The sequence below is a fragment of the Mycobacteriales bacterium genome (genome assembly GCA_035550055.1).
Classification (GTDB): Bacteria; Actinomycetota; Actinomycetes; order JAFAQI01; family JAFAQI01; genus DASZTV01.
On the sequence record DASZRO010000031.1, the window covers coordinates 57672 to 115342 of the forward strand.

56 protein-coding genes and 1 pseudogene (2 of these 57 cut by a window edge) are annotated in these 57671 nt (G+C 70.3%); 19 read left to right on the plus strand and 38 right to left on the minus strand.

Annotation, left to right across the window (positions count from 1 at the left end):
• The 4 genes in view from VG899_05285 to VG899_05300 are tightly spaced (at most 57 nt apart) and all read right to left on the minus strand, a layout consistent with a single transcriptional unit that may run on beyond the window.
• Positions 1–177 carry the 5' end (the start) of a metal-dependent hydrolase gene (locus tag VG899_05285; protein ID HWA65766.1) on the minus strand. Its footprint begins 675 nt before the window's first position, so 177 of the gene's 852 nt are visible here — the first part of the coding sequence; its start codon is at positions 175–177; its stop codon lies off the left edge, out of view.
• Positions 178–182: 5 nt separating this feature from the next.
• On the minus strand, positions 183–803 hold the full coding sequence (locus VG899_05290) for a TetR/AcrR family transcriptional regulator (GenBank protein ID HWA65767.1): 621 nt from the start codon (positions 801–803) through the stop codon (positions 183–185).
• A 57-nt stretch (positions 804–860) separates the two neighbouring features.
• Positions 861–1892 (minus strand): class I SAM-dependent methyltransferase, encoded by a 1032-nt coding sequence (locus VG899_05295; protein HWA65768.1) that lies wholly within the window; start codon positions 1890–1892, stop codon positions 861–863.
• Positions 1893–1901: 9 nt separating this feature from the next.
• Positions 1902–2861 carry a fatty acid desaturase gene (locus VG899_05300; protein ID HWA65769.1) on the minus strand — a complete coding sequence of 320 codons (960 nt, stop codon included), beginning with the start codon at positions 2859–2861 and terminating at the stop codon, positions 1902–1904.
• An 89-nt stretch (positions 2862–2950) separates the two neighbouring features.
• On the opposite strand from VG899_05300, the gene VG899_05305 reads away from it, so the two are divergent.
• Together VG899_05305 and VG899_05310 are read left to right on the plus strand one after the other, a co-directional pair.
• A complete protein-coding gene (locus tag VG899_05305; GenBank protein HWA65770.1) occupies positions 2951–3823 on the plus strand; it encodes a hypothetical protein in 873 nt (290 codons plus the stop codon).
• An 11-nt stretch (positions 3824–3834) separates the two neighbouring features.
• The gene (locus VG899_05310) at positions 3835–5097 is read left to right on the plus strand and encodes an alkyl sulfatase dimerization domain-containing protein (GenBank protein ID HWA65771.1); all 1263 of its coding nucleotides are present in this window, start codon (positions 3835–3837) and stop codon (positions 5095–5097) included.
• A 33-nt stretch (positions 5098–5130) separates the two neighbouring features.
• On the opposite strand, the gene VG899_05315 is transcribed toward VG899_05310, so the two are convergent.
• Positions 5131–6006: a DUF1206 domain-containing protein gene (locus VG899_05315; GenBank protein ID HWA65772.1), complete on the minus strand. Its 876-nt coding sequence runs from the start codon at positions 6004–6006 to the stop codon at positions 5131–5133.
• Between the two features lie 36 nt (positions 6007–6042).
• Between VG899_05315 and VG899_05320 the strand changes: the two genes are divergently transcribed.
• A complete protein-coding gene (locus VG899_05320) occupies positions 6043–6690 on the plus strand; it encodes a hemerythrin domain-containing protein (protein HWA65773.1) in 648 nt (215 codons plus the stop codon).
• Here VG899_05320 and VG899_05325 read toward each other — a convergent pair.
• The 4 genes from VG899_05325 to VG899_05340 are packed head-to-tail and all read right to left on the minus strand — an operon-like array spanning position 6671 to position 10121.
• The gene (locus tag VG899_05325; GenBank protein HWA65774.1) at positions 6671–7066 is read right to left on the minus strand and encodes a hypothetical protein; all 396 of its coding nucleotides are present in this window, start codon (positions 7064–7066) and stop codon (positions 6671–6673) included. The two genes, VG899_05320 and VG899_05325, sit on opposite strands and share 20 nt — an antisense overlap.
• A complete protein-coding gene (locus VG899_05330) occupies positions 7063–7455 on the minus strand; it encodes a DUF2237 domain-containing protein (GenBank protein HWA65775.1) in 393 nt (130 codons plus the stop codon). Before VG899_05330 ends, VG899_05325 begins: the two co-directional genes overlap by 4 nt.
• A gap of 18 nt (positions 7456–7473) precedes the next feature.
• Positions 7474–8343 carry a metal-dependent hydrolase gene (locus tag VG899_05335; protein ID HWA65776.1) on the minus strand — a complete coding sequence of 290 codons (870 nt, stop codon included), beginning with the start codon at positions 8341–8343 and terminating at the stop codon, positions 7474–7476.
• 5 nt (positions 8344–8348) lie between these two features.
• A complete protein-coding gene (locus tag VG899_05340; GenBank protein HWA65777.1) occupies positions 8349–10121 on the minus strand; it encodes an SDR family oxidoreductase in 1773 nt (590 codons plus the stop codon).
• Between the two features lie 64 nt (positions 10122–10185).
• Here VG899_05340 and VG899_05345 point away from each other — a divergent pair, with 64 nt between their 5' ends.
• Entirely contained in the window at positions 10186–10806 is a 621-nt protein-coding gene (locus VG899_05345; protein ID HWA65778.1) for a TetR/AcrR family transcriptional regulator, read from the plus strand.
• Positions 10807–10841: 35 nt separating this feature from the next.
• Complete coding sequence (locus tag VG899_05350) at positions 10842–11360, plus strand: hypothetical protein (protein HWA65779.1); 519 nt, start codon at positions 10842–10844, stop codon at positions 11358–11360.
• Here VG899_05350 and VG899_05355 read toward each other — a convergent pair.
• From VG899_05355 to VG899_05400, 10 genes are read right to left on the minus strand one after another with little or no spacing between them, the layout of a single operon-like run.
• Positions 11357–11881: a hypothetical protein gene (locus VG899_05355; protein ID HWA65780.1), complete on the minus strand. Its 525-nt coding sequence runs from the start codon at positions 11879–11881 to the stop codon at positions 11357–11359. The two genes, VG899_05350 and VG899_05355, sit on opposite strands and share 4 nt — an antisense overlap.
• Entirely contained in the window at positions 11878–12999 is a 1122-nt protein-coding gene (locus tag VG899_05360; GenBank protein ID HWA65781.1) for an MlaD family protein, read from the minus strand. Before VG899_05360 ends, VG899_05355 begins: the two co-directional genes overlap by 4 nt.
• On the minus strand, positions 12996–13991 hold the full coding sequence (locus tag VG899_05365; protein ID HWA65782.1) for an MlaD family protein: 996 nt from the start codon (positions 13989–13991) through the stop codon (positions 12996–12998). Before VG899_05365 ends, VG899_05360 begins: the two co-directional genes overlap by 4 nt.
• Positions 13988–15034 carry an MCE family protein gene (locus tag VG899_05370; protein HWA65783.1) on the minus strand — a complete coding sequence of 349 codons (1047 nt, stop codon included), beginning with the start codon at positions 15032–15034 and terminating at the stop codon, positions 13988–13990. Before VG899_05370 ends, VG899_05365 begins: the two co-directional genes overlap by 4 nt.
• The gene (locus VG899_05375; protein HWA65784.1) at positions 15031–16023 is read right to left on the minus strand and encodes an MCE family protein; all 993 of its coding nucleotides are present in this window, start codon (positions 16021–16023) and stop codon (positions 15031–15033) included. Before VG899_05375 ends, VG899_05370 begins: the two co-directional genes overlap by 4 nt.
• Positions 16020–17087 carry an MlaD family protein gene (locus tag VG899_05380; protein ID HWA65785.1) on the minus strand — a complete coding sequence of 356 codons (1068 nt, stop codon included), beginning with the start codon at positions 17085–17087 and terminating at the stop codon, positions 16020–16022. The genes VG899_05375 and VG899_05380 overlap by 4 nt, the downstream gene beginning before the upstream one ends.
• Positions 17084–18247: an MlaD family protein gene (locus VG899_05385; GenBank protein HWA65786.1), complete on the minus strand. Its 1164-nt coding sequence runs from the start codon at positions 18245–18247 to the stop codon at positions 17084–17086. Before VG899_05385 ends, VG899_05380 begins: the two co-directional genes overlap by 4 nt.
• A complete protein-coding gene (locus VG899_05390) occupies positions 18244–19128 on the minus strand; it encodes an ABC transporter permease (GenBank protein ID HWA65787.1) in 885 nt (294 codons plus the stop codon). The genes VG899_05385 and VG899_05390 overlap by 4 nt, the downstream gene beginning before the upstream one ends.
• Entirely contained in the window at positions 19125–19943 is an 819-nt protein-coding gene (locus tag VG899_05395; protein HWA65788.1) for an ABC transporter permease, read from the minus strand. The genes VG899_05390 and VG899_05395 overlap by 4 nt, the downstream gene beginning before the upstream one ends.
• Before the next feature lie 5 nt (positions 19944–19948).
• Complete coding sequence (locus VG899_05400) at positions 19949–20413, minus strand: SRPBCC family protein (GenBank protein ID HWA65789.1); 465 nt, start codon at positions 20411–20413, stop codon at positions 19949–19951.
• A gap of 109 nt (positions 20414–20522) precedes the next feature.
• Between VG899_05400 and VG899_05405 the strand changes: the two genes are divergently transcribed.
• On the plus strand, positions 20523–21293 hold the full coding sequence (locus VG899_05405) for a VOC family protein (protein HWA65790.1): 771 nt from the start codon (positions 20523–20525) through the stop codon (positions 21291–21293).
• A 68-nt stretch (positions 21294–21361) separates the two neighbouring features.
• Here the strand turns inward: VG899_05405 and VG899_05410 are convergent, their stop codons facing one another.
• Complete coding sequence (locus VG899_05410) at positions 21362–22141, minus strand: DUF559 domain-containing protein (GenBank protein ID HWA65791.1); 780 nt, start codon at positions 22139–22141, stop codon at positions 21362–21364.
• 1 nt (position 22142) lies between these two features.
• Here VG899_05410 and VG899_05415 point away from each other — a divergent pair, with 1 nt between their 5' ends.
• The 6 genes from VG899_05415 (at position 22143) to VG899_05440 (ending at position 31882) form a co-directional block, all read left to right on the plus strand.
• Positions 22143–23528, plus strand: coding sequence for an alpha/beta hydrolase family protein (locus tag VG899_05415; GenBank protein HWA65792.1), 1386 nt, complete (start codon positions 22143–22145; stop codon positions 23526–23528).
• Between the two features lie 14 nt (positions 23529–23542).
• The gene (locus VG899_05420) at positions 23543–25792 is read left to right on the plus strand and encodes a DUF6351 family protein (GenBank protein ID HWA65793.1); all 2250 of its coding nucleotides are present in this window, start codon (positions 23543–23545) and stop codon (positions 25790–25792) included.
• Positions 25793–25833: 41 nt separating this feature from the next.
• A complete protein-coding gene (locus tag VG899_05425) occupies positions 25834–26838 on the plus strand; it encodes an ATP-binding protein (GenBank protein ID HWA65794.1) in 1005 nt (334 codons plus the stop codon).
• The gene (locus VG899_05430; GenBank protein ID HWA65795.1) at positions 26835–28496 is read left to right on the plus strand and encodes a PP2C family protein-serine/threonine phosphatase; all 1662 of its coding nucleotides are present in this window, start codon (positions 26835–26837) and stop codon (positions 28494–28496) included. Before VG899_05425 ends, VG899_05430 begins: the two co-directional genes overlap by 4 nt.
• Positions 28497–28573: 77 nt before the next feature.
• Positions 28574–29347 carry a hypothetical protein gene (locus tag VG899_05435; protein HWA65796.1) on the plus strand — a complete coding sequence of 258 codons (774 nt, stop codon included), beginning with the start codon at positions 28574–28576 and terminating at the stop codon, positions 29345–29347.
• A gap of 33 nt (positions 29348–29380) precedes the next feature.
• On the plus strand, positions 29381–31882 hold the full coding sequence (locus VG899_05440) for a hypothetical protein (GenBank protein HWA65797.1): 2502 nt from the start codon (positions 29381–29383) through the stop codon (positions 31880–31882).
• Here VG899_05440 and VG899_05445 read toward each other — a convergent pair.
• Together VG899_05445 and VG899_05450 are read right to left on the minus strand one after the other, a co-directional pair.
• Positions 31863–32369 carry an OsmC family protein gene (locus VG899_05445; GenBank protein ID HWA65798.1) on the minus strand — a complete coding sequence of 169 codons (507 nt, stop codon included), beginning with the start codon at positions 32367–32369 and terminating at the stop codon, positions 31863–31865. The two genes, VG899_05440 and VG899_05445, sit on opposite strands and share 20 nt — an antisense overlap.
• 4 nt (positions 32370–32373) lie before the next feature.
• Positions 32374–32646: a DUF4242 domain-containing protein gene (locus tag VG899_05450; GenBank protein HWA65799.1), complete on the minus strand. Its 273-nt coding sequence runs from the start codon at positions 32644–32646 to the stop codon at positions 32374–32376.
• A gap of 113 nt (positions 32647–32759) precedes the next feature.
• On the opposite strand from VG899_05450, the gene VG899_05455 reads away from it, so the two are divergent.
• Both VG899_05455 and VG899_05460 read left to right on the plus strand, forming a co-directional pair.
• Positions 32760–33374 carry a helix-turn-helix domain-containing protein gene (locus tag VG899_05455; GenBank protein HWA65800.1) on the plus strand — a complete coding sequence of 205 codons (615 nt, stop codon included), beginning with the start codon at positions 32760–32762 and terminating at the stop codon, positions 33372–33374.
• A 117-nt stretch (positions 33375–33491) separates the two neighbouring features.
• Positions 33492–34721, plus strand: coding sequence for a phosphodiester glycosidase family protein (locus tag VG899_05460; GenBank protein HWA65801.1), 1230 nt, complete (start codon positions 33492–33494; stop codon positions 34719–34721).
• Here VG899_05460 and VG899_05465 read toward each other — a convergent pair.
• Positions 34696–35769, minus strand: a complete 1074-nt coding sequence (locus VG899_05465; GenBank protein HWA65802.1) for a DNA adenine methylase — start codon at positions 35767–35769, stop codon at positions 34696–34698. The genes VG899_05460 and VG899_05465 overlap by 26 nt on opposite strands.
• Positions 35770–35853: 84 nt before the next feature.
• Between VG899_05465 and VG899_05470 the strand changes: the two genes are divergently transcribed.
• A complete protein-coding gene (locus VG899_05470) occupies positions 35854–37575 on the plus strand; it encodes a PQQ-binding-like beta-propeller repeat protein (GenBank protein HWA65803.1) in 1722 nt (573 codons plus the stop codon).
• A gap of 17 nt (positions 37576–37592) precedes the next feature.
• Here VG899_05470 and fabI read toward each other — a convergent pair whose 3' ends face one another.
• From fabI to VG899_05520, 10 genes and pseudogenes are all read right to left on the minus strand, one after another.
• On the minus strand, positions 37593–38363 hold the full coding sequence (fabI, locus tag VG899_05475) for an enoyl-ACP reductase FabI (GenBank protein HWA65804.1): 771 nt from the start codon (positions 38361–38363) through the stop codon (positions 37593–37595).
• A complete protein-coding gene (fabG, locus tag VG899_05480; GenBank protein ID HWA65805.1) occupies positions 38363–39079 on the minus strand; it encodes a 3-oxoacyl-ACP reductase FabG in 717 nt (238 codons plus the stop codon). The genes fabI and fabG overlap by 1 nt, the downstream gene beginning before the upstream one ends.
• A pseudogene (locus VG899_05485) lies at positions 39076–40362 on the minus strand (carboxyl transferase domain-containing protein). Before VG899_05485 ends, fabG begins: the two are co-directional and overlap by 4 nt.
• 131 nt (positions 40363–40493) lie before the next feature.
• Positions 40494–41735, minus strand: a complete 1242-nt coding sequence (locus tag VG899_05490) for a beta-ketoacyl-ACP synthase II (GenBank protein ID HWA65806.1) — start codon at positions 41733–41735, stop codon at positions 40494–40496.
• The gene (locus tag VG899_05495) at positions 41732–41977 is read right to left on the minus strand and encodes an acyl carrier protein (protein HWA65807.1); all 246 of its coding nucleotides are present in this window, start codon (positions 41975–41977) and stop codon (positions 41732–41734) included. The genes VG899_05490 and VG899_05495 overlap by 4 nt, the downstream gene beginning before the upstream one ends.
• Before the next feature lie 40 nt (positions 41978–42017).
• On the minus strand, positions 42018–42971 hold the full coding sequence (locus VG899_05500) for a beta-ketoacyl-ACP synthase 3 (protein HWA65808.1): 954 nt from the start codon (positions 42969–42971) through the stop codon (positions 42018–42020).
• The gene (locus VG899_05505; protein ID HWA65809.1) at positions 42968–44047 is read right to left on the minus strand and encodes an acyltransferase domain-containing protein; all 1080 of its coding nucleotides are present in this window, start codon (positions 44045–44047) and stop codon (positions 42968–42970) included. The genes VG899_05500 and VG899_05505 overlap by 4 nt, the downstream gene beginning before the upstream one ends.
• 79 nt (positions 44048–44126) lie before the next feature.
• Positions 44127–45296, minus strand: a complete 1170-nt coding sequence (locus VG899_05510) for a helix-turn-helix domain-containing protein (GenBank protein HWA65810.1) — start codon at positions 45294–45296, stop codon at positions 44127–44129.
• Between the two features lie 79 nt (positions 45297–45375).
• The gene (locus VG899_05515; protein HWA65811.1) at positions 45376–48132 is read right to left on the minus strand and encodes an Ig-like domain-containing protein; all 2757 of its coding nucleotides are present in this window, start codon (positions 48130–48132) and stop codon (positions 45376–45378) included.
• Between the two features lie 330 nt (positions 48133–48462).
• Positions 48463–49722, minus strand: a complete 1260-nt coding sequence (locus tag VG899_05520; GenBank protein ID HWA65812.1) for an MFS transporter — start codon at positions 49720–49722, stop codon at positions 48463–48465.
• Between the two features lie 77 nt (positions 49723–49799).
• Here VG899_05520 and VG899_05525 point away from each other — a divergent pair, with 77 nt between their 5' ends.
• The 3 genes from VG899_05525 to VG899_05535 all read left to right on the plus strand — a co-directional run bounded on the left by VG899_05525 (position 49800) and on the right by VG899_05535 (position 51495).
• A complete protein-coding gene (locus VG899_05525; GenBank protein HWA65813.1) occupies positions 49800–50408 on the plus strand; it encodes a hypothetical protein in 609 nt (202 codons plus the stop codon).
• Positions 50409–50477: 69 nt separating this feature from the next.
• Positions 50478–50990 (plus strand): hypothetical protein, encoded by a 513-nt coding sequence (locus VG899_05530; GenBank protein HWA65814.1) that lies wholly within the window; start codon positions 50478–50480, stop codon positions 50988–50990.
• 28 nt (positions 50991–51018) lie between these two features.
• On the plus strand, positions 51019–51495 hold the full coding sequence (locus VG899_05535) for a DUF421 domain-containing protein (protein HWA65815.1): 477 nt from the start codon (positions 51019–51021) through the stop codon (positions 51493–51495).
• On the opposite strand, the gene VG899_05540 is transcribed toward VG899_05535, so the two are convergent.
• The 3 genes from VG899_05540 to VG899_05550 are packed head-to-tail and all read right to left on the minus strand — an operon-like array spanning position 51492 to position 53702.
• Entirely contained in the window at positions 51492–52331 is an 840-nt protein-coding gene (locus VG899_05540) for a TauD/TfdA family dioxygenase (GenBank protein ID HWA65816.1), read from the minus strand. The two genes, VG899_05535 and VG899_05540, sit on opposite strands and share 4 nt — an antisense overlap.
• A gap of 9 nt (positions 52332–52340) precedes the next feature.
• Complete coding sequence (locus VG899_05545) at positions 52341–53210, minus strand: enoyl-CoA hydratase/isomerase family protein (protein HWA65817.1); 870 nt, start codon at positions 53208–53210, stop codon at positions 52341–52343.
• 33 nt (positions 53211–53243) lie between these two features.
• Positions 53244–53702 (minus strand): nitroreductase/quinone reductase family protein, encoded by a 459-nt coding sequence (locus VG899_05550; GenBank protein ID HWA65818.1) that lies wholly within the window; start codon positions 53700–53702, stop codon positions 53244–53246.
• A gap of 72 nt (positions 53703–53774) precedes the next feature.
• Between VG899_05550 and VG899_05555 the strand changes: the two genes are divergently transcribed.
• Positions 53775–55652 (plus strand): CocE/NonD family hydrolase, encoded by a 1878-nt coding sequence (locus tag VG899_05555; GenBank protein HWA65819.1) that lies wholly within the window; start codon positions 53775–53777, stop codon positions 55650–55652.
• Here VG899_05555 and VG899_05560 read toward each other — a convergent pair.
• Complete coding sequence (locus VG899_05560; protein ID HWA65820.1) at positions 55649–56302, minus strand: class II aldolase/adducin family protein; 654 nt, start codon at positions 56300–56302, stop codon at positions 55649–55651. The genes VG899_05555 and VG899_05560 overlap by 4 nt on opposite strands.
• A gap of 50 nt (positions 56303–56352) precedes the next feature.
• Positions 56353–57671: the 3' portion of a hypothetical protein gene (locus tag VG899_05565; GenBank protein HWA65821.1), read on the minus strand. The gene runs 304 nt beyond the window's last position; only the last 1319 of its 1623 coding nucleotides appear in the window; the start codon falls outside the window, past its right edge; it ends in the stop codon at positions 56353–56355.

The following is a 57671-nucleotide window of genomic DNA, read 5'->3' on the forward strand; positions in this document are numbered from 1 at the left end:
GTGGCGCACCGAACGGACGAAGAAGTCCTCGCCCTCCGGGAACATCGCCGACAGGATCGCGACGACGTGGCTCATGATCAGGTCGCCGCTGGCGTAGTGCCGCTCGACCGTCGCGGGCGTGTAGTCGAACTTGACCCGGCGGGTCTTCACCACGCGCTTGGGCGCCGGCACGGACATCACGGTCATGGCTTGATCTCCATCGGGTTCGTGGTCACTTGCATGTTCAGCGCGAGTACGCCGAGGAACTCCCGCACCTTGCGGGCCTGGCCTTTGGCGTGCTCGCCCGCCATCGCACCGAGCGCGAGACCGGCGTAGAGGGCGTGCAGCGAGCGCAGCGCCTCCTCGATGTAGGGCAGCCGCGCCAGGTCGGGGAAGTACTCGAGGACCATCTCCGCGGTGATCGCGGCGATCTGGTCCTCCATCCGCCGCAACACCGGCTTCAGCTCGGGGTAGGCGCGGGAGGCGACGGTGAGCTCGATCAGGGCCAGGCCGGTCGGATCGTCGTAGAACGACCACAGCACGGCAAGCGCCTCGTCCGGCGTACGGCGGGCGGGGTCGAGCGCCGACAGCTGCTCGCGGAACTCCCGGCCGCGCGTCTCGACCAGCTGCTCGGCGGCGGCGGTGACGAGGTCGGCCTTCGTCGGGAAGTGGTGGGCCAGCGCGCCGCGCGAGACGTGCGCGCGGCGGACCACGTCGTTGGTGGACATCCGGCCGTATCCGGAGTGCGCGAGACAGTCGATCGTGGCGCCCAGCAGCCGGGCGCGCATCGCCTCCGTGCGCTCAGCCTGGGACCGCCGCTCCATACCTGGAACGTACGCGCGAAAAAACAAACAGGCAAGCCTGCCTGCAAGTGGCGTATGTCACTCCACCCGCGGCTTGCGGAGGGTGGCGATCATGCTGCCGGTCATGCCCGTCGTACGCCGCATGACGGAGTCGAGCACGGTGAACGTGCCTTGGAGCAAGAAGCTGCGCGGGCCGCCGTAGAAGATCGAGACCGGCGGGAAGACCGCGTCGACCCACTTGGCGTCCGGGTAGCGGTCGCGCAGGGCGGAGTGCATCGTCCAGGTCCAGAAGACCGGGTTGAGCTCGTACTCGATCGCAGTTGCCTCGAGGCCGACGTGCTCGGCGACCTTGCGCATCGAGGGCCCGTCGAAGAACCACCAGTGCCGTGGGAAGTGGTTGCCACCCCAGTGGCCGCCGAACTTCTGCGCATCCTTCGAACCGAAGTCCGGGGTCGCGGCGAGGAACACTCCGCCCGGTCGCAGCAGCTCGGCGGCGTTGCGGGTGAACACAACCGGGTCCTCGACGTGCTCGATGACGTGACGCGCGACGACGATGTCGAAGTAGCCCTTGGGCAGCTCGCCGTCCTGCTGGTCCTCGAACGCGCCCTGCACGGTCTTGTGCCCGGCCTTCGCCGCGATCGCGAGAGCGTCGCCGTTGATGTCGAGCCCCCACGTCTCGACCATGTCCGCGGGACGGCTGGCCCGGTAGTAGTCGAGGATCCGGCCGTCACCGCATCCGACGTCGAGCAGCTTCACCTTGTCGGTTGCGCCGACTCCGGCGCGCGACATCGCCTTCGCCAAGACCTGACCGGTGTACTTCAGCGACACCTTCTCCTTGGCGCTGAGCGAGCCGTCGGGGCGGCGGTCGTTGACCATGTTGTAGCTGTAGTAGGTCGGCGGGTAGATCCGATCGAGCTCGCTCACATCCGGCATCGGGTCGAGCCGGCCGAGGCCGCACGAGCGACACTTCACCACCGAGAACGTCGCGTCGGTCGTCTCGGGGTACTCGTGCTCGTGACCGCTCCAGAGCACGATCGACTCCGTGCTGCCGCACAACGCGCACGGCCGGTGGACGGTGGCGATCGGATCGCTGGCCTGCGGCTTCGTCACGCCTGCACCCTAAGGGAGGGTCTTGAGGTGCTTCAGCAGAGCGCCGGTGTAGCTCTTGTGGACGAGCCTTGCCGGGGCCTGCTCGCGAGCCGCGAGCCGGCGGGCCGCTTCCGGCAGCCGCCGCGCCGGGATCCAGGGGAACAGGTGGTGCTCGGCGTGCCAGTTCATGTTGTACGGCGAGACGTTGGTGCCCTCGACGACGTTGGCGTCGACCGACACCCGTCGATCCGGGTACGCGTCGAGCTCGTCGCCGACCAGCGCGTGGTCGACGTAGTTGCGTGCCACGACGACGCCCGAGGTCACGGTGAGCAGCGGCGCGAGCCACAGCATTGGATACGTCCACCACTTGGTGAGCTTCGCGAAGATTGCCCACAGTCCGACCTGCACCAGCGCGAGGTCGCGCTTGTCCTTGCGAGAGTTCGCCGGGTCCACCCAGGTCCAGCCCTCGCGACGCTTGAGCAGCTTCACGGCGTAGATGCCACTGAACGCCTCGATCAGGTGGCGAGCCAGCCCCTTGCGCGTCTCGAGATGCGGGCCCTCGTGCAGATAGCCGTCGGGGTCGTCCGGGGTGTTGAGCAGGCGGTGGTGGCGAAGATGCTGCGCGCGCGTGGAACGGAAGCCTGACCCGCACGGCGCGGCCGCCGCCACCAGACCGACGGAGTCGTTGAGCTTGCGGTTGCGGAACAAGGTGCGGTGCAACGCGTCGTGCTCGACGTTGAGGAACGCCTGCTGGCGACTGGCGATGACCGCCATGGCCGCGACCGCGGCCGTCGGCGTACGCCGCTTCCAGAACCACGCCACCGATCCGGCGACCGCCGCCCACGACAACCCGATGTAAGCGGCGTTCCACAGCTCGTCACTGCGATCGACGCGCAGGTCGTGGAACTCGCGACGCAGGCTCAGGTCGCTCGCGTCTCGCGGCGCCGGGATCGACTCCGCCGCCGTGTCGGTCTCGCGCTCAGCCGGCATCGCCACGCATGAAGGTTAGCAACGCTCACCAGTCCACGGAGAATCCCAATCTATTGTCACATCCAGTGACAGATGATAGGAACCAGGCCATGACGGACTGGACGCAGCTGTCCGCCCGCGCGTCCTTCGCCTCGCATCGCCTCATCGGCTGGATCTACTGGGACCCGGGTGCCCTCGAGCGGTACGCCGCGCTCGGCGTAGAGATGGGCGGCATCACCTACATCGCCAGCCGGTCAGCGCCGCTCGCTCCCGCCGGCGCCCAGGTCGTCGCCGCGGCGTTCTACTCGATCAGCCCGGAGTTCATCGCCGCGGCCCTGGCGGTCACGGCAGAGAAGACCAGCTTCGAGGCGATCGCTGCGGCGCGCGACGACGCGGTCGTCGCGGGCTTGCGGAGCTTCGTGCCGGAGATCTGTGACGGGCTCGCTTCGCTCGCGTCGCCGCTGTGGGCCGCGGCCGACGCCTTGCCGGTCTCGGGTCGGGCGCTGTTCGCGGCGCATCGGCAGGCGCCGCGGCCTTCGGACCCGCTGCTGTCGGCGTGGCTGGCGGTGAACTGCATCCGCGAGTGGCGCGGCGACACGCATTTCGCGGTACTCGCCGCCGAGGACATCTCCGGGGTGCAGGCCGGGCTGTTGCACAACGCCTACCTCAACTACCCGAAGGACTGGATCCCGCGCAGCCGCGGCGCCGACGACAACGACGTCGCCGAGGCGTACGCCTCGCTCGCGTCGCGAGGTCTTGCGACCGCCGGCGCCGTGAATGACGCGGGGCTTGCCTTGCGGCAGCGCATCGAAGACCGCACCGATTTGCTCTGCGAGCGCGCCTGGCGCTTGCTCGGTCTCGAGCTGACCACGCAGTTCCTGTCGCTCGTCGAGCCGGTCGGCGACCGGCTGCTGGCGCGCATCGACGAGACTGCCGGCACCGAGTGGATGCCTGCGGCGCGGCTTCGCCGCGACCGCGACTAAGGAGAGATCGCATGGGTGAGACGCTCGACTACGCCGACCGGCTGTGGCGCGGTGAGGACGAGATCACGAGCGGCCATCAGCTGTTCGCGGGTCTGCCGCTCGAGGAGTGCACCGACGGCGTCGCGTTCCTGCCGACGTTCGCCAACGTCTCGGCGTTCACCACCGACGACGGGCTGTTCATGGTCGACACCGGCGCCGAGATGATGGCCTCGATCATCCACGGCCAGATCCGTGAGTGGTCGGACCAGCCGCTACACACCGCCGTGTACTCCCACGGGCACGTCGACCACATCTTCGGCGTACCGGTCTTTGCCGCGGAGGCCGCCGAGAAGGGCTGGCGGGCGCCGCAGGTGGTCGCGCACGAGGCGCTGCCGCTGCGGTTCGACCGCTACAAGATGACGGCCGGCTACAACGAGATCATCAACAAGCGGCAGTTCCAGGTGGAGAACCTGCGCTGGCCGATGAACTACCGCTACCCGGACGTGACCTACCGCGACGCGATGACGCTGACCGTCGGCGGCATGACGATCGAGCTGCACCATGCGCGCGGCGAGACCGACGACCACACCTGGACCTGGGTGCCGGAGAAGAAGGTGCTCTGCTCCGGCGACCTGTTCATCTGGGCCTCCCCCAACGCGGGCAATCCGCAGAAGGTGCAGCGCTACCCGATCGAGTGGGCGCGGGCGCTGCGCACGATGGCGTCGCTGGGCGCGGAGTTCCTGCTGCCGGGACACGGCGTACCGGTGGTGGGGGCGGACCGGATCAAGACGGCGCTGCTCGACACCTCGGCGCTGCTCGAGTCACTGCACGAGCAGACCGTGGCGATGATGAACGAGGGTGCCCGCCTCGACGAGATCATCCACGCCGTCAAGGCGCCGGCCGACCTGCTCGACAAGCCTTATCTGCGACCGGTGTACGACGAGCCCGAGTTCGTCGTCCGCAACGTGTGGCGGCTCTACGGCGGCTGGTACGACGGCAACCCGTCGTCGCTGAAGCCGGCGCCCGACGCGGCCGTGGCGGCGGAGCTGGCCTCCCTCGCGGGCGGGGCGTCGGCGCTCGCGTCGCGTGCCGGCGCGTTGGCCGCTGCCGGCGATGACGAATCGCTGCGGCTGGCCGGACACCTCGCGGAGATCGCCGCTCTCGCCGCGCCGGACGACGCGGGCGTCCACCGGGTGCGCGCGGAGGTGTTCGGCGCCCGCGCCGAGGCGGAGGCCTCGACGATGGCGAAGGGCGTGTTCGCCTGGGCCGCCTCCGAGAGCCGCAAGCGCACCTAGCGAGCGAACAGTCGCACCGAGGCGGTCCGTCGTCTACTGGGCGCGCGTGACCTTGCGGTAGCGCGCTTCGAGGAACGAGTACGTCGCGAAGACCAGCAGCCCGGCGGCGACCACCGCCAGCAGGACGTCTCCCCACCAGCGGCCGGTCAGCCGGGCCAGCACCTGGTCCAGGCCCTCCGCGTGAGCGGGATCGGACTGCACCGCGGCGACGATCAGGAACACCCCGACCGGTACGAAGACGAGCGCGCGAGCGGGGATACCCACCACCGCCGCACCCGCGACGAGCCGGCAGACCCAGCGCGGCGCCCGGTCCACGGCGAGGCCGTCGGCGTACTCCTCGCTCACCGCGGTGCGGATCTGGTTGGCGCACGCCGCGATGACGACGACTCCCAACCCGACAACGATCTCGCGCCCCGCAGGCAGGCTCAGCAGATCGCCCGCTGTCCGGTGTTGGGACTGGTTGCTGCCGGTCGATCGGTTGCCGAGGACGTAGCCGAGCGGGATCCACGCGAGCGCCAGATAGAACGCGCCCTGCAGACCGGTCGTGATCCGGCGCCACCGCGAGCCGCGGCGGTCGGTCCACGCACTCCACAGCCGTACGACGCCGAACCCCAGGAACCCGACCGCCACCGCGACGATCGCCACCTCACCGATCGGGTTCGACGCGATCGTGGTGAGCGCGCCGTTCGCGTCGGCCTGCGGCCCGCGCCGACCCGTGACGGCCAGGTTCACCACGAGCCCGGCGAGCAGCAGGTAGAAGCACCCGCGCGCCACCAGCCCGAACCGGGCGATCACCGTCGCGACGCGCTCCGCGGGATCGGCCGCCCGGCCGTGAGCGGTACGACGACGTCGTGACGCCGCCGTGGTCGCCATGGCAGTGATGTGCCCGCAGTTGCCGAGTGCAACCATTTGACGGCCCACCCCACCAGCCCGGAAGGTCGCGCCATGACCGAGAGCTCACTGACCGACACCAGCGACATGATCGGCTTGCACCGCGTCTTTCGCGACGCCGGCGCGAACGGCCCGGCGTTGATCCGCGAGGCCGCGGACCAGGCTCGTACCGATCTCGTCGCGAGCTACCTGACCAACGTGCTGTGCCTGCTGAAGTCCCACCACGAGGGCGAGGACGAGCTGGTCACGCCGCGTCTGGCCTCGCGCGCCGACGAGGACGAGGTCGCGGCGATCACCCGGATCGCGTCGCAGCACGAGCCGGTCGTCGACCTCATCGAGCACGCAAACGCCGCGCTCGCCGCCTGGCAGGCCGCCCCGACGGAGCAGACCGCTTCCGCAGCCGTCGCGGCCGTCGAGGGCCTGACCGCGGAGCTGACCCCGCACCTCGACGAGGAGGAGCAGACCGTGCTGCCGATCGCCGCGCGGCACATGACCCAGTCGGAGTGGGGCGAGCTGCCGGGGCACGGCATGCGGACGTTCACCGGTGACAAGCTGTGGCTGATCCTCGGCCTGATCCGCGAGCAGATGACCGCGGAGCAGATCGACCGGATGGACGCGAACATGCCGCCGCCGGTCAAGCAGATGTGGGACGGCGTCGGCCGCGCCAGCTTCGAGGACTTCGTCAGCCAGCTGCGGAGCTGACCGTCGGCTCGGCTGCACCGGCCGAGCGCCGGTCACATGCGATGGGGCAGGAGCGGCACGCCCCACCGGACTCGCACGCCTGCTCCTCGGCGACCTTGCGCAGCTTCGGCAGCATCGGGAGCGGCGCGAGGAGCGTGAGAAGCGCATACGCCGTGAAGACGAGATCGGGCCACGCCGTGTCGAGCAGCGCCGAGACGACGCCGACCGGCAGACCGGTCGCGGCCCACAACGGATACCTGCCGGCGTACTTCGCAACCGTGCGGGACCCGTCGCCGCCGACGTAGCGAGCGGCCAGCCGGAAGGCTGCCGCGCTCGCGACCACCCAGACCGGTCCGGCCAACACGCCCCACGCGAACAGCGGCCACGACCAGCTCACAGCAGCTCGCCCGGGTCGGACGGTACGTCGGCGGCGTACTGCTGTAGGACGTCGAGCGGCACGATCTCGAGGGCCCGCTGGTTCGTCGATGCGAGGACGACCGGCGCCGCCATGCCGTCGAGATGCGCCTGCAGCCACCGTGCCGCGACGACACACCAGCGGTCGCCGGGCACCAGGCCGGGGAACTGCCACTCGGGTCGCGGCGTGACGAGGTCGTTGCCGACCGACACCTGGTGCGCCAGGAACTCGCGGGTGACGACGGCGCACACGGTGTGGCTGCCGACGTCTTCCGGGCCGGAGCTACAGCAGCCGTCGCGGTAGAAACCGGTCACCGGGTCGCTGCCGCACGGCTCGAGCGGCTCACCCAGTACGTTCAGCTCGCCGTCCACCCCTCGAGCCTGCCACGGTCACGCCGCGGACACCGCAGCCACCGCCGCCGGCGAGATCGCGAGGTAGTCCAGCGCGTCCTGCGTGTCCGCCTCCTGCGAGGGGTGGTAGTCGCGGCGGCAGTAGCGCGGGACGGCCAGCGCGAGCATGCCCGGTGTCGGCAGCAAGCCCTTCTTCGCGGCGCGCCGGAAGTCGTTGAACGTCGGTGCGGGACCGACGTACGTCGGGTCGGCGGCGCACAGGAAGCGCATGCCGCGCCGCCAGAGGTACGCCATCGCGATCGCCGACACGATCATCGAGCGGATCCGCGAGAACCAGCTGTTGCTGACGGCACGGAAGACGTCGAAGGCGACACTTCGGTGCTCGACCTCCTCGGCGCCGTGCCAGCGCAGCAGGTCGAGCATCGTCGGGTCGGCGCCGGCGGCGTCGAACGCCGGTGAGTCGAGCACCCACGCGCCGAGGACGGCGGTGAAGTGCTCGATGGCGGCGATGATCGCCACCCGCTCGAGCAGCCACCGGCGTTTCGGGGTCGGCAGGTACGGGTCGTCGCCGAGCAGCTTGCCGAACATCCACTCCACTCGGCGTACGAACGGATCCGGGTCGAGCCCGTTGGCTCGCAGGTGGTCGAGGACCGCCGCGGGCGCCCGGGAGTGGACCGCCTCCTGCCCCATGAAGCCCTTGACGTCCGCGCGCAGCCGGTCGTCGTCGATCAGCGGGAGGACCTGCTTGTACACGTGGACGAACCAGCGCTCGCCGGCCGGCAGCAGCAGGTGCAACACGTCGATGATGTGCGACGCGACGGGCTCGCCCGGAATCCAGTGCAACGGCGTCGGCTCCCAGTCGAAGCCGACTCGACGAGGCCGGATCTCGTGGGCGGACGGCGCGGTCACGCCCACTAGATCTCGAACCTCGCGAGCCGCCGCATGGCCGCCGGGGACAGCCGCGACATCAGCCGACCGCCGATCGCCTCCGGTGTCACGGGTACGACGGGGGTCCGCTGCCGGACGGCCATGACGATCGCCTCGGCCACCTTCGACGGCGGGTAGTTGCGCCGCGCGTACTGCTTGGCGATGTTCCTCGCGCGCTCCTTCTGCTCGGCCTCGGAAAGCCCGACATAGCGCGTCGACGTCGTGATCGGCGTGTTGACGATGCCGGGGCAGATCGCGGAAACACCGATGCCGTACTCCGCGAACTCCGCACCGAGGGATTCGCTCAGCATCAGGACCGCCGCCTTGGTGGCGACGTACGCGCTGAGCATCTTGCTCGGCGTGTACGCCGCGGCGGACGCGACGTTGACGACGTAGCCACCCTCGAGCCGTTCGGCCATCGCCGCCCCGAACAGCCGGCAGCCGTTGACGACGCCCATCAGGTTGACGTCGACGATCCGCTGCCAGTCCTCGGCGGAGGTGTCGAGGAAGCTGCCCGCGACCCCGATGCCGGCGTTGTTGACGACGACGTCGGGCACCCCGTGGTCGGCCATCACCCGCTTGGCGAAGTCCTCCATCGAGGCGACGTCCGACACGTCGACGGCGTACGCGTGCGCCGGTGCGCCGGCGGCGCGGATGGTCTCGGCCGTCTGCTCCCCCGCCTCACCGTGCAGGTCGGCGATCACGACCTCGGCCCCGAGCCGGGAGAACGCAAGCGCCGTCTCGCGGCCGATCCCGCTGCCCGCACCGGTGATGACGACCAGCTGGTTGTCGAAGCCTTGCTTGCGTCTGCGGCGCTTGCTGCTGGCGGGCGGCGTCTCGGCGCTGACGCGGTGACGGCTGAGCGCTCGACCTTCGGGCTCGCCTTCGATGTGAGCGACGAGCTCGCTCACTGCGTGGGCGAGGGCAGTGGGCGACTTCTGCTGCAGCCAATGACCGGAACGCACCCGGCGTACCCAGAGCCGGTCGGTCCAGCGCGCCACGTCGTCGGCCACGACGGAGCTCGACAGGTAGCGGTCGCGGGTCGCCACGATCACCTGGACCGGCACGGTCGTCGTCCGCTCGGTCGGGTTGCGCAGCCTGCGCGCGACGTTGGCCCGGTAGATGTTCACGCCACGGATGCCGTCCTTGCGCAGCGTCGGCGCCGGCCACCCGTCGCGCCTCGGCAGCCCTTCCAGCTTCGCGACCGCGCCGGCGAAGGTGCGGGCCAGGACCAGCCGCCACATCAGCGGGACGAGCAGCGGCACGTACATCGCGGCCATGTACCACGATCTGCGCGCCTGTCCGAGCACCGCCGCAAGGGCCGACGGGCGCACTGCCATGCGGTCTCGCACCCAGAACCCGGCGTGGTCCAGCGACGGCCCGGAGATCGAGGTGAACGACGCGAACCGTGCCTGGGTCTCGGGGTCGGTGACCGCCTCCCAACACTGGACCGATCCCCAGTCGTGCCCGACCAGGTGGACCGGCGCGTGCGGCGAGACCGCGTCCGCGACCGCGCGCAGGTCGGCGGCCAGCACCTCGAGGCGGTAGGCGGCCTTGCGACGCGGCGCGTCGGACGCGCCCGCGCCGCGCACGTCGTAGGTGACGACGTGGAAGCGACCCGCGAGCTCGTCGACGACCGCGCGCCACGTGGCGGCGCTGTCGGGGTAGCCGTGCACCAGCAGCACGGTGGGCGCATCGCGCACACCGCTCTCGTTGACCGCGAGCTTCACCCCGCCCGACTCGACGAAGAACGTCGCCACGGCGCCACCTTCCTAGTAGACTGCTGATCTAATAATGACAGACCACAGGGCAAGGGTGTCAACGGTGCCGACGCGGCGGCGGCTCGCGGTCGCCGACCGGCGCGCCGAGCTGATCGCGGCCGCGCTCGAGCTGTTCAGCGACCGGCCGGCCGACGAGGTCAGCCTCGACGACGTCGCGGCACGAGCGGGGGTCTCGCGGGCCCTCGCCTACCGCTACTTCGGCACCCGAGGCGACCTCTACGTCGCCGCGATGCGCAGCGCCGCTGACCAGATGCTGGCCTTGCTCGACCCGCCGCACGACGCTGCGCCGCTCGACCGCGTCGTCGAGGCGATCCACCGGTTCTTCGACTTCGCGGAGGACCACGCCACCGGCTTCCAGTCGCTGTTGGCCGGCCACCCCGGCGCGCAACAAGGCGCGATCGGCGACATCGTGACGGAGGTCCGCCGCGCCCTCTACGAGCGCCTGGTCGAGGGCATGGCGTTGCGGCGGGTCAGTCCCGAGCTGCGCCTCGCGCTGAGCACGTGGATCGCCGGCGCCGAGGCCGGTGCGTTGGACTGGTTGACCAACCGCGACCTGCCCCGACGTAGCGTCGAGGACTTCCTGCTCAGCCAGCTCTACGCCGGGCTGAGCGTCGCCGCGACACGTGACCGCGAGGTCGCCCGATTCCTCGAGGAGCTGTCCTGAGCCAGCTTTCCTACGCCGAGTTCGGAGCGGCGTTCGTGCACACCGCGGTGAGCCCCGAGCGGGTGGGCGCGGTCATCCGCCGCATCACCGGCGACGAGGTGCGAGTCGGCCCGCTGCCCGCCGGACCGGGCGGCGTCGCAACCGCCAACGCGGTCGGCGAGATCGGTGAGCCGTCGATCGAGGTGACCGGACACGACCCGCTCAGCTATGGCATCACCCTGCCCGCGGCGTTGGACGTCGACGTGACCGCCGCGGGCGCGAAGCACCACTTCGACGTCGAGGCGACGGTGCGCCTGGCCATCGCGGTCCGGCTCGCCCCGCCGCTGTCGTTGTGCATCGACCCGGCGCGCCCGACCTACGAAGACGTCGACGTCGTCGTACACCCCAAGGGGATTCAAGCCCGGGTGCTGGCGCGATCCGGAATCGTGGAGCGCGAGATGCGCAAGCACATCGCGCGGTACGTCAGGGAGCGACTGGACACGGAGGTGGCCGCGTTCTCGACGATCGACTTGATGGAGCTGATCCAAGGAGTGGCCAGCAAGCTCACGGGCTAAGGCAGGACGACCTTGCTGATCAGCCACTCGTCGTGCTCGCGTTGCAGCGTCATCTCGACGCGTTGGGCGTCGACGTGTGTCCCGCTGCGGTTCTTGATCGTCTGGTTGAGGAACAGGTCGACGACCGCGGTCGTGTCGCTGAGCGAAGCGATGCCCGCGCTGACGATCGACGCGGTGGAGCTCGCCTTCGCCTTCACCAGCGTCGTACGCAGCTGTGCCGTCTCGTTGCGGTACTGCGACAGGAACGGGTCGACCGCGTGCGATTCCGTCTTCGCGAACGCCGCGTCGAGGTCGGTGTAGGAGTAGGTGGCGAAATCGACGGCGTAGCTCTTGGCCGCCGCGATCGCGCTTTGCGCGCTCGGTGAGAGCTCGTGCGAGAGCCGGTCGTTCTGGGCGAAGGCGTGGTGGGTGCGGATGCCCCCGACGACCAGCCCGGCGACCACGAGCAGCGCTGCCAGGACGCCGAGCGTGACCCGAAGCCGCGGCAGGCGCAGCGTCACCGACCGGCCCTCGTCGCTCACTGTGCTCCTGTCGTGTAGATGCCGCGCCACGTGTCGTCGCCCGCCGGCCGGGGCTCGTAGACCGCACCCCGCTGATCCTGGATGGGCAGTGGATGCAGACAGTAACCGTTGGTGATCGGCGGCCCCCGATGCGGATTGAACGGGGCGCGCCGACGGGTGCCCGGGTAGCCGCAGAAGGTGCCCGGTTGGTCACTGAGCAGGAACGAGACGTGCCCGCCGTGGACTGCGGAGGCGAGCGCATGCAGACCGGCCGGCAGCGAGAACAGCAACGCCTTGAGCCCGGGCAACCGGGCCACCGCGATGCGCCCGGTGGTGACCAGGTTGGTCAGCAGTACCGCTACGTCGTGTGAGTCGTTGACGAGCAGCGGGGCGACCTGCTCGGTCGTGCGCAGCGCGGCGTCGATCAGTTGCGCCGTTCGCGGGTCGTCCTTGCGGATCGTGTCCGAGAGCCGGCGCAGCGAAGTCGCGAACGTGCGGATGTCGCTGTCGTGGCGTACCTGTGCGTCGAGCAGGACGCCTGCGCGGTGGAGCAGGTCGACGGTTTGCGGCTCGACCGCCACGAGCGAGTCGACGAGCCGGGCGCCGTGATCCAGGATCGCGCCGAGCGCCGGGCCGGTCCCGGCGAACGCGATGTCGAGCTGGTCGAGGACGGTACGGAGCTGGCGAAGGTCGACCGACTTCGAGAACGCGTCGATGCTGCTCAGCAAGGTCGCCAGCGACGGCGGCCGGGCGGTGTCCTTCGCTGCGATGACGGAACCGGCGACGAGGTACGGCGGGCCCGCCGCCGTCGGCTCCAGGTCGAGGTACTGCTCCCCCGCCGGCGATCGATCCGCGACCACTGCCTTGGTGGCGCTCGGGATGTGCACCGAGTCGTGAATGGCGAGCTCGGCGGCCACGCCGGTGTGGGTGATCTCGATCGCGGAGACGAGGCCAACCGGCACACCCCGATAGGTCACCTGGCTGCCGGGGAACAGCCCGCCGGTCTTCGGCATGTCGACGGTGACGCGGTAGCTGCCCTCGATCGTCTTCTGCCCGATGACGCTGACGACGAGATAGCCGAGCGCGAGCAGGCCGACGGCGGCGAACAGCCCGAGCTTGCCGAGTGGCAGTCGCCTCATCGCGCCGATCCTCTCGGCACGATGATGTTGCCGACCAGGTCGAGGTAGTCGCCTGGGATCGCCCGGTCCAGCAGGAGCGCGAACCGGCGCAGCCCGGCCAACGTCGAGCCGAGCCGGCCGCGCAGCGAGACCAGCGTGTCCAGGGTCGGAGCGAGGTCGTCCAGGTCGGTGAGCAGCGTGCCCTGCACGGAGTCGAGCACCTGGGTGGCGGTTCGGCCGAGCGAGGAGAGCCGGGTCAGCAGCGCGGTGAAGCCCGCCGTGTCGTTGCGCAGGTCCGCGATGCCCGGCCGAAGCGCGGTGAGTCCGCGCACCAGCAGCTGGTGCTGAGCCGCGAGCTCCTTCGACAACCCGGCGACCGCGGTCAGGGTGTGGTCGATCTCCGCGGTGTGCGCGTCGAGCTGCGACAGCACCCGGTTGAGCCGGGCGATCAACGCCCGACCGGTTCGCGCCCGGCCGTCGAGGGCGACGTCGAGCTGCCCGACGATCGTCGAGATCTGGCTGATCCCGCCGCCGTTGAGCACCGCGGAGAACGCCGAGAGCAGGTCCTCGATGTCCGGAGCACGGTTCGTGCTCGTCGCGGCGATCTCGTCGCCGTCTTTCAGGTCCTCCGCTGTCGCCGCCCGGGTCGGCGGCAGCAGGTCGACGTACTCCTCGCCGAGCGGAGTCGTCAGCTCCAGCGTCGCGCGGGTCCCGACCGGCATCCTCGCCGACTGCTCGATGGCCATGTGGACGTAGGCGCGGAAGCCCGACGTGGTCAGTGAGGTGACCCGGCCGACCGTGACGTCGTGCAGCTCCACCCGGCCACCGATCGGCAGGCCCGTCGCATCGCCGAAGACCGCCGTCAACCGGTAGGACGGTCCACTCACCCCCCGACCGACAGAGAAGCTCTGCAGGCCCGGACCGCACCCCGTCACGGTCGCGATGACCACCAGGCTCAGGGCGATGGCGCGGCGGTGCCGTCGCGGCGTGGCCGGCGGGCGGGTCGCGCTCATCGGGCGTCCCCCGCCATGCCGGTCAGGATCTGGCAGACCGGGCCGAGCTGCGCGCACAGCTTGCTCACCTGCGCGTTGAAGAACTGGTTGCGACCGAGGTCGGCGTGCCGGGTGAGGATCGCGCCGCCGTGGTTCACCCGCGCCAGGTTCTGCGCGGCGAGCGGCAGGTTGTCGAGGGTCTCGATGAGCGCGCGCTGATGCTGGAGCAGCACGTTGGTGGTGACGACGAGGTCGTGCAGGTCGCCATGGAGCGTCGCGCGGTGTGCCTCGAGGAAGCTCGCCAGCGACAGCAGTCCGGTCGAGAGGTTGTCCACGACGCCGGTGATCTGGCCGCGCTCGGCGGCCAGCTCGGACGACGCCCGCGCGAGGTCGGACTCGAACGACGAGATCCGCCGCACCCGGGTGGCGAGGTTGCTACTGAGCGTGTCGAGATGGGTGATAACCGCCGCGAACGCACCACGGTCCTCCGCCAGCGCCCCCGTCGCGGTCGACAGGCCCTCGATGCTCTCGTGCAGGGCGGGCCCGTTGCCGGCGAGGTTGTTCGAGAGCACCGTGATCAACCGCCCGACCGCGCCCTTCGCGCCCGCCTGCTTCGGACCGAGCGCGTTGAACAGCGTGGTCAGCGACCCCACGAGCTCGTCGAACTCCGCCGGCTCATGCGTGCGCGCCAACGGCAGCACGTAGTTGTCGGGCATCGTCGGGCCCGTCCCGTCGTAGGCCGGGCTCAGTCCGACGTACCGGTCGCTGATCACCGACGGCGGCACGATGTAGGCCTGCGCGTCGAGCGGGATCTTCGTCCCCGCCGGCAGACTCAGCACGACCTTGACCTGGTGGGGCTGCGGGGTGACCGAGGACACGTCACCGACCGGCAGGCCGAGGATGTCGACGTGGTTGCCGACGTAGATCCCGTTGCTCTCGGTGAAGTACGCCGTGATGTGCAGCCGCTTGCCGCCGGTCACGAGGTGAATGCCGACGACGACGACCGCCACGACCACAGCGAGCGCCACCGACGCCGCGGTGGCCACGACGACCTGCCGCCTCACGAGCAGTCCTTCGCGATCGAGAAGCCACACAACACGTTGTCCGGCAGCAGCAGGTAGGGCAGGTTGATGTCGAGATACGGGCCGTCACCGGAGGCGTTGACCAGCCCGCGGCTGGCCGGGGCGAGCAGGTCGACGGCATGGCCGAGCACGTGGTCGTCGTTGCGCAGCAGCGTCGTGACGACGTGCAGCCGCGTGAGCAACGGGCCGAGAGTGGCGGCGTTGTGCGCCACCAGCCGGGCCAGCTCCCGACCGAGCCGGCTCGAGTCGACGAGCAGCTCGTGGATGATCGCCCGCCGGGCGTGCAGCGTCGCCAGGACTTGGTCGGCGTCGAGGAACAGCTGATCGAGGTCGCTGCGCTGTGAGACCAACGTCGCGGTCACCGACCGCGTGCTGCGGACGAGGTCTTGGAGCTGGGACTGCCGCGAGACCACCACGTTGGAGATGCCGGCCAACCCGTGCAGGAGCCGGCGAGTGACCGTAGGCGTGTGCGCGAACGTCGTGCTGACCGTCGCGAGCGCCTTGCGCAGGGTGGGGATGTCGAGACCGGACACCGTCGCGGACAGTCCGTTGGTGACGTCGGCGAGGTCGAACGGCACCTGGGTGCGCGACACCGGAATCGTGGTCGACGGGTCCAGCGTGCCGCCGCCCGCCGGCGTGATCTCGACGTACTTCGTGCCGAGCAGCGTCGCGACCTCGATCGAGGCTGAGGTGTCCGCGCCGAGGTGGACGCTCTTCGGCAACGTGAAGTCGACCCGGATGACCGCGCTGTCGAGGTGGACCCCGGTGACCGTGCCCTGCGGGATGCCGGCGACCCGGACGTCGTCACCGGTCGACAACCCGGCGGCTTCGGCGAAGTCTGCCGAGTAGGTGCGGCTGGCGGAGAACAGCGAAACCTTCGGCAGCAGGATCACCGCCGCGAGGACGCCGACCAGCGCGAGCGTCCCGATCGCGCCGACGACCAGCCGGTTGCGCGAACGAAGCGGCCTCATCGCGCGCCGCCTCGGGATGCGCTCCGGCAGACCGCCGAGTGCACGACCGTGCCGTTGATCCGGACGGGTACGACGAGCGACCCGCTCTGCAGCGCCACCGAGCAGACGTAGCCGTTGAGCCAGGTGCCGTAGCCGAGGCTGCGGGTGAAGGCGGCCGCGCCGAGCGGGAGCGCCCGCACCGCCGCGGCGAGGATCCGCTGGTTGCGCACCAGCGTGCCGGCCACGAGGAACAGATCCCCGATGTCGTGGTGCAGGATCGGCTCGCCCTTGTCGAACAGGTCGCTCACCGAGGCGGCGACCTCGTCGATGCCGTGCAGGGCGCGCGCGATCTGCCCGCGGTCTGCCGCCAGTCCGTGGGTCAGTGACGTCAGGTCGCCGATCAAGGCCGCCAGGTCGCCGTCGTGGTCGGCAACGCTGCCCAGCACCACGTCCAGGTTGCTGACGACCTGGCCGATGAGCGCATCGCGGTGGCTGAGGTTGGTCGTGAGGGCTGCCACGTTGCCGAGCAGCGCGGTGATGCTGCCGCCCTCGCCCTGGAAGTCGGCGACGATGTCGGCGGCGAGCTGGTTGGCCTGCGCCGGTGACAGCGCGGAGAACAGCGGCTTGAAGCCGTCGAACAGCGTGGTGAGCGACAGCGCGGGTGCGGTGTGGTCGGGATAGAAGACCGCCTCCGGTGCCATCGTCGACCCGCTCGGGCTCGACTGCTCCAATGACAGGAACCGCGCGCCGAGCAGGTCTTCGTAGCGGATGACCGCCCGGGCGTTGGTGGTGAAGCGCTGGGATCGTTCGACTTCGAACGTCACCACCGCGTCGTCGGGATACTGCTTGCCGTCGGGGTAGGTCGTGGCACCGGACAGCCGCTCGCCGGTGACCTTGCCGACGCGGACGCCTGCGATGTCGACGTCGTCGCCGGGACGCAGCCCGGATGCGTCGGTGAACAGCGCCCGGTAGGTGTAGGTCGAGTGCCCCAGCGGCCGGGTCACGGTGTTGCTGACGATCAGGGTGAGCAGCACCGACACGACGACGAACAGCGTCAGCTTGACCGCGGCGCCTCGGCTCGTCACGGCGACACCAGCAGCGAGAGCAGCGCGAGGATCGGGACGACGACCAGCTCCGGCCAGCTGATGGCTCGTGGCTTCCCGACTTGCCGCGCCGACGTCGCGTTGCGCTCAGCGTGCGCTTTGGTGCTCAGGCAGTTCTTGCCTGGCACTGCGGCGTACCTCGGGCACTCGGCCGGCGTGTAGCCCTGGGTGTCTTGCGGGTTGAGGTCGGGCGCGACCGTGACCTGCAGCCAGGGGCCGTGCCCGAGCGCCTTCGCCGCTCCGAGCAGGAAGGCCCGCAGCTGCGTGACCCCCTTGACCAGGTTGGTCTGCCGGCTCTGCAACACCGTGATCACCGGTCGCAACAGCCCGACCAGCTCGCGCAGCTTGTGCTGGTTGACCCTGAGCAGCCGCCGGGTGCGGTCGGCGACCACCGGGCCGGCCGCGAGCAGCCGCCGGATGGCGGCCTGGCTGCCGTGGACGGTCTGCGACGTCGCGATTGCGTTGTCGAGTGTCTTCAGCAGGTTCGGCGCGTCACGGCCGAGCTCGTCACTGACCGTGCCGAGCGTCGCGACGTCGTGAATGAGCTGGGGGGTCTGCGGTGCGACCTGCCTCGTGTAGCGCTCGAGCTCGTCGACGATCGCGCCGAGCTCGGCTCCGCGACCGTTCAACGCGGTGGCGATCGCGGTCAGCGTCGCGTCGAGCTTGCCCGGGCGAACCGCGGTGAGCAGGCGGTACCCGGCGTCGAGAGCCTGGTCGAGCTCGACGGTCGGGGTCGAGGTGTCGGCGACCAGGTGCGCGTCCGCGGGTAGCGCGCGATCGCTCGTCGCCGGCGGCACGAGGTCGACGTAGAGGTCGCCGAACACGCTGCGCGGCACCAGGCGCACCGTCACCCCATCGGGGATCTTCGACAGCTGCGACGGGTCGACGTGCAGGGTGAGCACCGCGTCGCTGAGCGTCCGGTGCACGCTTGCGACGGAGCCGACCAGCACTCCCCGGTATTCGACCTCGGCGCCCGGCCCGAGCGCCGGCCCGGCCTCCGGCAGCGTGGCCGTGACGACCTTCGACGACGAGAACGCGCCGAAGCCGTAGGCGACGCCGACCACGGACAAGCCCAGGACCAGCACGATGAACAGCAGCCCGGCAAGCGCCGTCGCGGCCCGGCCGCTGCCGAGCCGTGTCATCCGGAGATCCGAACGGAGGGGTTCGCGCCGTACAGCACGAACGTCAGCACGAGATCGAAGATCACGATCGTGACGATGCTGGTGCGCAGCGCGCGGCCCGCAGCCCGGCCGACGCCCTCCGGACCACCGGTGGCGGTGTAGCCGTAATAGCAGTGCACCAGGGTGACGATGATCGCGAACGCGACGGCCTTGAGCAGGGAGTAGAACAGCTCCTCCACCGGCAGGAAGCGGTGGAAGTAGTAGAGGTAGGTGCCCTTCGACTGGTGGTTGAGGTAGACCACCTCGACCTCGGTCGCGACGTACGACGCGAAGAGCCCCACCAGGTAGAGCGGGACGACGGCGGTGAACGCGGCGAGGATGCGCGTGGTCACGAGGTAGGGCAGCGATGGGATCGCCATCACCTCGAGCGCGTCGACCTCCTCCGAGATCCGCATCGCGCCGAGCTGAGCGGTGAAGCCGCAGCCGACCTGCGCCGCCAGTCCCACCCCGGCCACGATCGGCGCGATCTCGCGGGTGTTCGCGTACGCCGAGATGACACCGGACAACGGCGCGAGGCCGATGATCTGCAGCCCCTTGAAACCCTGCAGCCCGAGCTCGCTGCCGGAGAAGAACGACAGCGCGAAGATCACCGCGACGGTGCCGCCGCCGACAAGCAGCGCCCCCGACCCGAAGCTGATCTCGGCGACCAGCCGCAACACCTCCCGCCAGTACCGCTTCGCGGCGCGCGGGATCCACAGCAGGGCCGCGACGTAGAAGCGCAGCTGGGTACCGAGGTCGACGAGGGCGTCGATCACTCTCGTCGTGCTTCGCACGACGAGACGCACCGGACGCGGTGGCGCTAGGCCGGCAAGCGGGCCGGCGCTCGGCTGTGTCGTCGTCATGGGCCGTGGGGTGGGACGAGGATGAGGTAGATCTGCGAGATCACCGTGTTGGCGACGAACACCAGCAGGAAGCTGATGACGACCGACTGGTTGACGGCGTCGCCGACCCCCTTGGGGCCCCCTTTCACACTCAGCCCCTTGTAACCCGCGACCAGGGCCGCGATGACGCCGAACACCGCGGCCTTGATCTCACCGACCACGATGTCGCTGAACGAGGTGAACTCGGTGAACGTCCGCAGAAAGCTGCCCGGCGTACCGTGACCGACCCAGACCTCGTAGAGGTAGCCGCCGGTCACGCCGACGAACAGCACGATGCCGTTGAGCAGGATCGTCACCACGACGGCCGCCGCCAGCCGCGGCGCGACCAGCCGCTCGATCGGCGAGATGCCCATCACCTCGAGCGCGTCGATCTCGTCCCGGATCTTGCGCGCCCCGAGGTCGGCGCAGATCGCCGATCCGCCGACACCGGCGATCATGAGCGCGGTGACCAACGGAGCGGCTTCGCGAACGATCGTCAGCGCGTCCACGGCACCGGTATAGGAGTCCGCGCCGATCTGGTGGGCAACCGAGCCGACCTCGACCGCGACCAGGATCCCGAACGGGATCGCGACCAGCATCGCCGGCAGGATGCAGACGCTGGCGATGAACCAGGCCTGGGAGACGGCCTCCTGCCACGGGAAGGTGCGCCGCGCCATCCCCCGCATCCCGGCCAGGATCGTGTCGCCGGCGAGGGCGTAGAGGTCACCGGCCGCGCCCAGCCCGGCGCCGGCGTACCCCGCGAGAGCGGCCCGGTCGAAGCCGCGGGTCTGCGCCAAGGTGGCTACTCGCTCTCGGCGCCGCTCTTCAAAGCCGCGAGAGTCGCCTCCATGTTCTTCCGGTTGTGGTCGGCCCGGTCCGACACCCCCATCGCCAGGGCGGACAGCTTGTCCATGACGGGCGTGCGCCGGTCGACCCAGCGTTCGGTGACCCGCGTGGTCTGCCCCTCGGTGGCGAACTCATACGACCAGTCGGCGATCTTCAGCGGGCCCACCGTGACGTGGAACGCGAACCGCTTGCCGCGCTCGGCGTCGGTCACCTCGGCCACGGTCGCCCACTTGCGCCACCCCATGCCGTTGCGGCCGAGGAACCGCGCGCCGACGGCCGGCCCCGCGGCGCCGCCGAGCCAGCGGCCGCCGCTCGCCTCCGGGCTCCACCGGCCCATCTGCGCGAGGTCGCTGACCATGTCGTAGAGGGTGTTCGCGTCGCAGCGGATGTCCGTCGAGACCTCGACCTGCTTGTCTGCCATGGCGGACATATTGGCGCAAACCAGCCGCCGATGTCGTACTGAGGCGTCTTCCGGATCCTTACCGCGGCAGCCTCGACGAGCCTCGCCCGGTCGGGGGATGCTTCCCACCATGACGTCGAGCCTTCGCGGCATCCCGTGCTGGATGGACATGATGACCTCGGACGAGGCGAAGACCCGCGAGTTCTACAGCGAGCTGTTCGGGTGGACCGCTGCAGAGGGAGCGCCCGAGTTCGGCGGCTACTTCATGTTCCTGCGCCACGACGTACCAGTGGCCGGTGCGGCACCGCTGCAGCCCGGTATGGAGGCCGACGAGACCTGGAAGGTCTACCTCGCCGTCGAGGACGCCCGCAAAACTCTCGCAGTCGCTACCGCGTCCGGCGGCGCCGAGGTCACGCCCGCGATGGACATCGCCGACCTCGGCACGATGGCGATCATCAGCGATGCCGCGGGTGCCAAGGTCGGGATGTGGCAAGCCGGCACGTTCGCAGGAATCACCGTTCGCGGCGAAGTCGGAGCCCAGGCGTGGTTCGAGCTGCACACCTTGGCCTACGACGAGAACGTCGCCTTCTACCGCGACGTCTTCGGGTGGGACGCGCACTCGATGTCGGACACCGAGGAGTTTCGCTACACGACCCTCGGCGAGGGCGACGGTGCAGTGGCCGGGATCAACGACTCGGCGATCCACGCGGGTCCCGACTTCCGTTCGGAGTGGGGCGTCTACATAGCGGTCGACGACACCGACGCGACCTTGGCGAAGGCGGTCGCGCTCGGCGGCTCGCAAGTCCAGCCGCCGCGAGACTCGCCGTACGGGCGGCTCGCCGAGATCGCGGACGCCACCGGCTGCCGCATCAAGCTGATGGGCCCCAACACCGAGTCATAAGAGTCGCTGCGAGGCCAACCTTTTCGGCGCAATGGGCCGCTCGATACGCCGATACGGTTGGCCTCGCGTCAGGCGACGGCGGTGAAGGCTTGGCGCAGCTGTGCCAGGAATGCCTGCCGGTCGCCGTAGTAGTCCGACGCGCTCATCACGAACACCCGCCAGCCGAGTGCACGCAGCCGGTCTCGACGACGATCGTCATCGCGGCGCTGGTTCCAGTGGTGGGCCCCGTCGTACTCGACAACGATGCGGCGGTCCGGATACGCGAAGTCGACGCGTGCGACGAACCGGCTCCACTCGTCGAGGACGACGTACTGGGACACGAAGCCGTCGAAGCCAGCCGAGACGAGCAACAGGCGCAAGCGCGACTCCATCGGGGACTCGCTGCGCGGATCCAACAGCGAAGCGACACGCCGCGCCTGTCGCACGCCTCGCAGGCCGCTGTGCGAGGCGATGTAGCCCGCGAGCTTGTCGCGGTCCACGAAGTGCTCCCGAGCGATCGCATCAGCGACGACAACCGCCTCGATCAGCGACAGCCATCGCGCACAGTCGAACACGGTCCGCAGTGGGCTCGTGACGAGCGCGCCGTGGACAACGACGAGATCCTCAGGCCCGACGGTGACCTCACGGACGAGACAACCGGGCCGGGCCTTGCGCCAGCTGCCGTTCCGCCGACCGACCCAGACCAGCTCGTGTCGAGGGTCCTGCGCCTCGATGCCGAACACCCACGCGGCGGTCAGCCCGCACAGGAAGCCCTTGCGGGCCGCGTAGGGCCGAGTCGCTGATTCCGGCGGCGCGCGCCTGGGTGTAGGTATTCCCAGGAAGCGCGGGCTCGCCCGCGAATAGAGCACGGTGGGTATTCGACGATCCATCTGTGGCGCGGGCGCGGCGGCCGTCCTGTGCGGATCGCTGCTGGCCACGCCGGTGGCCGCTGCATCGCTGCCGTCTCCGGAATGCCTGGCGCGGACCGCGCCGGTCCCGTCCGGACCGGCGACCCTCGTCAGCGACGTGGTGGTCAAGGGGTACGGCGGGCGCTTGCACGACCTCACCCTGCGATCTCCGGCCGTCGGCAGCGACATCGGGGTGTACGTCTACCTGCCGAAACACTTCTCGCAACGCTCACCGCAGCGCTACCACGTGCTCTACCTGCTGCACGGATCAGGAGGCAGCGAGGTCGACTGGACCAAGAACGGTGCCGAGCAGATCCTCGCGGAAGCAGGGCCGAAGGCGCACCTGCCGTCGACGATCGTGGTGATGCCCGACGACGCACTCGAGGGCTACTACACGGACTGGTACGGCCGCGACCTGCTCAATCCGGCAGAGACCGTCGCACCCGGCTGGGCGACGTTCCAGATCCACGAGCTGATCCCGTACGTCGACTCGCACTACCCGACGATCGCCGCACGCCGTGGCCGGGCGATCGCCGGGCTGTCGATGGGCGGCTTCGGCGCGACCAGCCTCGCGGCCCGCAACCCGGGAATGTTCTCCGTCGTCGGCAGCTTCTCCGGCGCCGACGACATCGACTACGACGCGCCGTACGAGGCCGTGATCCTCGAAGGCACCAGCCCGGTGTTCACCGGCGGCGTGCCGACCACTTGCATCTGGGGCGACCCCCTCACGCATCGGATCGGGTGGGAGTCCGCCGACCCGACCTATTTGGCCCCGGACCTCGCCGGCACTCGGCTCTACCTCGCCACCGGGAACGGCACACCGGGTCCGCTCGACGACCTGACGAACCCGACCGGCATCGCGACCGCGGCGGCTGGCGGCGCGGTGGAACTCGACATCAGCGAGATGAACGCGGGATTCGTGTCGGCGCTGAACGCCGCTCATGTCCCGCACACCGACTACTTCTACGGCGCCGGCACCCACAGCTGGGGCTACTGGGAACGTGACCTGCGAAGGTTCATCCCATTCCTGGTGCGGGGCTGGCGACACCCCGACCCCGCACCGTCGTCGTTCAGCGACCTCAGCGCGGCGACCCGCTTCACCGCGTGGGGCTGGACGTTCGTGGTGCACCGCTCGGTCGAGGAGTTCACCTATCTGCGCGACGTCACTTCGCAGGGCTTCGAGGCCGCCGGCAGCGGCACGTTGCGCGCCACCGACCCGCACGGCCGGACGTTCACCGTCAGCCTCGGATCGCACGCCGGCCAGCAGACCTCGTTCCCTTCCGGCGGCGCGCTTCCCGCCGGATGGACCTGGCGAAGAGTGGGACATCCCGGCGCGGATCGCGAATGAACTGCGGCTTCCGCGTGAAGCTTGTGCTGGTCGTCGGTTGCCTGGTCGCCGTCGCCACGCCCGCGGTCGCCCCAGCGACGCCCTTGTCGGGCCCGGCAGCGCCTCGGATCCTCGTCCTGTCGAGCAGACCCGCGTGGGTGTCCGGGCCGGATGCGCTCGTCGCCGTAGTGGTACCGACCTCCGCAGAGCTCGCCCACCTCACGGTGCGCCTCGACGGCAGCAGTGTCGGTGACGAGTTGCGCACCGGGCGGCTCGGCGCGCTGCTCGCCGGCCTTCCCGACCCGCAACACCTCGGCCTGTCCCGGTCCGACCACGCGCTGATCGGCCTGGTGAGCCTGCGGGCCGGCGACCACACGTTGACGGCGTCGGTCCCGGGCCTCCCGCCAGTCACGCGGTCGTTGACCGACTATCCGGACAGCGGTCCGATGTTCGCGGGCCCACAGGTCACGCCGTGGATCTGCAACGACGGCTCGACATCCGCCGACTGCGCGATGCCCGCCACGTACCGCTACTACTACCTGCCCCTGACGGCCGCCGGCGCCGGCAACCAGCCGACCGTGGCCTCGCCACCTTCGTCCGACCAGTTCCTGCCCTACGACGTGGCCCATCCTCCGCTGGCGGCAACGGTCGCACGGACGACGACCGACGAGGGCGTCTCGGTGCCCTTCGTCGTACGGGTCGAGACGGGAGTGATCGACCGCGACACCTACCAGGTCGCGGTGCTGGCGGCACCTGGCCGCTCGACGGCACCCTGGCACGCGTTTGCGGCGTGGGACCACAAGCTCGACATCGAGGTCGGGGGCGACTGCCGCCCTTGGCACGACCAGGCGGCCGGGTTGCCGGTCTTCGACGCGCACGCGCTGGCGCGGGGTTACGCCGTGGCGACCGGTGGCCTCGAGACGCTCGGTGACAGCTGCAATCCGGTCGTCGCTGCCGAGGCCATCGCGATGCTCGAAACGCACATCGTCGACGAGTACGGGTTGATCCGCTACACGATCGGCGAAGGATGCTCCGGCGGTTCGATCGTGCTCAACGCGGTGGCGTCGAACTACCCGGGGTTGGTGAACGGACTGCTGCTGATGTGCAGCTTCCCTGACGTCTGGCAGGTGGCACAGCAGGCCGAGGACTGCCATCTCCTCGATCGCGTCTTCGACCAGCACCCACTGCAGTGGTCGACGATCGCGCAGGACGACGTCACGGGCTTCCTGTCGCCGACGACGTGTCGCGGCTTCTTCGACGGACCGCAAGGAAGCGTCTCGGCACGAGTTCCGGACTACGCACAGTCGCTGTTCGACCCCGCGGTCGCTGCCGACTGCACCGCTGAGCACGACCCCGGGTGGGTCTACGACGCGTCGACCAACCCCGCCGGCACGCGATGCACCTTGCAGGACTACCAGGTCGCGATCTGGGGCCGGCGGCCGCGTGCCGTGTGGTCAGCCGCCGAGCGACGGATCGGCCACGGGTTCGCGAACCGGCCGTTCGACAACGTCGGGGTGCAGTACGGCCTCGAAGCACTCGACCGCCACCAGATCTCCATCACCCAGTTCCTCTCCCTCAACCGGGAGGTCGGTGGGCTGGACATCGACTGGAACCACACCCGCTCACGCAGCGTCGCCGACCACCACGCGCTGGTCGTCGCCTACCGCACGGGTCAGGTCCTCGACCCGCACGCCGAGTCTCGGGTGCCGATCTTCGACATCCGCGGACACGACAACGAGGAGATTCACCTCGACATCGACAGCTACGTCGAGCGCGCGCGGCTGCAGGCGGCGACCGGGAGTCACCGCAACGAGGTGCTCTGGTTCGATCTGGGCGAGTACGCGGTCGACCCCACCATCACGGCGCGCGCCTTCGACCGTCTCGACGCGTGGCTCGGCGCGGTGGAGCGTGACGAATCCGGACGCACCCTGCGCGCCAAGGTCGCCGCGGACCGCCCGGCCGGCGTCGTCGACGAGTGCTGGCTGGCCGAACGACCCGTCACTTCCGGTGCCGAGTGCCGCCGGCTGTTCGTCCACGGCACCGATCCCCGGATCGCCGCCGGCGGGCCGCTGCAGGACAACGTGCTGAAGTGCCGTTTGATCGCACCGCGACGGGCCGACTACGCGGTGCGCTTCTCGAAGGCGCAGTGGAGGCAACTGCGGGCGATCTTCCCGGGCGGCGTCTGCAACGACCAGGTTCCAGGGGTCGGCGCACGGGCCTCGATGACCTGGCCGACGTTCGGAGGTGCCCGGCTGGCCCGCAACGACACTGCTCCATCCGGCTGAATCAGTGCTTAGGTGAGGCGTGCGGTGGGCATGGGGAGCCAGTGACGCGGGCGGAGCTCTTGGTGCCCGCGGGCGCCAACGGGGTCAGAACCGCGCGCCGGATGACCGCCGAGACGTTGCGCAAGCTCCCCGACGATCTCCTCGCCGACGCTGAGATCGTGGTCACCGAGCTCGTCACCAACGCCGTCCTGCACGGTGCGCCACCGATCGTGCTGCGAGTCAGCGGTCGCCGGGAACGCGTGCGGATCGAGGTCGTCGACTGCGGCCGCAACGTCCCGTTGCGGCTCCACCGCGGCGTCGACGGCATGACGGGGCGAGGCATCGCCGTCGTCGAAGCGCTGTCGAACACGTGGGGTGTCGAGCCTTCCGGCACCGGCAAGGTCGTCTTCGCCGAGCTCGGCCGCCCTCGACGGCGGCCGACCCGCAACAGCGCTCGTGGCAACCCCGACGCCTTGCGCGCCGCGTGGTCGGCGGAAGACGCCGTCCGCAGGTACGAGGTCCAGCTCGGTTTCGTGCCGACCGCTCTGCTGGTCGCCGCCAAGGCGCACATCGACAACATCGTCCGGGAGCTCGCCCTGATCCGGGCCGGCGCCGACGGGGAGCTCGGCCTGCCGTCGAAGACGGTCGACCTGCTGTTGCGCGCCACTGAAGACTTCGGCGAGGCGCGCAACGAGATCAAGCGCCAAGCCGTCGACGCGGCCCGTCGTGGGGATGCCTTCACCGATCTCACCCTCCACCTGCCGCTGTCGGCGGCCAACGCCGGGTTGCGCTACCTCATGGCGCTCGACGAGGCCGACCGCCAGGCGCGAGCCGCGCGGCTGCTCACCGTGGCGGCACCGCCGTCGCATCGCGTCTTCCGCGAGTGGTACGTCCGGGGTCTCGCCGACCAGCTGGTCGCGGCCAGTCATCACCAGGCGCGGCCCCCGCTGCAGCCGTTCTCCCTCGCACTTGCGATCGAGTTCGACCGGATCGGGGGTGCTCCGGGCGCGACCGCCGAAGGCGCCGACGAGGTGTACTTCCGGCACGTCGACGGTGGCCACGAATGACCGGCCGCAGCTGGGCCCGGCTCAGCGCGCTCGTGCTCGCGCTCGTGCTGGCGCTCACCGCGTTCGGGACCTGGGCGGTGCGAGACGTCGTCCACAGCCAGGAGAAGCAGCTGTTGCGGGAACGCGGCAACGAGGTCGGCTTGGTGTTGAAAGAGGCCGTCGACTCACTGTCGAGCGAGCTCCGCACGGTCGGAGGCGTGCTGCAGGCGACGGACAGCTCGCCGGCGGCGTTTCGGCGGGCGAGCGCTGCGCTCGTCGCCGCCTCGCACGGCAAGGACAGCATCGCGTTGTTCCAACGCTCGCCCGCCGGCTTCCGGGCGAGACTGGTCGACGGCCAGGCGTTCACCGTCGGCCAGCAGCCCAGCGGCTCGCTCACCGACGTGCTGAGCCGCGCGGCAACGGTGGGCGCCGTCATCCCGACCGCGGTCATGGGTGCCGGGGCCGACCGCACCCTCGGCTTCGCACTCGGCCCGCCGGCCACCTCGCAGGCGACCGTCCTCTACCTGCAGCTGCCACTCGGGCCGCTCGGGCCGCCACGCGAAGCAGACACCGCACCGTTCCACGAGCTTCATGTCGTGCTGTACGGCAGTCCCACTCCGATTGCGTCTCAGGCTCTGGTGGCCACCACCGACGAGTTCCCGCTTCGCGGCGACGTACGCACGGTCGAAGTCCCCGCCGGCGCGGCGACCTGGTCGCTGCAGGTCAGCGCGGTGCACCCGCTGGTCGGCGGTGCCGCCGCCAACGCGCAGTGGCTGACCCTCGGCGCCGGCATCGCGCTCGCCGTGCTGCTCGCACTCGTCGTGGAGATCGAGAGCCGGCGGCGGCGTAGCGCGCTCGCGCTGTACCGCAACGAGCACGAGCTCGCCGAGGCGCTGCAACGCAGCCTGCTGCCCGAGCTACCGGCCGTTGCCGGCCTCGAGCTCGCCGCCCGCTACCTGCCGGGATCCTCGGGCCAGCAGGTCGGTGGCAACTGGTACGACGTGTTCGAGCTCGACGGCGGCTACGTGGGCCTGGTCATCGGCGACGTGCTCGGCCACGACATCGAGGCGGCGGTGCTGATGTCGCGGGTGCAGACCGCACTGCGTGCTCACGCGCTCGTCGGCGAGGAACCGGCGGCCGTTCTCGACCGGCTGGACCAGCTCGTCAAGTCGTTGCAGACCGACCGGCTCGTCACCGTCTTCTACGGCCTGCTCGCCCCGCCGGACGCCGCCGGCAACCGGAGCCTCACCTTCGCCAACGCCGGGCATCCGCCGCCGCTGTTGCACGACGCTCGCACCGGCACCCGCGAGATCGACGAGGCCGACTCGATCCTGCTGGGCGTTCCGGTGACGACATCCGACGCCCGAGCCCAGCAGACCATCACCGTCGGCCCCGACGCCACGCTGGTCTTCTACACCGACGGCTTGGTCGAGATCCCGGGCCAGTCGCTCACCGACCTGATCGCCAACCTGCGCAGCACCGTCACCGCCGAGGTACCGAACGCGACGGCGGAACAGGTCTGCGAACGGCTGGTGGCGCGGATCCATCCGGCGGCGCGCCGCGACGACGTAGCCCTACTTGTCGTCCAGCTTCCTTCCGCCACACTGTCGGGGTGCTCGCGCTCCGACGAGTCTTCGCAGCCGCAACTTTTGCAGCCTGCTGCACCCTCTCCGGGATAGATGCTGCGGTCGCGACGACACCGACGCCTCAGGCAGGCTTCTGGTGGGTCGCCGAGCCCGTCGCCGGACTGATCCCAGTGCCCGGCGTTCCCGCCGGTGGGCTCTACGTGGCGTCGGCGCCCACCGGTGCGCAAGCCGAGTCGGCGATCCGGATCGCGCTGCCCGCCGGCGCCGAGACCGTGCGCCTGACGCTGCACGTCGCGGCACTGAACCGGATCAACGCACCGGTCGTCGTCGGCTATCCCGCAACCGGGGACTGGCCGACCGGCGGCCCGCAACCCTGGACGGCCCGCCCGGCGTACCGGAGCAACGCGGCGCCCGCGGTCGGGATCTTCGCCCCCGGGAACAAGACGATGACGATCACCTTCCCGGCCAGCGAAGCGACCGCCGGCATCGTCCTCGTCCCGGGGTCGAGCCAGATGTTGGCGCCGACGTTCACGGTCTCTTTCGCGCCGCCTACGTCGGCTGACGTGGCGGTGCGCGGCGCAACGAGGCCCGGCTCACCGCGGCCGACCACCGCCCCGCAAACGCATCGCCCGACGACCTCGCCGGCCGCCAACAACCGGCCGTCGCACTCGCCGTCGCCGTCGCGGTCGTCCTCGGCCAGGCCGGCAAGAACCTCGCGGCCCCGGCCACGACCGACGGCGTCGACGACAAGCCCGCAGCGCGCCAGCACGAGTCCCAGCAGCCCGGCGCGCCCCGCGCCGTCCCGGCCGCCGACGGCGGTCGCCGCCGACCACACCGGCTCCAGCCACGACGGCCGTGACGTTGCGATTGCCGTGAGCGTCGCGGTCGTCGTGGCAGCCGCCGCGATGTCGCTGCTGTTGCGCCGGCGGCACCCCCGCGGGTGAAGGAGCGCACGGCCGCGCAGCGAATCAGAACCGGTGCACACGTCTGCCCGGTTCTCCGCCGTGGTCGTCGGGGTGATCGCCGTCGTCGTGCCGGCGTCGGCGTCACGTCACCACCCCGCTCCGCGCCTCGCTGACCGTCCGCGCGCGATCGCGACCGTGGACGTGTCCTCGTTTGCGACCCAGCCGGTCGTCCTCACCGGAGCGGACTTCCCCACCTGGTCGAGCGGTCCGGAGGTGACGGCCCGGGTGCCGCAGCTGCCCAACTACTACGGTGTCGCCAACACCCAGTCGTGGCTGCCGAAGCAGCTGCGCAGCGCCTGCTACCAGCCACACCCGAAGCCGGACGTGAACGGGTATGTCGACCCCGACCACGACGACCACAACTGTTTCCAGCCCAGCCAGCTCCCGATCCGCACCCTGCTGCCCGGCGTCGCGACGGCCAGCCTGCGGGGCTACGCGTGGAACGGAAAGCGGTTCGTCCAGATCCCGTTCCAGGTCGACCCGATGTGGACGCACTACATCTCGAACAACGCGTCCGGCTTCGCGGTGTACTCGGGCACGGACCAGTTCCTGACCTACTCCTTCGACCACGAGCCGTTCCTCGACACGACGAACGCGGCGCTGCCGGCGGACTGCGACCCGGGCAAGGACGCGGCGACACCGGGCTGCATCCCGCCGGGCCCGCATCAGCTCGCGCAGGCCGGCATCGTCTGCCGGGCGAAACCGGCCAACGGATTGCCGGACCCCACCCCCGACCCCAATCGCGGGTTGATCGACACCGACCAGCTCGCGTTCATGGCGCGTGACGCGGCAGCAGCCGCGCCGCGCGACGCCCGGCTGCCGACCGGCATCGTCTCGGCCAACCAGGTCGCCGTCGTCGACCCGGGCACCGGCCAGACCCGCTACGCCTACGTGATGGAGTCCGCGACCGGCGCCCACGGCCACCGCTGGGCGGTGCCGATGCGCTACACCGCGAAGAACTCGCCGTACGTCCGCTACACGCCCGACCCGGACGCGGACACGATGGTCTACTCGCAGAGCTCGTACGGCGACTACGGCAACGCGCCGTACGGGCCTGTGTGCACGCCCGACGGACAAGCGGTCATCGGGCAGGGCTTCCGCTACAACAGCCGCCACGACGTCGTCCTCGACCCCAAGACCTACGTCCAGCGGCGCACCCTCGACAACGCGACGGTGACCACGCCGCGCTACCGATTCCGCTACGACGGGCGGTGGCTGATGGACGACCTGCAGGTGTCGAAAGACGACCGCGGCTTCACCAAGGGTGACTACGGCCCGAGCCTGATCGACCGCTTCAAGGCGCGTGCGTTCCAGCAGTCGCCGGCCGGGCAGACGCCGTGCTGCGGGTACGAGGACGAGCAGAACAACTGGGGTGGCTCGTCGATGACGATGGGGATCAGGGTCGGCCCGGTTCGCGACATCCGGGTGACGTGGGGCTCGGACTCCGGCACGAACGTCACGCGGACCGACATCTTCTACCCGTACTCGATCGTCCACGACTACGGCATGCGGGTGCATCCGATCCCGCCGCTGGACGGCATCTACACCCAGTGGGACATGGCGGCCGGGGAGATCACCCGCTACTACAACCCGTACAACCCCAAGGGTGTGCCGGTCGAAGGCATCAACCCGGTGCTCTACGGCGACATCAACGCCCACATCGGCCCGGACGGCATCTCCGAGTCGAGCAACGACGAGCTGGGCCGGATCGAGAAGTCCCTCACCGGGGGCAAGCCGCTGACGATCGGCAACCCGAACGACGCGAAATGCACCTCCGACGCGTGCGTCTACGGGTCGTTCAACCTGCCCGACGTGACGTTTTCCGGAGTGGTCCCGGAGGCACTGTCGTGGGAGGAGATGACGGGTCCCGCCGGCACGATGGTCGAGAAGTGGGGGCTGTCCCAGAACCAGCCGCTGTCCCCGGGTGACGTGCAGGGCCTGCTCGTCGCGCAGCCGTACTACGTCGACGACTCGTGCTTCGACGACGGGACGGGTGACAACCCCGGCCCGCATGTGGCGTTGCGCAGCCCGGACGAGCCCACGACCTGGGGCTTCGCCGACATCGACGGCAAGCCCGTGGCACAGACCCCGGCGCCGGCGACCGAGCATCGTTATCACGGTGTCGTCCACGACGACGGCGCCACGTATCGCGGCGATGAGGTCTACCAGCGGCGGTGCTGGAACCACACGCGTTCCGGCGCGCCGTACAACATCCCGGGCACGGCGACCTTCGACGCCTCGAAGCCGGTCCAGCGGCCCGATCCCGCCCCCGACCCGAGCTTCGGCCCGCAAGGCGACGTGCGCTATCTGCAAGGAGACGTCGCGACGCACGGGCTGCACATGCTCGTCGTCGCCGAAAGCGACAACGCGGAGCTCACCGTCCCCGTCGACGAGATCGACGCCGAGGACAACCAGCTGATCCTTCCGCCAGGAGTCGGCAACGTCGGCGACGCCGCCTCACGTGCCTACCTGCTGCCGATCACCACAGCCGTCGTCACCCCGTGGATCGGCTGATCGTGAGCTCCGGCGGTGACGCGAGGGTCTGGTAGACGACGCAGTAGCGGCGGGTCGTCTCGATCAACGCGTCGAGGTCCTCCGCAGGCGCCTGCGAGGTCAGGTCGAACGACAGGCGTACCGCACTGAAGCCGACCGGCGCTTCGCGGTCGACGCCGAGGGTCCCGCGGAAGTCGAGATCACCCTCGGCGCGCACGCTTCCCGCCACCGCTATCCCGCGCGCCGTCGCCACCGCGCGCAGCGTCACGCCGGCACATGCGACGAGCGCCTGCAAAAGCATGTCGCCGGAACACGCGAGGGAGCCGTCGCCTCCGGTCGCGGGATGCAGCCCGGCGGCGACGAGTGCCCGCCCGGTGCTGACCGAGCAGGCCACCTCGTCGTCGCTGAGCGAGCCGGATGCGTGAAGCGTCACTACCGCGGCCTCGGGCTGGTCCCGATACCGGTCCTTGAGCGGAAGCTGTGCCTCACGCAGTCCGGCGGCGTCCACGGTCTCAGTCGCCGGTCGACGGATCGATGACCGCGGAGATCTTGCTCACGCTGTCGGCCGGGAAGCCGCCGCAGCGGGCGTGCTCGTAGATGATGTCGGTGTCGGGGGCGTGGTAGACGCAGTAGATCTTGTCGTCGGTGACGTAGCTGTGCAGCCAGTGGATTTCCGGTCCCAGCGTCGCGAGCACCTTGTTCGACTTCTCGCTGATGCCCCTGAGCTCCTCGGCCGAGAGCTTGCCCGCACCCGGTAGTGGTCGCTCGATCACGAACTTCGGCATTACCCCTCCTCTTGTGGACGCCGTGTTACCGTACCAACGGTATGTAAGTCACATACTGTCGGTATGTAGTTACACATACCGCCAGTATGGATGTCAAGAGCTCGAGGGGTGCAGTGTCGAAACGGGCGTCCAACCGTGCGGCGCAGGCGACCGAGACCCGCGGCGCGCTGCTCAACGCCGCCCGTGAGCTGTTCGGCGGCCAGGGGTACGCCGCGACCTCGATCGAGGAGATCGTCGATCGCGCCGGCGTGACGAAGGGTGCGCTCTACCACCACTTCGCGGACAAGGAAGCGCTGTTCCAAGCCGTGTTCGAGCAGGTCCAGCTCGAGGTCTCGGACGCAGCCGTTGCGGAGTTCAACCAACCCGACTCCTGGGACGCGCTGGTCGCGGGATGCCTGCTGTGGGTCGACGCGCACGAGGATCCGGCGGTTCGCCAGATCGCGCTGATCGACGCCAGGGTCGTCCTCGGCTGGCAGACCGCACGGGAGATCGAGACCAGGTTCAGCACCGTTGCGCTGCGTGGTGCGCTGCGCAAGGCGATGCACGCCGAGGTCGTCGTGCGGCAGCCGCTGCGTCCGCTCTCGGCGATGCTCATCGGTGCGCTGAGCGAGGCCTGCCTGTACGTCGCGAGCGCGGACGACGGCGCCGCAGCGCGCGACGAGGTCGCAGAGCTGATCGTCTTGCTGCTGTCCGGATTGCGGGCAAATGCGATGGCCGAGGTCGGCTGAGGACTCGTCGTACCTGCTCCACATATGCGGCATTCGTCCGTCTGCCATCCGAGTGAAATCGTTGGCGTTGTTGATCTTCTCCGACATCGGAGGTTTGCCGCTGTCGATAGACAGGTCGTGAACGCCCAGCCTCGCCCCCATCGCTCGCCGCTGCGGTTCGCCGCGCCCGCAGCCGTCGTCGCACTCGGCGCCGGCCTCGGGCTCGCGCCGAGCGCCCACGCCTCACCCGCGCTGGGGGCGTGGTCGTGCCCGCAGGCCGAGGCGCTGGTCGCCGGCACGACCTGGCACACCCACAAGCTCGCCCCCGGGGTGACGTTGACCGAGGGCAACCGGACCGACGACCACGGCCGGGGTCTGGTGAAGATGCACGTTCTGACCGTCGACATCGGGCAGCGCGGCGTGTCCTTCGTCCCGCTGGTCCACTCGGTTGCCAACCGGCAGCCGCTGAGCCGGCTGGCCGCCGGGCATCCTCACCTGGTGGCGGCGGTCAACACCGGCTACTTCGACTTCAACACCGGTGCGCCGACCCAGCCGCTGATCGTCGACGGCACGCCGCTGGTCATGTCCAGCCGGTTCATGCGGGTGCTCGGCTTCAACGCCGAAGGCAAGGTGCAGTACGGCAGGGTCCGGCTCGACGCGAAGCTGTACGACGGCCAGCAGTCCTACGGAATCGACGGGCTCAACGACGTGTCGGACGGCGGCCTGCAGGCCTACAGCCCGGCATGGGGTGCCCGCGCGGTCCCGTCGAGCTGGGCGTCGGACGCGCGTTCCGTGGTCGGCGACGTCCTCGGCGCGAACGCGGCCCGCTCGGCCCGGGTTCCCAGCGACGGGTTCGAGCTCGAAGCTGACGGCGGCTCCGCGTCGAGCTGGCTCGCCCGCCTCACCTCGGGCTCGACTGCCGGCATCGCGGCCAAGGTGCGCCAGACGACCAAGCGGCCGTTCGTGCAGGCGTACGGAGTCGGCGCGGAGGTCGTGAAGCACAAGGGCCAGACCCGCAACGGGCTGGCCTGCGACACCGCCAACACCACCACGCCGGCCCGGACCGCGTTCGGGATCGCCGACCACGGCAAGGTGTTCGTGATCGCCGAGGCCGAAGACCACCCCGGCACCGACGTACACGGCCTGGACGCGAACGAGATGTCCGGGCTGATGGCCCAGCTCGGCGTCGACCGGGCATGGGACGTCGACGGCTCCGGCTCGACGGAGCTGCTCGCCAAGCTTCCCTCGCAGCACAGCCTCGAGCTCCGGACCTACCCCGCCGACGGCGAGGAGCGGCCGATGCCGGTCGGCCTCGGGATCGCCTATGTGGCGCCCAGACACGTCAAGCCGGTCGGGCGTCACCACTAGCGCGGCAGACCTCCATCGCGGCGGCGACCTTGGCCGCCGGGCCCGCCACGATCAGGTGCTCGACGTTGCGCAAGTGCGAGACCTCACCGACCTTGCGCCCGCGCGGGTCGTGGATGCCGATCTGCGCGCCGACGTAGCGCTTGCTGTCGAAACCCGCGGTCCCGACCTCGTCGTGGCCGGCCTCCGTGAGCCACCGCGCGATCTCCTCCGGGGTCACCCACGACTCGTCGTTGTGCGAGACGACGACCACCTCCGCGGAAAGCCGCATGATGACGTCGCGCAGCGCGCCCGGCATCTTGCGGCGACTGTTGAAGACGCTCTTCGTCGCCGCGTCACGGCTGTCCGCCCGTTTGCACGCGACGCCGTAATGGGCCGGGGCGTCCCAGCGGACGAGGGTCTCCCAGACGTGGTAGTTCGTGAAGTAGCGGTGCTGGTTGTACGGCGGGTCCACGTACGCGAGGTCGTAGCGCGGCAGCCCGTCGAGCAGCACCGACACGTCACCGCGGATCGCCGAGCCGCGGCCCGCGATGAGCTCGGGCGGTTTCAGCTCGAGGTCGCGGTGGGCGCGCGGCGCCCATCGCTTGAGGTAGGCCATCTGGACGCCGGTCGTCGAGTCGACGCGGTCGGCGGCAAGCATCAGCGCCGTCAGCAGGATCGGGAACAACGGGGTGCCGGCGTACGACGCTTCCAGCTCGTCGCGGATCGCGTCGACCCGTTCGCCGTTCTTCGGCTGGAAGTAGCGCGCCGCCTCGCAGAAGGTCTCGGTGAAGTAGCCGCGACGGCCGGGCAGCCGGCCGAGCTCGTCGAGCACCCCGGCCAGGTGCGCCTCGTCCACCTGCGACCGGTCGGTCGCGATGAAGCACTGGGCGAGGATCTCCGAGTACGTCGCGACGTCGACCGCGGTCACCTCGAGGCCGCGCCGCTTGAGCTCCTGGGCGACCCGGGTGGTGCCGGTGAACAAGTCGACGGCGCTGCGTGCGCCGACCGCCGCGGCGATCGCTCCGAGCACCGGGACCAGCGTCCGCTTCGAGCCGAGGTACTTGATCACGTAGCTGCAGAGTATGCGGTAGGTGAGGGACGGTCCCGCGTCGAACTTCCACCCGGGGCGGTGTGGTGACCACGAGGGGTTCTGATGAGACGACGCGGCGTTGCGCTGTGGGTGACGACTGCCGCGCTGACCATGACCGGCTCGGTCGCGGCCTTCGGCGTGGACGCCGGCGCGGGGCGGGCAGTGACCGGCGGTCACGTCTCGGCCGGCTGCGCGAGCACTGACTGGCGGCAGTACGGCTACAACCCGGACCACAGCTTCGCGGTGCCGGCCGGCTGCTCACCCATCTCGTCGAAGAACGTCGCGACGCTGATCCCGAGGTGGTTCTTCCACACCAAGGACTCGGTGACCGCCTCCCCTGCCGTGGTCGGCGACAGCGTGTACGTCGGGGACTGGGACGGCAAGTTCTACTCACTCGACGCAAAGACCGGCAAGGAGCAGTGGGTCTTCGACATCCGCCTCGCCGACCCGGTCGCGTTCGGCCAGATCGTGTCGAGCGCCGCGGTCGAGCCGTTCCCGGTCGGTGACACCGGCAAGACCCAGGAGGTCGTGGTCTTCGGGGGCGGCTCCACGGTCTGGGCGCTGGCTGCCGACACCGGCAAGCTGCTCGCCTCGATCGACCTGGATCCGCGCAAGGCGAAGCTGCGCAAGCAGCAGCAAGCCTCGGCCAACCCGCCGGTCGTGGAGATCGAGTCCTCGCCCGCTGTGGCGGACGTCAAGGTCGGTGACACCGTGCAGCGGCGGGTGTATGTCGGTCTCGACGTACACAACGACAGCGGGGTGGGGCGCACCGGGATCGTGGCGCTGCGGCTCCTCGCGAACGCCGACGGCCACTGGTCGTTCGACCCGCTGTGGAAGAACGACGCCGAGACCGACCGCACCTACTACGGCCGGGCGGGCCTGACCGCCGGGTCCGGACAGGGTCAAGGTTGCGGCGACGTGTGGTCCTCGCCCGCCGTCGACGGCGCCGCGGACCTGCTGGTCTATGGCGTCGGCAACTGCGACCACCCGCCGAACGCGATGGCGCACCACCAGAACTGGGCCGAGTCGCTGATGGCCGTCAACGCCGCCACCGGCAGGTTCCTGTGGCGGTACTCGCCCTCGGAGCACCACGGGTCCAAGTCCGCCGACATCAAGGCGGCCTATCTCGACGACGACTTCGGTTCGTCGGCGAACATCTACCGCAACGACCGCGGCCAGCTCGTCGCCGGTGACGGGTCGAAGGGGTCGGTCTACTACGCGCGAGCGGCGCGGACCGGCGCGAGCCTGTGGCAGACCGCCGACGGCTCCCCCGGCAACCTGTCCGAGGACTTCGCGGTCGGCGGCTTCATCGGCTCGCTCGCGGTGGCCTCGAACGCCAGTGGCGAAGCGACGCAGATCGTCGGCGGCACCGCGATCCCGATCCCGCTGGCGAAGGACGGCGGCAACCTGCTCGGCGCCCTCGAAGACATCCACAGCTTCGACGCCAACACCGGCAAGGTGCTCTGGAGCGACCGGCTGGTCGCCCCGACGTACGGCTCGACCTCGATCGTCAACGACATCGCGCTGCTGCCGATGACCGTCGCGAGCTCCGTGGTCGCGGTCGACCTGAAGACCGGCCTGCCGCTGTGGGTCGGTCCGGTGCTCGGGCCGCCGTCATCCACGGCCGTCGTGAGCGGCTCGTCGGTCTACCTCGGCACCGGCACGAACGAGACCGACCTCGAGTACAAGGCGCTCAACCTCGCCATCCCGCCGTCGCTGGAACGAACCATCGGGCAGTCACCGCTCTCGCCGCTGTCCGGCGTACAAGCCTTCCAGCTCCTCTGAAGGTCGTGACGGGGACGTCAGGCGCCGACCGCGTGGACTCCGCCGTCGACGTGGACCACGGATCCGGTGGTGGCCGGGAACAGGTCGGAGAGCAGGGCGACGCAGGCCAGCGCCGCGGGGCGGGCGTCGTCGACGTCCCAGCCCAGCGGCGCCCGCTCCTTCCACACCTGCTCGAAGCCGTCGAAGCCGGGGATCGACTTGGCCGCCATCGTGCGCAGCGGCCCGGCCGCGACGAGGTTGACCCGGACTCCGTGCGGCCCGAGATCACGGGCGAGATAGCGGGCCGCCGACTCCAGGCCCGCCTTGGCGACGCCCATCCAGTCGTACGCCGGCCAGGCGCGGGTCGCGTCGAAGTCCAGCCCGACGACCGAGGCGCCGGTGGTCAGCAGCGGTCGCACGGCGCGCACCAAGGACACCAACGAGTACGTCGAGATCTGCAAAGCCTGCGAGACCTCCTGCCAGCTCGTCTGCAGGTAGTTGCCGCCCAACGCCGCCGCGGGGGCGAAGCCGATCGCGTGCAGCACGCCGTCGAGCCGATCGGCGTGAGCGCGCACCGCGTCGGTGAGCCCATCGAGCTCGGCGTCGTCGGTCACGTCGAGCGGGACCACCGGCGCCGGCACCGGCAGCCGCTTGGCGATCCGCTCGGTCAGCGAGCGGCTGCGCCCGGCACCGGTCAGCACGACCGAGGCGCCCTCCCGCTGGGCGGCCTCCGCGACCCGGAAGGCGATCGAGGCCTCCGTGAGGACGCCGGTCACCAGGATCGTCTTGCCGTCGAGCAATGCCGTCATCAGTGCCCCATCCCCAGCCCACCGTCCACCGGGACCACCGCTCCGGTGAGGTACGACGCCTCGTCGCCGACGAGGAACGCCGCGACCGATGCGATCTCCGCGACGGACGCGGCGCGTCCCAGCGGCGTACGCGCAACGATGTCCGCACGCTGGGCATCCGACAGCGATGCCGTCATCGCGGTCTCGACCAGACCAGGGGCCAGGACGTTCGAGGTGATGCCCCGCCCGGCGTACTCACGGGCCAGCGAGCGCGCCAACCCGATCAGGCCGGCCTTCGCCGCGGCGTAGTTGGCCTGGCCCGCCGAGCCGAGCAGCCCGACCACGCTGCCGACGAACAGCAGCCGGCCGTGGCGCGCCTTGGCCATTGCGGGCAGCACCGATCTCGCACACGCCCAGGCGCCTGCGAGATCGGTCTCGATCACGTCGTCCCAGTCGCGGTCGGCCATCCGCAATGCCAGGCCGTCGCGCGTGATGCCCGCGGCGTAGACGAGCACCTCGACCGCGCCTTGCGCCTCACTGACCGCCGCCACCGCCTCGGCGACCGAGTCGCGATCCGTCACGTCACACTTGACGCAGTGCAGATCCGCGGGCGCGGACGAGGCGTGATGCGTCACCGCGACCCGATGGCCCGCCGCAGCCAGCCGCTGCGCGATGCCGAGCCCGATCCCCTGGTTGCCGCCCGTGACCAGCACGGACCGCGACGTCACCGCGGTCACAGCGGGATGTTGGTGTGGCCGCCACCGCGACGAGGCTCGGCGGCGAGTGCGCGGCTGACGACGCTACGCGTCCGGTCAGGATCGATGACCTCGTCGACCAACCCGAGCGAGACCGCGCGCGCGACCCCGCCCGACGTGACCTCGTGCTCCGCGGCGAGCGCGCGTTCGAGGTCGGCCCGCTCCGCTTCGGGCGCCGCGGCGATCGTGCGGCGATGGAGCACCCGTACGGCGGCGACGGCACCCATCACTGCAACCTCGGCATCGGGCCAGGCGAACACCCGCGTCGCACCGAGCGAACGCGAGTTCATCGCGATGTAGGCCCCGCCGTAGGCCTTGCGGGTGACGACGGTGACCCGCGGCACGCTCGCCTCGGCGAACGCGTGCAGCAGCTTCGCGCCGCGGCGTACGACGCCCTCCCATTCCTGCGCAACCCCCGGCAGGTAGCCCGGGACGTCGACGAGCACCACCAGCGGTACGCCGAACGAGTCGCACATCCGGACGAAGCGCGCGGCCTTCTCCGCGCTTGTGGAGTCCAGGCACCCGCCCAGCCGCAACGGGTTGTTGGCGAGCACCCCGACCGGCGCTGCGCCTAGCCGGCCCAGCGTGGTCACCATGTTCGGCGCCCACTTCGCGTGCAGCTCGATGCCCGGCTCGTCGAGCAGCTGGTCGACGAGCGGGTGCACGTCGTAGGCCCGCCGCGGCGAGTCGGGCAGCAACGCGGCCATCGGCCGATCCGCAACCTCGCCCACCGTGGCGCCCCGGTCGCCGAGCACGGTGACGACCCGCCGCGCCGCATCGAACGCGGCAGCGTCCGAGTCGGTGACCACATGGACCACACCGCTACGGCGGCCGTGCGGCTCAGGTCCGCCGAGCCGCGCCATGTCGACGTCCTCGCCGGTCACGCTGCGCACCACGTCCGGACCGGTCACGAAGACCCGGCCAGCAGGGCCGAGCACCACGACGTCGGTCAGCGCCGGTCCATAGGCGGCGCCGCCGGCGGCCGGTCCGAGCACGACCGAGACCTGCGGCACCCGTCCGGACGCGTCCGTCATGGCCGCGAATACCTTGCCGACGCCGTCCAGGGACGCCACACCTTCGGCGAGCCGCGCGCCGCCGGAGTGCCAGATCCCGACGATCGGCGCCTGGCGGTCGAGCGCGGTGCGGTACGCCGAGACGATGACGTCACAACCGTCGGCGCCGAGCGCACCGCCCTGGATCGTGGGGTCGGTCGCGAACGCAACCGCGCGGCGACCGCCGATCGTGCCCACCGCCGCAAAGACCCCGCAGGTCTGGTCGCCGCGAGCCAGCGGCTCGCAGTCACCGAGCAGGGCGCTCAGCCTCGCGCGCGGATCGCGCGCCGGATCCACCTCGCGCGGGATGACCGTCCGGAGCCGGTCGACGTCGGTCAGTGTCATCAGCTCTCCGTGAAGACGAGGGCGACGTCGTGGCCGCCGAACCCGAAGGAGTTGGACAGCGCCGCGCCGCCCGCGACGAGCGGCCGCGGCGACATGCGCACCAGGTCGAGCCGGATCGCGTCGTCAGGGTCGTCGAGGTTGGCGGTCGCCGGGACGACCCGGTCGCGCAGGCTCAGACAGGTGATGGCCGCTTCCAGCGCCCCCGCTGCTCCGAGCAGGTGGCCGGTGCCGGACTTCGTCGAGGTCACGGCGATGCGGTCGGCGTGATCACCGAACGCCCGACGGATGGCCGCCGCCTCCGCGACGTCCCCGGCCGGCGTCGAGGTGGCGTGCGCGTTGATGTGCGTCACGTCGGTCGCGGCCAGCCCGGCGTCGGCGACCGCGGCGGTGATCGCAGCGGCGGCGCCGCGCCCTTCCGGTTCGGGTGCGGCGACGTGGTGGGCGTCGTTCGCCATGCCCGCGCCGGCGAGCACGGCGTACGCCGAGGCGCCGCGGGCCTGCGCATGTTCGGCGGACTCGAGCACGACTACGGCGGCGCCCTCTCCGAGTACGAAACCGTCACGTTGCTTGTCGAAGGGCCGGGACGCGGCCTTCGGCTCGTCGTGGCGCGCCGACAGCGCGCGCATCGCGGCGAACGCGGCCAGAGGCAGCGGGTGGATCGCCGCCTCCGCCCCACCGCAGACGACGACGTCAGCGCGCCCGTCGCGGATCATCGCCAGGCCGTACGCGATCGCCTCGGCGCCGGAGGCGCACGCGGACACCGGCGAGTGCGCTCCGGCCCGGGCGGACAGCTCGAGGGCGAGCGTGGCGGCCGGTCCGTTGGGCATGATCATCGGCACCGTGAACGGCGACACCCTGCGGGCGCCGTTGGCCCGCAGCACGTCGTACTGGTCCAGCAGCGTGGTGACACCACCGATGCCGCTCGACACGACGACCGCGAGCCGCTCCGGCTCGACGTCAGGGGCTCCCGCGTCGCGCCACGCTTCGAGGCCCGCAAGGAGCGCGAACTGCTGGCTGCGGTCGAGGCTGCGCATCCGCGGCGCGGGAAGCAGGTCCGCCGGCTGACACGCGGCCCGCGCCGCGATGCGGACCGGCAGGTCGGCCGCCCACTCGTCTGTCAGCAGCGAGGCACCGGACTGGCCGTCGAGCAGCGCGCGCCACGTCGAGGGCATGTCACCGCCCAACGGGGTCGTCGCACCGAGCCCCGTCACCACGACAGAGCGAGTGGGCGTCCGGGTCACGCGGGGACGCCCGCCTTGCCGAGGAACGCCACGACGTCGTCCACGGTCTCGAGCTTCGCCAGCTCGGCGTCGGGGATGGAGACCCCGAACTTGTCCTCGGCCATGGTGGCGATCTCCACCATCGACAGCGAGTCGATGTCGAGGTCCTCACGGAAGGACACGCCGGGTACGACGCGGGCGGCCGGGATTCCGGTCGCTTCTTGCACGATCTCGCCGAGGTCGGCGATCAGCTGGTCGGACATGGGTTCTCCTTCGGTTGGTCGGCTTGATGGGGTCTGCGGATCAGGGCACTTCGACGACGAGACCGGCCCAGGTCAGGCCCGCCCCGAACGCCAAGGTCATGGCGAGATCGCCTGACGCCACACGGCCTTCACGGCGCAGTCGCGCCAACGCCAGCGGGACGGACGCGGCCGAGGTGTTGCCGGTGTCGACGACGTCGGTCGCCACGACCGCGTCAGGAGCGTCGAGCGACGCGGCGATCGCGTTGACGATGCGCAGGTTCGCCTGGTGCAGCACGATCGCGGCGAGCTCGTCGGGCACGACGCCCGCGACCGCGCACACCTCACGTGCCGTGCGTCGCAGCGAGGTGGTCGCCCACCGGAACACCGCCGGCCCGTCGAGGCGTACGTGCCCCGCCGCGGTCATGCCGATCAGCTCTGCGGCGCTGCCGTCGCTGCCACTGACCAGCGGTCCGATCCCGGGCTGGTCCGCCGGCCCGACCACCACCGCGCCGGCACCGTCGCCGAACAGGATCGCGGACGAGCGGTCGGTCCAGTCGACCAGGTCGGACAGTCGCTCCGCGCCGGCCACGACCACGTAGTCGGCACCGCCGGTGCGGACCGCGTTGGACGCGGCGGCGAGGGCGTAGCAGAAGCCGGCACAGGCGCCGTTGACGTCGTAGGCCCCCGCGCCGGTCGCCCCCACCATGTCGGCGACCCGCGGCGCGCCACCCGGAACCGACTGAGGCATGCTGCACGTGGCGAGCACCACTTGACCCACCCGAGCGGGGTCGACTCCGGCATCGGCGAGCGCCTTCGTCGCCGCCGAGGCCGCCATGGACACGACGCTCTCGCCGTCGCCGGCCAGATGCCGTCGCTCGATCCCGGTCCGCTGCCGAATCCACGCGTCGTCGGTGTCGAGGTCCGGCGGCAGGTCGGCGTTGGTCATGACCCGCGATGGCCGGTGCTCCCCCACGCCGAGGATCCGGCTGCCGCGCAACCCGGCGGATGCGATCACGATGCGCTCACCCGGGCCAGCGGTTGCCCGGCGGAGACCGGGTCGCCGTCGGCCACCAGCAGCTCGATGAGAGAGCTCCCCGCCTGCTCGACGACGTCGCAGAGCCGAACCGTTCCCTTCTCCGGCGCGACCAGCAGCCGCCAGCCGGGGGCGGCCGACGGCTGGGTGGTGTGCTGGGCGAGCAGCTCGCGGGCCGCGTCGAGGTCGTCCGGCGAACGCAAGGCGACGGCGTCGATGCTCGGAAGAGCGCGACGGACGAGCGCGGCCAGTGTGCCGGCCGGCGGGAGCTCGATGACCGCGGTCACGCCGAGTGCCGCCATCGTGGCCATGCAGGCGTCCCAGCGCACCGGCAGACACACCTGGTCGACCAGACGGGACAGGACCTGCGCGCCGTCGGCTTGCAGTGTTCCGTCTCGGTTGGACAGCACGGCCCCCGCACCGTCGTGGGCCACGACATCGGCGGCCGCGATCGCCAGCGCGTCGCGAGCCGGCGCCATGAAATCGGTGTGGAAGGCGCCGGCGACCGCAAGCGGCCGCATCCGAGCGCCGGCGGGCGTGGTCCCGCTCAGCCGCTCCAGCGCTTCGAGCCGGCCGGCGGCCACGACCTGCCCGGCGCCGTTGAAGTTGGCCGCGACGCACCCGGCCGCCTCGATCGCGGCGAGCACCGCGGCGGCGTCCCCGCCGAGCACGGCGGCCATGCCGGTCGGGGCCGCTGCGGCGGCCTGCGCCATCGCCCTGCCTCGTACGCCGATCAGCCGCATGGCCGCGGACTCGTCGAGCATCCCGGCGATCGCCGCGGCGGCGAACTCCCCGACGCTGTGACCGGCGAGCACGCAGCTGGCGGGATCGATCGCGAGCTCAGCCGCGGCGGCGATCCCGGCGCCGACGATCAGCGGCTGGGCGATCGCGGTGTCGGCGATGGCATCGTCCGACAGCTCGGTGCCGGCGCTCGCCAGGTCGACCTCTGCGCCGGACGCGAGGGAGTCGAGCCGCGATCGGAACCCTGGCAGCTCCAGCCAGCCAGCCAGGAACCCGTGGCGTTGCGCGCCCTGACCTGGCGCGAGAACGACGAGCATGAGCGCCAGCCTCGACGTGACCGGTCAGTAGGTCAGTCGGGCGTGCCCACAGTGTTGGCTGCTGCGCGTTGTAGGTTTCCTACAAATCCGCGTTGCTGTCGATCCGCCCTAACGTCAGCGCAACCTGCACGACGTGGCGATCACGTCCGGCGGCAAGGTCGTGCCCGCACACTTCCGCGATCCGGCGCAGCCGGTACCGCACCGTGTTGGCGTGCACGAACAGCGAGCGAGCGGCCGCCTCGATCGAGCCGCCCGAGCCGAGGTAGGCGTCCGCCGTGTCGAGCATCGTCTGATCGGCGGCCAGCGGTCGGTAGACGTCGGCGACCAGCCGCCGCGCGGCCCGCAGGTCGCCGGCCAACGCCCGCTCGGGCAGCAGGTCGTCGGCTGCGACCGGTCGGGGAGCATCCGGCAGGCCGGGCACGGCACGCAGCGCCGCGAACACGTCTTGCACCGTGCTGGCGGCCTCCGCAAGGCCCGCGCACACCGGTCCCGTGACGACCGGGCCGTCGGCAAACGCGGGGAGCAGGCCACGGACCACCCGCGCCACGCGTCCCGGTGCGCCGGCCACGACGACCAGGCGGCCCGACTGGACGCCGGTGAGGATCTCGGCGCCGGCTTCCCGGCCGAGCCGCCGGGTGTGGGCCAGCGACCGCTCCGGATCACCGTCAGGCGAGCTTCCCGCCATCAGGAAGACGTGGCTGGGCTCCTGCCAGCCGAGCGCAGACGCACGCGACTGCAACGAGTCGCTGACGTCGCCGCGCACGATCGCGTCGATCACCAGTGCCTCGAGACGGGCGTCCCAGGCGCCTCGCTGTTCGGCGGCCCGGGCATACACCTGAGCCGCCGCGAAGGCGATGTCGCGGGAGTAGCGCAGCACCGCTTCCCGCGCCCACGCCTGCGCCTCCTCCGCCGCGAACTCCTCGACCGCCGCCTCGGTGACGTCGACCGCGATGCGCACCAGCTCGACGGTGTGCTCGAGTTTCACGAGCCGCGCGAGATCACGGGGCGCGACGTCGAACACCGCTGCGGTGATCGCTGCGCCGGCCTCGGGCCGGCGCAGCCAGTCCGCGAAGCCCCGGATGCCCGCCTGGACGAGAAGTCCGACCTGTGTCCGGGGCAGCGGCGGCATCGCGTCGAACCACGGCAGCGTCTCGGCCATCCGTTGCTGGGCTCGCGTGGCGAGCGCCCCGGACTGCCGCTCGACCCGGCGCGCAGTCGCGGCGACCACCGCGGCGCCGGGCCTGTCCACCGGTCGAGCATGTCAGAACACGACAAGGGCGGCCCCGGAAACCCGGGGCCGCCCTGTCGTCGTGCCGACTAGGTCAGGACTACCTGACCCGGATCGTGCGGACCGCGGAGGTCCCCACGGTGGTCCGCGGCGTCCGCGTCACGTTCACGCGGAAGGACAGCCGGTGACCGGACGACTCGACGAACCGCATCGAGGCGTTGCCGCCGGGACCGGTACGGCTGGTGCCGATCCGGTGCCAGACGCCGTGGGTCTTCACGAAGTACCGAACCAGCGCGTTGCGCGCCGCCGGACGGGTGTGCACGTGCACCGTCACCCGGTTGTGGGTGGAGGTGAGCACGACACGCGGCCGCTCGACGAACCGGACCTGCGTGGACGCCGAGCTGGTGGGCTCGTTGCTCTCGCGAATCTGGTCGTTGTTCGTGTCGGCGAAGGCGGCGAAGCTGGTCTTGCCGGCCTTGGTCGGCGAGTAGTGCACCGACGCGTTGCCTGCCGGACCGGTGGTCGCCGAACCGATGGCGACCGCCTTGCCGTTGACCCCGACGTAGAACCGGATGAGCTGGCCCGCCATCGAGGCGCCGGTGGCGTTGGTCGCGTGACCGGTGAGGGTCACGTTGCCGCCGACGGTGCCGTTGACCGGAGCCCGCAGCACGAGACCGCTGGCGCCAGCCGCGGCGACCGTGTAGGAAGCCGTGGCGGAGCAGGTGCCGCCGGTCGTGCTGCACTGGTTGCCACCCGCCGCGATGGAGAACGACAGCGTCCCGGCGCCCGAGTCAGTCGACGCGGTGGTGACGGTGACGCTGGCGGTGCCGTCGGAGGCGGTGATCACCTGGTTGTTGCCGTTGCCGACCGAGCCCGCACCCGTCTGGGTGTAGACCACGTTGACGTTGGCGACCGGGTTGCCGGTCTTGTCGGTGACCGTGGCGGTGAACTTCTGGCTGCCGCCCGCCGCGATGGTCGCGGTGGTCGGGCTGACCGTCACCGTGTAGGCCTGCGCCGGGCTCGGCGAGGCGTAGGTGACGGCGGCGTTGCCGGTCGCCGTACCCGAGGTGGCGGTGACCGTCTGGGCACCGGACTTCGTCGAGGTGACGTACGCCTCCGCGACGCCGGCCTGGTCGGTCGTCGTGCTGTACGACGTGCCGGCGCTGGTCGGGACCGTGCTGGTACCCGCAACCTGGCCGCCGCTGACGGTGAAGGTCACGGGAGCGCCGGCGAGAGCCTCACCGGAGCTGTTCTTGACGATCGCGCACACCTCGGTGGTGGCACCCGAAGCGACGTTGGTGGCGGCGGTGTTACCCGTCGCGCCGCAGGTCGCGTCGGAGACGCCCTTGCCGCTGGTGTCGACCGTCACCGTGCTCGCCGTGGTCGACGCGACGTAGCTGACCGTCGCGCTTCCGGTGATGGAGGCGTTCGCCGAGTCGGTGACCTTGATGGTGTCGGTGTTGCCCGTCGTACCGGAATCGGTGTAGGTGATCGTCCCGTCAGCCGCCGCCGTGCCGGCCTTGAGGTTGCGGCCGTTCACGACGTAGGTGAGGGTCGGCTGCGTCGCGAGCGCGTTACCGAACTGGTCGGTCACCTGCGCCTTGACGGTGACCGTCCCGCCACGGACGACGCTCTGCAGCACCGGCTGAACGCTGACGGCGCTCGCGACGGGGGCAGCCCACGTCGCGGTCGCGTTGCCACCGAACGACTTGCCGATGATGTTCGCGGTCATCGTGACGTTGTCGCCGGCGGCCGGAGTCGGGTCGCTGACGGAGAAGGTCGCCTGACCACTCGCGTTGGTGACGCCGGTGCCCGACGGCAGGCTGGTGCCGGTCACGGTGGTGCCACCCAGCTTGGCCGCGGTCGCCGCGAAGTTCACGGTGACGCCGGACAGCGGGTTGTGGTTGGCGTCTTCGACGGTTGCGGTGAAGGTCTCCGACGTCGCCGACGTCGGAACGGTGCAGCTGGCCGCCTGGGTGTTCTGGTTCGGGGCGGTGTGCTGCGTGCAGGTGAGGGTGCTGTTCGCGGCGACGAACGGCGGGCCCGCATTGAAGACCGCGGAGGCGGTCGTCTGCGGCTCACCGTTGTCCGGACCCTGCGAGTGCGTGGTCCCGTTCGAGTTGTTCACCCAGAACACCAGCGAGTCGGTGCCGGCGTTGCCACCGTTGGTGACCGAGCAGGTCGCCTGGCCGCTCGCGTTGGTCGAACCGCACGACGTGGTGTCGGCGACCTGGTCCGGGTTGGTCGAGCCGGTGGTCTCTTCGAAGACCGGCACGCCCGAGATCGGGTTGTTGTTCGTGTCCTCGGCGGTCACCGTGAACTTCGCGGTGGTGCCGGTCGCCTGCGTCGTCGACGTCGGGCTGGCCACGAGCTTGGTGACGGCGTCAGCCGTGCTGGCGGTCCAGCTCACGTTGTCCTGATCGCTGACCGCGCCGTTGCCGGTCGCGGCGACCTTGACGCTGCCGGTCCCGACCGAGCTCGACGAGACGCCGATGTAGGCCTGGCCGCTGGCGTTGAAGACGCCGGCGAGGGAGTACGTCGTCGTGTAGGGGCCGGTGCCCGTGGTCGTGCCGACCGCGGTGCCCGTGCCGGAGCACGGCGAACTCGGCGTGGCCGCGTTGCTGTAGACCTTGAACGGCGTCGCGCCCGGGTTCGCCGAGGAGGTCTCCGTCACGGTGAACGTGAAGGCCTCGTTCGCCGCGGCGCCGTTGTTGTCTTGGGCCAGGACGCTGTAGGCCTCGCAGTTGCCCGTCGGCACCGTCGTCGGAGAGCCCCCAGCGGGGGTGTCGGGGGTGAGCACGATGTTCGTCGGGATGCCGACGGCTGCGGCGGTGCCGAGGGCGAACGGGGAGGCCAATACGGCCACCGCCGACCCCAGCACCAGCGATGCAGACGCCCACCTCTTCGTGGGGCGTTTCCTGATCATTCGAGTCCTTTCATCGTCGGCGGCCTGTCCCGCCTACTTGCAAAATCACAAATCTGAACCGCCGCGCACCCATCCCGGGCGCACGCCTCCCCGCACCTCTTGAACAGCGCTTCCCCCCTCGAAGGCGTTACACACCTTTCGGGAGGGCAAAAGTTGATCAAGGTCGTTGGGGCCTTCGCTATGTTGCGCGGCAAAAGCCCAAGATCCAATCACTTCTCCCGCAAATGACTAAAAGGGACTATGTAGCCGGCCGTCACCTAGTCACGCCTTGATCGTTTCTCTCGCCCCCGGAGACTCCCGCCCGTCCTGTCGCGCGGTCAAGCGACGCCTCAGCGTGAGAGCGCCGGCGCAGGCGCCGCCACCGGCGCCGACGACGAGCGCGAGCCAGACGCCCCACAGCCCGTTGCCGATCAACGGCGCGGCGCTCAGCGGGCCGATCACCCCGGACACCCCGAACGTCATCGAGGACAGCGTGTTGTAGCGGCCACGCAGCTCGTCGGGTGCCAGGCTGTTGGTCAGCGCCGGCATGATCGGGGACATCACCACCTCGCCGAGCGCGAACACGAGCGCGCAGCCGACCACGGCGATGATGGCGAGGCTGCTCGCCGGCCGGTGCGCCGCGAGTGCGAGCACGAGCCAGGAGCCCCCCAGCAGCGCGGAGGCGAGCGCCAGCAGCCGGCTGCGGCTTCGACCTTCGAGGCGCGGCAGCACCCCGAGCTGGATGACCACGATCGTCGTGCAGTTGGCGGCGAACGCCCATCCGACGACCCGAGTCGAGACCTTGGCGACGTCCGCGCTGAACGCCGTGAAACCGTACTCGAGCTGGCCGTACGCGCACCCCATCAGCAGCACCCCGACTGCCACCAGGCGTACGAACACCCGGTCCGCCAGCACCGCGCGCCAACCGCCGTGCGGTGGCGCGTCAGGCACCACGGGCAGGGCCGAGCCCAACGAGCGCAGGCCCACCACCACGACCCCGCCGGCGACGACGGACCCACCGGCGCAGAGATAGAGGACTTGGAACGAGCTCGGGTGGTGTACGTCGGCCACCGCGCCTCCGATCAGCCCGCCGAGGCCGATCCCGAGGTTCAACACGACGAAGGAGAGCCCGAAGAACCGCTGCCGGCCCGCCTCGGTCGTGGCCGAGGCGAGCAGGGTGTCGAACGCACCGATCAGCGGCGGGCCGCCCATCGCCGCGAGAGTCGCCGCGGCGAACGCCTGCCACACCGAGTGGACGAAGGCGTAGCCGCCGAGCCCGACTCCCTGCAGCACCGCGACGGCCACGTACACCGGACGCGACCCGTACCGGTCCACCAGCGCACCGGCCGGCCCCGCGGCGAGCAGGCCGGCGAGCCCGATCCAGGCGCCCGCGACTCCCACCCAGGTCGGGTCGAGACCGCGCACCTTCGTCAAGTAGATGAACAGGAACGGCAGCACCAGCCCGAATCCGGCGGTCGACAGCAGCATGCTCGCGAGCAGTGTCGGCGCGGCCCGGAGGTCGTCCCGCCAATGCCCGGCCACTTTCAGTCCCCATCAATCGCCCTGGCAACAGGTCATCGCCGCTGGCCGTAGGTCTATCGCTGATGGAGGATCCCGGCATGTCCATTTTGGGGGATCAGCTCGAGCTGTCCGCTCGTGTCTCACGTGCGAAGAACAACACGCTGGTCGTCACCTGCAGCGGCCCGGGCGGCGCCGACGTCGCCGTCGGACGGCAGAAGGGTGGCGCCGCCGTTCTGCTCGGGCTCAAGAACGGCGGCAAGGGCAGCTACACCGTCACCGGTACCGGCACCGAGCTCGGCGTCGAGGTCGCCGCAACCACTCGCGTCACGCGGGACGGGCAACCGCTGGGATCGATCGTCGGGGAAGGCACGTCGGCGCGCATCGAGTCGGCGGGCGGGTCCGTGCTCGCCCACGTCAACCCGTTCCGCGGCGAGCGAGCCGACGCGGCATGGCCTCATCCGCTGACCTCGCCGGACGGCAAGCAGCTCGGGACGCTCACGCTGATGCGGACGATGCAGGCGTGGTCGCTGCAGGCGTTCGGCTATTGGGCAGCGACCTGGGAGATGACCGGGCTCGGGCTGAAGACACCGTCCGCCGGGGCCGTGTTGCAGCTGTCCGCCCCGGTCAGTGACATCCTCGCCGACCTGCTCGTCGCCGCGCTCGTCGACGTGACGACGCTGCCGCGCGGCTACGTCGCCACAACATAGGCGGCCCGACGCCGTCAACCTGCTCATGATCGTTTGCACCGCGGCGGCGGCGGGCAGGTTCGCCCCGTCATGGCCGATGCTGTCGAACCGATCGAGTCTCACCGGCGAGACGCCGGCCTGCCGTGGCCGCGATGGGTCGGGATGGCGGTCCTCACCGGGATCGTCGTCGCCGCGCTGTGCAACGTCTTCGGCCAGCGAGCGACGACCGAGCACGTCCACGGTCCGCTCGCCGACCTGACGCTGCGCGCGCCGTCGACGGTCCGGCCCGGCCTGCTGTTCCAGGCCAAGGTGACCATCTCGGCGGATGCGGTACTTCCCGACGCTCAGCTCGTCCTGAGCCCGGGCTGGGTCGACGGGCTCACGATGAACACTGAAGAGCCCTCGCCGACCAACGAGACCAGCGGTCCGGACGGGTCGCTGGTGTTCAGCATCGGGACGCTGAAGCCGGGTCAGCCCTTCACGGAGTACCTGGACTACCAGATCAACCCGACGAGCCTGAGCAACCGGTCGCAGACCCTCACTGTGCGCAGCGACGGGACCACTGCGGCCACCCTCACCCGAACGCTGGCGGTCGTGCCGTGACCGTCAGCCGACTGGAGGTCGAGGCCTGATGGACATCGCGCTGCGGACGATCGTCCTGTACTTCTTCGTCGTCGTGCTCATGCGTGTCGTCGGGCGCCGTGAGCTGTCCTCGCTGACCGCGGTCGACCTGGTCCTGCTGATCGTGATGGGCGACGCGATCCAGCAGGGCCTGACCCAGGACGACTATTCAGTGACCGGCGCGATCATCGTCATCTCGACGTTCGCGGTGCTCCAGGTGGCGACCGCGTATGCCGGCTTCCGCTCGCGCACCGTACGTCGTCTGCTCGAGGGCCGACCGGTCGTGCTGATCGACGACGGCAAGCTGGTCGAGGCGAACCTGCGGCGCAACCGGCTGACCGCCGACGACGTCGCCGAGGAGATGCGGCTGCAGCAGATCATGTCCTTCGCAGACGTTCGCTGGGCGATCCTCGAGGCCAACGGCCGGATCAGCTTCATCGAGCACCGCTCGCTGAAGGACTCCGCCGAGGCCGCAGGCACTTCCTAGGCGGGTACGTCGCCTTCGAGGGTGATGCGGTGCAACAGCCGTCGATGGCCGTGGTAGTCGTTGACCGGGTTGTGCTGGGCGCAGCGGTTGTCCCACATCGCCAACGAGCCGACCTGCCAGTTGAACCGGCAGGTGAACTCCGGCTTGACCTGGTGGGCGTAGAGGAAGCGCAGCAGCGGCTCGCTCTCGGCTTCGGTCATGCCGTCGAAGCGCGCGGTGTGCGCGACGTTGACGTAGAGCGCCTTGCGCCCGGTCTCGGGATGCGTACGGACCACCGGATGCACGGACTCGAAGTCCTGCGGCTCGACGCCCTCCAGCCCGCGGATGCGATCCTCGCGGGTCTTGCTGACATCCGCCCGCGCCGAGCTGTTGACCGCACGAAGACCGTCGAGGATCTCCCGCAGCTTCGGCGACAGCGCGTCGTAGGCCGCGTACTGGTTGGCGAACAAGGTGTCGCCGCCGTACGGCGGGATCTCGCGGGCCAGCAGCATGGTGGCCATCGGCGGGCGTTCGAGATAAGTGGTGTCGGAGTGCCAGATGCCGCCGAAGTTGACGGTCTCGTGCGGCTCCTTGAGCACCGCGATGATCTCCGGGTGGCCGGGGATCCCGGGCACCAGCGGGTAGGCGCCGATCGGCCCGAAGCGCTTCGCGAGTCGCACGAACTGCTCGTCGCTGATCGGCTGGTCACGGAAGAACACCACCAGGTGCTCGAGCCACGCGCTGCGGATCTCCGCGACGACGTCGTCGTCGAGATCGACGCTGAGGTCGACCCCGCTGATCTCGGCGCCGAGCGCGCCGGCGATCGGCGTCACCGTGATGGTGCGGGTGCTGAGCACCTGCACAAACTACTCGCTCGCGGCGGCGCTTTCATCCGCGGCCGCCGCCTGGCGACGCGCCATCTCGGCGGGCTTCATGTTGCCCTGCAGCACCTGACCGATGAGCGCCTGCACGTCCTTGCTCATCGAGGCCAGCGTCACGAGGTCGTTCGAGCTCTGCCAGTGCACCCGCATGCCCATGAGCTCCCACGCCCGCTTGAGGTTGGCCTTGGTGGCCATCAACGTCGTGAGCGGCGCCTGAGCGACGTGCCGCGCGATCGCTTCGACCCGGTCCTCGAGCTGTTCGCGCGGGACGACTTCGTTGACGAGGCCGTACTCGAGCGCCTCCGCCGCACTGAGCGTCTGCGAGGTGTAGAGGTAGTACGCCGCGCGGCGCCAGTTCATGAACACCCACGGCTCGATCGAGCACTCGCCGGACGGCATGCCGAACCCCTGCAGCGGCGGGTAGCCGAAGTAGGCGTCCTCGGACGCGATGACCATGTCGGTCGTGAGCCCGTAGTGGGTGCCGCCGCCGACGCAGTAGCCGTGTACCGCGGCGATCGTCGGCTTGGCGAACTCCCACAGGTTCATGACCGGCTTGACGAAGATGTCGCTCTGGGCCTTCCACGCGCTGCCGCGCGCAGCCGTCTCCTCCGCGAAGGCGGGGTAGGCCTGCGCCATGTTCGCGACGATGTGGCCGGAGCAGAAGCCCTTCCCGTTCGCCTTGAGGATCACGACCTTGATGTCGTAGTCGCGCTCCGCGTCGTACAGCGCGGCGTCCACCTCTTCGGCCAGCACCTGGTCCTGGGCGTTGGCCTTCTCCGGCCAGTTCAGGATCACCCGGGCGATCGGGCCGTCCTTTTCGTAGATGATCCGCTGGCGGGTCTCGTTGAGGTCCATCTTGCGGACGCTAGCGGGTAGGTGACACGCGCGTCAGGGTCGGCTCGCCGTGTCGCGCGGCTCGCAGATCACGACCGGGATGTCACGGTCGGTGTTGCGCTGGTACCCCGCGTAGCCCTTGTAGGCGGCGACGATCTGCGGCCACAGCTGCGCCTTCTCGGTCGGCGACGCCGTCCGCGCCGTCATCGGCTTGGTCGCGCCGTCGATCGTGATCTCGACGTCCGGGTTGGCGGCGAGGTTCTTGTACCAGTCGGGGTGGTCCTGCGAGCCGCCTTTCGAGGCGACGATGACGATGCGTTCCCCGTCGACGACGGGTGCCGTCAGCATCGTGGAGTACCGCTTGCCCGACTTTCTGCCGCGCACGTGCAGCTCGATCGGCCTCATCCCGAGGATGGTCTTCGGGAAGCGGCCGAAGGTCAGCGCCAGCAACGTGCGGTGCCCGGTCTCGAGCAGCCACGCGCCGGCACCGATGACCCGATCCGATGTGGGCATGCTGCCCCCCCTTCGTCGAGTGCCGAGCCTATTGCGGGCAGGTGATGCGGCGCTGGCGGCTAAGTACTGAGCATGCGCAAAGGTCTGTGCGGTCTCGGCGCCGCCGTGACGCTGCTCGTCACGGCGGTCCCGGCGGTCGGCTCGGCGGCCGCCGCTGCGCCGTCCGCTCGCCCGGCCACGACGTCGACCGTGACGTCGACCGTCACGTCGACCACCGTGGCGATCCAGGGCTTCATCCCGGTGCCCGGCGCGAAGCTCGAGTACACCGTCGACCTGCCATCGGCGACCGGCAAGTACCCGACCGCGATGGTGTACGACGGCTACTGCGAAGGACCGGGTGCGCTGGCCTGCAACGACGTGGCGTCGGCGCACGCGTTGCTGGCGGCGGGCTTCGCCGTGATCGGCGTGAGCATCCGGGGCACCAGCTGCTCGACCGGCATCTTCGACGCGTTCACCGACCAGGAGTGGCGCGACGGCGCTGCCGCGGTCGAGTGGGTGGCTCGCCAGCCGTGGTCGAACGGCCGGGTCGGCATGATCGGCGACTCCTTCCCCGGCATCACCCAGCTCGGCGTCGCCGGGCTGCATCCCGCCCATCTCGACGCCATCGCACCGTTCCAGGTCACCACCGACATGTATCGCGACGTCGCCTACCCGGGCGGCATGGCCAACCTCGGGTTCGGGGCCTTCTGGGCCGGGGTCGACCAGCCGCTCAACTCCTATCGCAGCGGTCTCGATCAAGCGCTGAAGACGAAGGACCCCGGCTGCGTCGCGTCGATGCTGGAGAACCTCGCCGAGCTGCCGTTCCACAACGTCGCGTTGCAGGGCTTCCAGCACGCCTACGACGGGGCATGGTGGCAGCAGCACGAGCCCGGCGCCAACGTCGAGCGGATCCACATCCCGACGTTCGGATGCTTCACCTGGCAGGACGACGAGGTGTCCAGCCGCGGCTCGTCGTACCTGAGCCAGCTCGACCCGAAGACCACCTGGGTCGTGGCGAGCAACGGCTACCACGGCATGTGCGAGCTGTCGATCCCGCGGGTCACCGACGAGCTGGTCGCGTTCTTCGACCGGTTCGTCAAGGGCGTGCACAACGGCTTCGCGCGCACCACCCCGCACGTGCAGCTGTGGCACGAGGCGCATGTCGACAGCGCCGGCCACAACGTGCCGAGCTGGGTGACGACGTACCCGTCGTACGCCTCGATGCCGGTGCGACCGATCTCGTTCTACTTCAACTCCGACGGCAGCCTGTCGCTCACCCCGCCGAAGTCGGCGACCGCCCCGGCGAGGAGCTACGTCTACCCGCTGCCGGACCTCGGTAACGAGGACGGGGTGGTCGTCGGCCAGCACAACCTGCTGTGGAAGAGCGGCGACCCGACCGGCGGATCGCTGGCGTACACGACGCCGGCGCTCACCCACGACACGGAGCTGTTCGGCTCCGGGTCGGCGAACCTCTGGCTGAGCTCGACCGCGCCCGACACCGACCTGCAGATCACGTTGACCGAGGTACGCCCGGATGGCCAGGAGGTCTACATCGACCGCGGCTGGCTACGCGCGTCGCGCCGCAAGCTCGCGGTGAAGCGCTCGACCGTGCTGGCGCCGGTGCAGACCGACCAGGCCGCCGACGTCGAGGACCTCACGCCCGGCAAGCCGACGTACCTGCGGATCCAGCTCGACCCGTTCGACTACGTGTTCCGCAAGGGCTCGCGGATCCGGTTGTGGATCGATGCGCCGACCGGGCTGACCGGCGGCTGGTCACTGAACTTCCTCAACATCCCGGGCGTCAACAGCATCTACTCCGACGCGAGGCACCCGTCGGCGATCGTGCTCGGCGACCTGCGCAGCAGTGACCGGGCAGTGCCGCCCATGCCGAGGTGCGACACCATCCTCAACCAGCCGTGCCGCAAGAACCAGGCGTCCCTGCCGGTCGGGTCCCTGTCGGTCCCGCGCTAGGCCTGGTTGGCCTTCTTCGTCGTGCCGTAGCCGCGCTTCATCGCCGCCTCGATGACCTTCTGCAGGTCCGCGTCGGTGAGCAGTGTCGGCGTGCCGAGGGAGGTCGCGCGGCTGTAGAGCTCGCAGCACCACTCGAGCATCTCGAGGGTCTCGCAGGCCCCCTCGATGGTCTGCCCGTGCGCCACGGAGCCGTGGTTGGCCATGAGCGCAGCGGTCTTGCCTTCCAGGGCGGTGGCGACGTTCTGCGCGAGCTCGGGACTGCCGAAGGTGGCGTACGGCGCGGTGCGCACCGACCCGCCGAGCATCAGCTGGCTGTAGTGGATGACGGGCAGCTCGGTGTGGGTGCACGCCACCGCGGTGGAGGCCAGCCCGTGCGCGTGCGCGACTGCCTTCGCGAACGACTTCTTGTAGACGAGCAGGTGCAGCTCGAGCTCCGAGGTCGGAGCGAGGTCGCCGTCGACGATCTGCCCGTCGAAGTCGACGACGGTCATCATCTGCGCAGTCAGCTCCTCGAGCACGCCGCCGGTCGGGGTGATCACCACGTGCTCGTCGGCCCGGATCGACAGGTTGCCCGCCGTACCGGTGACGAGACCTTTCGCGGCGACCCGATGACAAGCCGCGGCCAGCTGTGCGCGTTCCTTCTCGAGCATGGCGAGGACGTTACCGGTTGCCTGACGCACGCGTCAGGGTCGGTACCGCCTCAGCGCCGACACCATGGGTTCGCCGGGACGCCGGCGCATGCGTTCGGCATCGACTCGAGGTGCTTCGGCAGCGGGTGCATGACCACGTGCGTCAGCCGCGGGTAGTGGTCGGTCGGCAGGCACGGGACGCTCACGCCGGCCACGAGCGCCACCTGGGTGTTGCACAGCACCTCGTCCAGGAACAGCGGGTTGAGGTTCGCCGGAACGTCCTGGCCCGTGCACGACGGGTGACTGCTCTGCAGCGTCGCCGAGTCCGAGGTCAGCTTCCCGCTGGTGTCGGTGTTGCCGTGGTAGCAGTCGGTCGGCTCGTTGTTCTCGAGGTTGAGCTGGTCGAAGTCGCCGTTGGTCGGGTTCCCGAAGAAACCGTTGTGCGTGTAGGTGTTGCCGATCAGCGCATCGCCGTACTCGTCGTACAGACAGCTGCCCGGACCGGTCACGACGAAGTTCGGAGTGCCCCCGGTGCACGGCCCGCCGCTGTCCGGGAACGGGACGATGATCGTGCCCCAGGAGCCGTTGTTGACGAACTTGTTGTCCATCACGGTGTCGTTGCGGGCGCCGGAGAACGACGCCCCGGTGCCGACCGGGCCCTGCGCCGCCTCGCCGGACTTCGGCACGTTCGGGTTGTTGTTGTTCGCGAACACGTTCTGGTAGAGCACCCAGCACGTCGGAGCGCCCTTGATCGGCGGCTTGATGCCCTTCGGGCATGCGCCGTTCTGCGGCGGCGGGTTGTCGCCGTTCTGGCTGTTGGTGTCGAAGCCGTCCTCGTTGTGGTCGAAGCGGTTGTGCTCGATCAGCATCGTGCCGCCCGAGTTGCTGCCGGAGTAGCCCAGCGCGTTGAACTCCGACCGGCTGTCACGAATGATCTGCGTGCACAGCTGCTGGCAGGCGCCGATGTAGTAGCCCGCGTCGTCGAAGTTGCTCGCGTAGTCGTGCGCGAACACCCCGCCCTGCCAGGCGCTGGAGAACAACCCGTACGCCGCGGCGTCGGACACCCCGTTGTAGAAGGTGGACGTGGCCGACAGGTAGGTCGCGAGGAAGCCCCACCCGTGGATCCGGTTCTTGCTGTTGAGGCCGTCCCACCAGATCTCGTTGCCGGTGTCACCGCCCGGGCCGCTCAGGAAGTTGCACGCGGTGAGGTTTTCGACGTTCACGTTGTCGGCCTGGTAGGCGACGATGCCGTTGAGCCCTTCGTGCTTCGGGCCGTAGTTCTGTGCCGCCGGGTCGCTGCTGCACTGCGGGTAACCGGGCTTGGTCCCGTCGACCACGACCGTGTTGCGGTTCATCCCGCGGATCGTGATGTCGGGCGTGGTCACCAGGA

What these genes read in the sequence shown, in the direction of transcription:
- VG899_05290 (HWA65767.1), bottom strand. Translation starts at nt 803, where the DNA reads ATGGAGCGGCGGTCCCAGGCTGAGCGCACGGAGGCGATGCGCGCCCGG.
- VG899_05300 (HWA65769.1), bottom strand. Translation starts at nt 2,861, where the DNA reads ATGCCGGCTGAGCGCGAGACCGACACGGCGGCGGAGTCGATCCCGGCG.
- VG899_05305 (HWA65770.1), top strand. Translation starts at nt 2,951, where the DNA reads ATGACGGACTGGACGCAGCTGTCCGCCCGCGCGTCCTTCGCCTCGCAT.
- VG899_05310 (HWA65771.1), top strand. Translation starts at nt 3,835, where the DNA reads ATGGGTGAGACGCTCGACTACGCCGACCGGCTGTGGCGCGGTGAGGAC.
- VG899_05315 (HWA65772.1), bottom strand. Translation starts at nt 6,006, where the DNA reads ATGGTTGCACTCGGCAACTGCGGGCACATCACTGCCATGGCGACCACG.
- VG899_05320 (HWA65773.1), top strand. Translation starts at nt 6,043, where the DNA reads ATGACCGAGAGCTCACTGACCGACACCAGCGACATGATCGGCTTGCAC.
- VG899_05360 (HWA65781.1), bottom strand. Translation starts at nt 12,999, where the DNA reads ATGAGGCGACTGCCACTCGGCAAGCTCGGGCTGTTCGCCGCCGTCGGC.
- VG899_05365 (HWA65782.1), bottom strand. Translation starts at nt 13,991, where the DNA reads ATGAGCGCGACCCGCCCGCCGGCCACGCCGCGACGGCACCGCCGCGCC.
- VG899_05375 (HWA65784.1), bottom strand. Translation starts at nt 16,023, where the DNA reads ATGAGGCCGCTTCGTTCGCGCAACCGGCTGGTCGTCGGCGCGATCGGG.
- VG899_05385 (HWA65786.1), bottom strand. Translation starts at nt 18,247, where the DNA reads ATGACACGGCTCGGCAGCGGCCGGGCCGCGACGGCGCTTGCCGGGCTG.
- VG899_05390 (HWA65787.1), bottom strand. Translation starts at nt 19,128, where the DNA reads ATGACGACGACACAGCCGAGCGCCGGCCCGCTTGCCGGCCTAGCGCCA.
- VG899_05400 (HWA65789.1), bottom strand. Translation starts at nt 20,413, where the DNA reads ATGGCAGACAAGCAGGTCGAGGTCTCGACGGACATCCGCTGCGACGCG.
- VG899_05405 (HWA65790.1), top strand. Translation starts at nt 20,523, where the DNA reads ATGACGTCGAGCCTTCGCGGCATCCCGTGCTGGATGGACATGATGACC.
- VG899_05430 (HWA65795.1), top strand. Translation starts at nt 26,835, where the DNA reads ATGACCGGCCGCAGCTGGGCCCGGCTCAGCGCGCTCGTGCTCGCGCTC.
- VG899_05450 (HWA65799.1), bottom strand. Translation starts at nt 32,646, where the DNA reads ATGCCGAAGTTCGTGATCGAGCGACCACTACCGGGTGCGGGCAAGCTC.
- VG899_05470 (HWA65803.1), top strand. Translation starts at nt 35,854, where the DNA reads ATGAGACGACGCGGCGTTGCGCTGTGGGTGACGACTGCCGCGCTGACC.
- fabI (HWA65804.1), bottom strand. Translation starts at nt 38,363, where the DNA reads ATGACGGCATTGCTCGACGGCAAGACGATCCTGGTGACCGGCGTCCTC.
- VG899_05495 (HWA65807.1), bottom strand. Translation starts at nt 41,977, where the DNA reads ATGTCCGACCAGCTGATCGCCGACCTCGGCGAGATCGTGCAAGAAGCG.
- VG899_05505 (HWA65809.1), bottom strand. Translation starts at nt 44,047, where the DNA reads ATGCTCGTCGTTCTCGCGCCAGGTCAGGGCGCGCAACGCCACGGGTTC.
- VG899_05525 (HWA65813.1), top strand. Translation starts at nt 49,800, where the DNA reads ATGTCCATTTTGGGGGATCAGCTCGAGCTGTCCGCTCGTGTCTCACGT.
- VG899_05530 (HWA65814.1), top strand. Translation starts at nt 50,478, where the DNA reads ATGGCCGATGCTGTCGAACCGATCGAGTCTCACCGGCGAGACGCCGGC.
- VG899_05535 (HWA65815.1), top strand. Translation starts at nt 51,019, where the DNA reads ATGGACATCGCGCTGCGGACGATCGTCCTGTACTTCTTCGTCGTCGTG.
- VG899_05545 (HWA65817.1), bottom strand. Translation starts at nt 53,210, where the DNA reads ATGGACCTCAACGAGACCCGCCAGCGGATCATCTACGAAAAGGACGGC.
- VG899_05550 (HWA65818.1), bottom strand. Translation starts at nt 53,702, where the DNA reads ATGCCCACATCGGATCGGGTCATCGGTGCCGGCGCGTGGCTGCTCGAG.
- VG899_05555 (HWA65819.1), top strand. Translation starts at nt 53,775, where the DNA reads ATGCGCAAAGGTCTGTGCGGTCTCGGCGCCGCCGTGACGCTGCTCGTC.
- VG899_05560 (HWA65820.1), bottom strand. Translation starts at nt 56,302, where the DNA reads ATGCTCGAGAAGGAACGCGCACAGCTGGCCGCGGCTTGTCATCGGGTC.